Below are 55,851 nucleotides of genomic sequence, written 5' to 3'. Positions count from 1 at the left end.
CTCTACGAACTCCTCCAGCAGGCGACCCGCAAGACGGGTACGGAAGCCTGCCGCGAAGCCGATCCGTGCTAGCCGGCCGCGAGGATCGCTTCGAGCCCGGACGCCTGCGTGCGCCAGTCCGCCGCGTTCGGCGTGGTGCCGGTCCAGCGCTGCCCGATCCGGTCGAGCGCGTCGCGGTCGCCGGTCCACAGCGCGTCGGCCTGCTTCTGCGCGAACGCGCGGTAGGTCGCTGAGCCCGTCGCGGCGGCGAGGTCACCGAAGTAGCGCATGAAGATGCCCTTGAACTGCTTCTGGTTGTCGTCGCAGGACGCCGTGCCGGTGTCGCAGGATTCGACGAGCACGCCACCCGAGGTGAGCCGGGCCATCGCGGCGTCGGCCAGCCGCTTCGCCGCGTCCAAATAGGACTGGACGCCGGTGGCGCGCCACAGTTCGAGCAGGCCGCCGATCCCGAGCCCCTGGTTGTACGTCCAGACGGTCTGGCCGTTGTTGGCGCACGCCGCCGTCAAGCCGTCGTTCACCAGGCCCGCGCCGTTGACCAGGCCGCTGCCGAGGTACCAGTCGCCCGCCGTGCGGGCTCGCGAGCCCCAGACCGTGTCGCCGGCGATCCGCCGGTGCAGGGACGCGGTCAACCGCAGGTACAGCCCCGAGGTGACGGCGTTCTTGTACGTCCGCTCGCGGTCCCACCAGACCCCGCCACCACAGGTGGAAGTGTCCCAGAAGCCGTGGACGTAGTCCGCGATCGTCGTCGCTTCGGCGAGGTAGCGCGGGTCGCCGGTGCGGTCGTAGACGGCGATCCAGGCCAGCCCCCACCAGGCACTGTCGTCGATGGCGCGGCTGCGGAAATCCCCGTCGATCGGATCGGAACTCCGCGCCCCGGCGGGAAAAGCGACACGGTTGACGTCGAAGGTGCGCGCCAGCGCGGCGTCGAACCCGCCCGCGTCGGCGACCGCGGTGACGGCGACCGCCGAGTTCCACCAGCTCGACGGCCACCACGCGGCGTACGGGTCGTAGGACCACATCAGCGCATCCAGCGCCCCGGCGGCGCGGGTCGTCGCCGGCCGCGCCCAGGCCGTGCAGCTGCCCTGCGCGTGGGCGGCTTCGCGACCGCACGCCCGCACCGCGCCACCGTAGAGCCGTCCGCGGGGATCGCGCGTGGCGAACGCCGCCGTGTGGGTGCCGGTAGCACCCGCGGGGACGCTGGTGCGGCCGAGCGACGAGCCGTCCGGCCAGCTCGCGCCGGCGTCCCACGACCGGTCGAGCCAGACCTCGTCCCCGGCCCCGCCGGCCTCGACACCGGCCCAAGCCAGGCCGCGGCCGTCGAAGTGCAGCCGGATGGTGCGGCCGAAGAGCGTGGTGGGCGCCACCGGCTGGCTGTCCCCGGCCGCCGGGGCGCTGCGGTCGCAGGCGCTGTCGCAGACGTCGGGGTAGATCCACGCGGTGCAGCCGACGCCCTGCGCGTCACCACAGGCCCGGACCAGGCCGCGGCGGTGGTGCGCGGGATCGGTGAGGTTGTACATGAGCGTGCGGGTGCCGGTCCAGGTGCCGGGGATGCTCGCCTTGCCCAGCAACCCTTCCCAGGAGGCACCGCCGTCCCAGGACCGGTCCAGCCAGACGGCGTCCCCGGCGACGCCCTGGTCGATGCTCGCCCACGCCATGCCATCGGGATCGTCGGCGTGCAGCCGCAGGAGGCGCCCGTTGATCACTTTGTCGGGCAGGGGAAAGGTTTCCCGCGCGGCCTGCGACGGATCTCGGGTGTCACAGAAGGTGCCGCACACGGCGGCGGCTGCCGTCGCGGCGGGGGCCGGGGTCAGGGAGGCGAGCACGAGCAGCAGCACGAGCAATGTCCGCATCGACATCCCTCTCCACGCACGGGGTTCGTTCCAGGATAGGAACTCCCCCGGCGGTTTCGAAGGATTCTGTCCGGTTGCGGTGAATTCCGGACAACGGTTTGCCTCAGTCCGGTGGGAACAGCCGCGGCATGAACCGCAGCATCAACGCCGACCAGACCACGTGCGTCAGCAACGGGGCCTGTACCCCGCCCGACCGCCCGCGCTGCCAGGCGAACAGCGTGCCCATCGCCGCCGATGCCAGGACCAGGGCCGGGTTGCGCGTCGCCGTTGTCGACAATACGTACGCCGCCGTCGATCCGGCTGGGCCGAGCGCGCCGTACAGCGTGCCGCGGAAGAACACCTCCTCCGCCGCTCCCGTCGCCAGCGTCGTCGCCGCCACCGAGGCCGTCGGGCCGCGGTGGGCGTGGTCGAGGACGCCGGTGATCGCGCGGCGCAGCGGGGGGATGCGGCGGGCCACCAGGGCGCACCCGTAGAACGCCGCGAACGCGCCCACGCCCGCCGCCACCGGCTGGGCGATGTCGCGGCGGCCGCGGGAAACCGGGCCGGTCGCCTTGGCTCCCGCCAGCCAGGTCGCCGCCACCGACGCCGTCAGGACGTGGAACCGGCGGGATCCCGGACGGCTGGCCAGGGACGCGCCGAGCAGGCCGGAGCCGGCGGCCGTCACCGCGGCGAGGACCGCCTTCACGCCGTCCGCCGACTCTTCGCGCGCTCGCCCAGCGCCTGCAGGACGGCTTCGTCGTAGCCCATCGGCTCGAACTCGACGATCCGGCGGATCGCGTCGTCGCGGACGACGACCTCGTTGGTCATCGAGTCGATCAGCGCGCGGCCGGTCGTGACGTCGATGTCGGTGACGAGCGACAGCCAGTACGACGACAGGCGCGGCGACAGCAGCGGGACCGGCAGGATCAGCAGCGGACGGCCCTGGATCGCCGCCACCCGCTGCAGCATGTCCCGGTACGCCAGCACCTCGGGACCGCCGATGTCGAACGTCCGCCCGGCGGCGTCCGGGTGGTCGAGCACGCCCACCAGGTAGCGGACGACGTCGGCGACCGCGATCGGCTGGGTGCGGGTGTCGACCCAGCGCGGGGTGACCATCGCCGGCAGGTGCTCGACCAGCTGGCGCGTCAGCTCCCACGACGTGCCGCCGTGCCCGATCACGATCCCGGCCCGCAGCACCGTCACCGGCACCCCGGTCTCCCCCAGCAGCCGCTCGACCTCGCGGCGGCTGGCCAGGTGCTCCGACAGCGAGTCGCCGTCGTCCCCGAGGCCGCCGAGGTAGACGATCCGGCGCAGGCCCGCGTCGGCCGCAGCCCGGGCGAACGCCCGCGCGGCGTCGGCGTCGCGGCGCTTGAAGTCCGCACTGTCGAGTGAATGCACGAGGTAGTACGCGGCTTCGGCGCCCTTGAGCGCGTCACGCAGGGAACCGACGTCGGCGACGTCGCCGCGGACGGCCTTCCCGGCGCCGCGGTACTTCGCGGGGTGGCGGGTCATCGCGAGGACCTCGTGCCCGGCGGCTTCGAGCTCCGGGCACAGCCGTCCGCCGACGAACCCCGACGCCCCGGCCACCAGCACCCGCATGCCCGCGACGTTAGCCGGGACGGCCTTCGCGCGCAGATCTTGCGCCACCGGCGAAGCAGACCGCGGCGACCACCCCGGCGCAGCCGGCGAGCTGCGCCCACCCCGGCGTCTCGCCGAGCAGGACGATGCCCAGCAGCACCGCGCCGACCGGCTGCAGCAGCATCAGCGTCGCCCCCGTGGTGGCCGACATCCGCGGCAACGCGGCGGAGATGAGCAGCCACCCCGCCAGCTGGCCGACGCCGGCGAGCGCGAGCAGCCAGCCGAACGCGGGCCAGCCCGGGGTCAGGTCGAGCGTGCCGGTCGGGATGCCGAGCACCACGGCGACCGCGCCCGCGGACACCGTCGCGAGCACCAGCGAGTGCGCCTGCGCCCCGGTGCCGCCGGTGAGCCGGATCAGGAACAGGTAGAGGGCGTACCCGGCGCCCGCGAGCAGCGCGGCGACGGCCCCGGTCACCGGATCGGGGCCGAAGGAGCCGGTGCCGGCGAACCCGCCGGCCAGCACGATCCCGCCGATCAGCACCGGCGCCGCGGCGAGGAACCGCTTCGACGGCCGCTCGGCCAGGAACGCGAACGCCAGCAGCGGCACGATCACCACCTGCACGGCGAGCAGGACCGTCGCGATGCCCGCGCCGACCCGCGGGATCGCCTCGCCCCAGAGCACGAAGTCCAGGCCGAGCCCGGTCCCGGCCAGCAGCGGGAGGAGCACCCGGCGACGCGGGGCCGGGCCGGCCTGCCGCCGTTCGCGCGCGGCCAGCAGGAGCAGCACCGGCAGGGCGAGCAGGCAGCGCCAGAACGCGCTCGTGCTGCCGCTGGCGTGCGAGACCTTGATGAAGACCGACGACAGCGCGATGCAGAAACTGCCGAGCGCGGCGAGCAGCCGCGGGTCGAAACGGCGGGTGAACGTCCGGGCGGGCCGGGAGGCGGTCGTGGTCACCCTTCCAGCGTGCGGGCGGCAACTGTCAAGGACAAGCGAATGTTTCTGCGCGGATTCCAGTAGCATCGCTACCGTGTTCGGACTTGAACGGATGCGGGCGCTGCACGCCGTCGCCACGCAGGGCTCGGTCGCCGCGGCGGCCGCGTCCCTCCACGTGACGCCGTCGGGCGTGTCGCAGCAGCTGGCGAAACTGGAACGTGAAGCAGGTCAGCCGCTGCTGGAGCCGCGCGGCCGCGGGGTCCGGCTGACGAAGGCGGGCCACGTGCTGGCCGGGCACGCGGGGCGGATCCTCGCGCAGGTCGCCGAGGCGAAGGCGGACCTGGAGCTGCTGCGCGAGGACGTCATCGGGCCGCTGCGGGTCGGCGCGATCCCGACGACGGTGCACGCGCTGCTGCCGCCCGCGCTGGCCACCCTGGCCGCGCAGCACCCGCGGCTGGCGGTGACGCTGCACGAGGGCGAGGCGGAGCACACGATCCCCCGGGTCGTGTCCGGCGACCTCGACGTCGCCGTCGTGGAGAGCTGGTCCGACCGCCCCACCGCGATCCCGCCGTCGGCGGCGGGCACCGCGCTGTTCGCCGACGTCGCCGACCTCGCCCTGCCCGCCGGGCACCGGCTGGCCCACCGCAAGACGGTCGATCTGTCCGAAGTGGACGATCTGCCGTGGATCGGCTGGACCGCCGGGTCCGGCTGCCACGAGTGGCTGGTGCAGGTGCTGCGCAAGCAGGGGCTGGAGCCCCGGATCAGCTGCACGGTCGGCGGCTACCCGACGCAGCTGGCCCTGGTGGCGGGCAACGTCGGCGCCGCGCTGGTGCCCCGGCTGGCCCGAGACCGCCTCCCCGACGGCGTCCGCATCCTGACCACGCGTCCCGCCCTGACGCGGACGATCTTCGCGATCTGCCGGGCGGGCGAGGAGGACACCGGCGCGGTGCGGGCCTGCCTGGACGCGCTGCGCGCGGCCTCGACCCGGTTCGAGGGGACGGCCCGGGCGGTCAGCTGAGGTCGCGGATCGCCTGCACCACGGCGTCCTCGCGCTGGATGTGCAGGAACTGGTGCGCGGCGTCGTCGAGCACCCGGTGCTCGCCACGCGGGACCGCGGCCGCGATCGACGCGTGCAGGTCGCGAATCCCGCGCTGGGCCGCCACGATGAGCTCTTCGGAGCCGAACTGTTCCCAGTACGGGTTGCGCCCCATCGCGGTGAGCACGATCAGCGGGACGTCCGGGAGCGCACCGCCGGCCCGGAGTTCAGCGTGGACGGCGTCCTCGTCCTTCGTCTCCTCGAGCACCGTCCGCCAGCTGCCCAGGTGGTGCTCGACCAGCTTTTCCCGCACGTCGGACGGCCACTTCGCGAACAGTTCGGCGTACTGCGCCCGCGCGGTCCGGAGCTGGTCCTCGGTCAGGTCCGGCAGGTCGGCCGCGGCCTGCTTCATCCGTTCGTGCAGCTCGGCCGCCTCCGCCGGCAGGTGGGCGAAGAGGTCTTCGTGCCCCGGATCCAGCAGGAGCAGCCCGGCGACGTCGGCCGGGAAAAGCTGGGCGAACCGCCGGGCGTAGGCCGCGCCGAGGGAGTGGGCGGCGAGCACGTACGGCCCTTCGACGCCGGCGGCCCGCAGGAGGTCCCGCAGTTCCGTCGCCACTTCGGCCGCGGTGCGCGGCAGCGCGACCGGGTCGCTCCAGCCCGTGCCCGCGCGGTCGTAGAGCACGCTCGTCGTGAACTCCGCGGCCGCGGTGTGGATGTTCAGGTAGTCCAGGCCGACGAGCCCGGCCCCCGGCAGCACCACGACGGGCGGCCCGCCGGTACCCGCGCGGTCCAGCAGCAGCGTGCGGCCGTCGACGTCGTAGGTCCGGCCGCGTGGCAGTTCGGTGCTGAGCATGGGTCCCTCCAGAGTCTGCATTCTCAACTTTGAGAACGGTATCACGCATGAGAACATAAGCGCGTGGATTCTCTGAACCTGCTGGTGCACCCGGTGCGGCTGCGGATCGTGCACGCGATGGCGGGCGGCCGGACCCGCACGACGTCCGAGCTGTGCGAACGCCTGCCGGACGTCTCGAAGGCGACCGTCTACCGGCACGTCGGCGTGCTCGCCGACGGCGGGATCCTCGAGGTCGAAGGCGAGCAGCGGGTGCACGGCGCCGTCGAGCGGCGCTACCGCCTGCGCCGGGAGCGCGCCGTGGTCGACGAAGCCACCGCGGCCTCGGTGTCCAAAGAGGACCACCGGCGCGTGTTCGCGACCGCGATGGCCGCGCTCATCGCGGAGTTCAACGCCTACCTCGACCGCGAGGACGCCGACCCGGCCGCGGATCTCGTCGGCTACCGGCAGCACGCGCTGTGGCTCAGCCGCGCCGAGCTGACCGACCTGATCGGCGAGCTGCGGGAGGTCATCGTGCGCCGGATGGGCCACGAACCCACCGCGGACCGCGTCCGCTACCTGCTGAGCCCCATCCAGTTCCCGGCCGCCGGCCCGGCTACCGCGGACGGCTGAGCCGGGCCACCATCTCGGTGACCAGCCGCCCCGGGCGCCGGTGGTGGACCACGAAGATCTCCCGCGCCGGCCGCGCGTCCGCGGCGTCGCGCACTTCGATGCGCTCCGAGCCCACCCGTTCGAGCACGCTCTCCGGCACGAAGGCGATGCCCAGCCCGGCCTCCACCAGCGCCAGGATCACCTGGTAGTCCCGTGTTTCGTAGGCCACCCGGACCCTGACGCCGGCGGCGTCGGCGAGCTGCTCCAGGCAGGCGCGGTTGGGCACGCCCGGGCTGCCGGAGATCCAGTCCTCGCCCGCCAGGGCCCGCAGGGTGAGCCGGCGGGCGTCCGCCTTCGCGTGGCCCTTCGGCAGGATCAGCCGGAACCGCTCCGAGCGCAGCAGCGTCCGCTGCAAGCCGCGCGGGTCGGGCAGCGGGGCGCCGGGATAGCGGTGGGTGATCAGCAGGTCGAGGTCGCGCGAGCTGACCAGGCCGTACCCGTCCGGCGGCTCCAGGTCCAGCAGCCGCAGCGCCACGCCGGGGTGGTCGCGGCGGAACCCGGCGAGCGCGGCGGGCACCAGGGTCATCCCCGCGCTCGCGAAGGTGCCGACAGTGAGCTCCTCGTCGAGCAGGGCGCTGACCGTCCGCTCGGCCGCGCGCAGCTCCCCGACGATCGCCTCGGCGTGGACGAGCAGCTCCTCCCCGGCCGGTGTGAGCGTGACGCCGCGCGGGTGGCGGTGCAGCAGCCGGGCGCCGACGTCCCGCTCCAGCTTGGCCAGCTGCTGCGAGACGGCGGAGGGCGTGAAGGCCAGCCGCTGGGCGGCCGCGGCGATCGAGCCGGCGTGCGCGACCTCGGCCAGCACGGCCAGGCGGTGGGCGTCGAGCACGGGACCTCCAGCCGTAAGCGTCGCTAATGCCAGCATAGGAGACCTCGCTGGTGCTTACGGCGGCCCGCGCGCATGCTGGAGCCATGATCAGCACAGCGGACGTGGCACGGGCGGCCGCGCGCATCGAGGGCCGGATCCGCCGGACGCCGGTGTTCGCGGACGACGGCGTGTGGTTCAAGCTCGAACACCTGCAGCACACCGGGTCGTTCAAGGCCCGGGGCGCCTTCAACCGGATCCTCGCCGCCGACGGGCAGACCGGCGTCGTGGCCGCGTCGGGCGGCAACGCCGGGCTCGCCGTCGCCCACGCCGCCCGCGAGTTCGGCCTCCCGGCGCGCGTCTACGTCCCGGCGACCGCGCCCGCCGTGAAGGTCGCGAAGCTGCGGCAGCTCGGCGCGGCGGTGGAGCTGGTGGGCGAGAAGTACGCCGACGCCTACGACGCCGCCGTCAAGGACGCCGCGGACTCCGGCGACCTCTTCTGCCACGCCTACGACCAGCCGGACATCTGCGCCGGGCAGGGCACCCTCGGCCTCGAGCTGCTGGAGCAGGCCGGCGACCTGGACACGATCCTCGTCGCGGTCGGCGGCGGCGGGCTGCTGGCCGGTGTCGCCGCCGCGGTCGAAGGGCGGGCGCGGGTGGTCGGCGTCGAACCGCGCACGATCCCGACGCTGCACGCCGCCTTGGCCGCGGGCGAGCCGGTCGCGGTCGAGGTCTCCGGCGTCGCCGCCGACTCGCTGGGCGCCTCCCGGCTCGGCGACATCGCCTTCGCGGTCGCCACCCGGGCGAACGCGGGCTCGGTGCTGGTCGACGACGCCGCCATCCTCGAAGCCAGGACGGCGCTGTGGGACCACTACCGCCTCGCCGTCGAACCCGGCGGCGCGACGGCGTTCGCCGCCCTGCGCTCCGGCGCCTACCGGCCGGCGCCGGGCGAACGGGTCGCCGTCGTGCTGTGCGGCGCCAACACCGACCCCGCGACGCTCACTTCCCCGACAGCCGCTCCACCACCGGCGCGAACTCCTCGAGGAACGCGCCGTTGACGCTGAAGTAGGACACACCCTGTTCCTCGCGACGGCGTTCCAGTTCCGCGGCCATGTCGTCGACGTCGCCGCGGAGCAGGCCGAGCGAGTCGTGCTCGATGAGCGTTTCGGCGTCGACGCCGATGAACCCGCGGATCCACGGCGGCACCTGCTCGCCGACGACCCAGATGTTCATCGCGAGCTCGACCTCGCGATCACCGGCGGCGGACCGGATCTCCTCGACGTGCCCGGACATCTCCTCGCGGGTGGTCAGCACGCCGCCGGCGAGGGTGACGATGTCGGCCTTCAGCCCGGCGAGACGGCGCACCTTCGGCCCGCCCGCGGCGATCATCACCGGCGTGTGCGCGTCCCCGTCGAGCCGGCGGACGTGGTCGATCGTCTCGGAAATCGAGTCGAGCCGCTCCTGCCCGGACCCGTAGGGCAGCCCGAGTTCCCCGGCCTGCTGCCGCATTTCCGGCCGTCCGGTGCCGAGGCCGAGCTCGAACCGCCCGTCCGTGACGACGGTCAGGCTGCGCGCTTCCCAGGCCGCCGCCCGCGCGGTGCGCAGCGGGCTCGCCAGCACGAACGAGCCGACGCGCAGCTCGGTCGTCGCCGCCGCGGCGGCCGCCAGCGCGGCGGTCGGCGACGGCATGTTCAGGTTGTCCGGGCACAGCAGCGTCGAATAGCCGAGTTCTTCGGCCCGGCGGGCGGTGGCGAGCCACTTCGCGCCGCCCTCGGTCGCCCCCGCGACCACGCCGAACCGGAACGCCTTCTGCGGCATCGAAGCACCCCCATGTCGTTGGTCCTTCGATCAAACCACCGGTGCGCCCGGCCGTGCCACCACGGCCGGGCGCGCGCCCGGTCTCAGCCGCGCTGGTACTCCTCCCACGTGACCTTGGCGACCTGCGGGCCGTCGTCGGCGCCGCGACCGGCCAGTCCGTTCATGCCCAGGTAGTAGTCGCCGGTCTGGTGCTGGGCACCCGAGGACAGGTCCGGGTCGGAGATGGCCATCGCGTGGATGTGGTACTCGAAGCCCTGCGCCGGCGTCCGGTACCAGGCCGCGAACCCGACGTTGCGCAGCGCCTTCAGCAGGGTGTTCCGGGTGGTCGTCGACATGCCGGACACCGAGATGTCCATCGCGCCGCCGCCGTCGTGCGTCCCGGCCGAGGCGTCGACGCCGCCGGGGTTGTACGAACCCTGCGTCAGGGTGACCTGGAAGCCCGCTTTTCCTTCCGCCGCAACGAGCATCGCCTTGGTGCGGGTGTTGAGGGTCTTGCCGTGGTAGGTCACCTGGCTGCCGGCGGAAACCGCGTCGGTGACCGTGTACCGGCCTTCGCCCAGCTTCTCCAGCGAGGTCTTGCCCGGCAGGCCGGAAGCGTCGAGCCCGGTGTAGCCCAGCGACTTCTGGTACTGCGAGTACGCCGTGATGGTCGTGGTACCGAAGTAGCCGTCGACGTACTGGCTCGCCAGCAGGCCCTTCGCCTGCAGTGCCTGCTCGACGAGCAGGACGCTGTCGTGCGCACCCGGGGTCTGGGTGTCGTCGGCGCGGCGCGGGTCGATCTGGGCCGCCTTCAGCACGGCTTCCATGTTCGCCGTGGGCAGCGCCGTCGTGGCCGCAGTCTCGGCCTGAGCCGGTGCGGCCACGGCGAACGTCGCGGCGGTGAGCGCCGTGAGCACGGCGGCCTTCGTGAACATCCTTGTCCTCCAGGGGTCGGAATCTCTTCGGTCACGAGGATCACCGAACCGGATACAAGGGACGTACAAACCGGATCCACCTCGCCCGGAAGGCGGGCAGCGCCGCCGAGCCCCCGTAAACTCTAGGGGGGTACGGTAACAGCGGCCGTCACGATGTGTAACCCTTGCCACAACACCTTCGGGATCCCACTGGTCCAGGCGTGTTGACGAGCGTCACGGAGAGTTTCGACGGCCCCCCTCTGGACGGTGCCGTGCTCGTTTCGTAACCTGTTCGAGATCTCGCGGCCCCCGGTCGTCCACAGACGGCGACGCGAGATCGCCGCCGATACCCCCTTCCGGGTACCGGACCCCTCCGCGGGCTCTTCCTGTTGCGGTCGAGCGCGCCCCGGGCACGGGCGAGGCCCCCGACTCGCCGTCCCGGTACCCGTCGGCGGCCGATCAGCAAAGGAGACCCGCGCGAGAATGCGTTCGCATCCCGTCAAGCGCGTGGTGTCAGGTGCCCTCGCCGCGGCCTCGGTGATCACTGTCGTCACCATGGCCCAGCCGGTGGCCACCGCCGCCCCCGTCCCCGTTCTCCAGGCCCCGCCCACCGGGTCGGACGCCCTCGCCAAGTACCGCGACCTCGCGGCGCAGGCGGAAAAGCTCAACGAAGACCTGCTCCGCGCCCAGGACGACCTGACCGCCAAGCAGGGTCAGCTCGACAAGGCCAACGCCGACGTCACCGCCGCGAAGAACGCCGGCGCACAGGCGATCACGGCGAAGCAGAAGTACCAGTCCGAAGTGGACAAGTTCGCCGGTGCCTCGTTCACCAGCGGCGTCCAGATGAACAAGCTGTCGGCGCTGCTGGCCGGAACGTCCACGCAGGACTTCCTGGACCGGTCGGCGGCGCTCGAGGTCATCGCGACGGACAAGAACGCCGCGATGGACAACCTCTCCGGCGCCGCGGAGAAGGCGACGGCGGCGGAGAAGGCGGCGACCGACGCGGCGAAGCGGGCGCAGGACGCGCGTGACGCGGCGGCGAAGCTGGCCTCGGACATCGAGGGCAAGAAGAAGAACCTCCAGGCGCAGATCGACCAGATCGAGGCGCAGAGCCGCAACCTCAGCAGCTCGGACAAGGCCGCCCAGAAGGACACCGGCGGCGCGGCGCCGAACGTCAAGGCGCCCAGCGCGGCGGCGCAGAAGGCGGTCGACGCGGCGCTGAGCAAGCTCGGCAGCGCGTACGTCTGGGGCGCCACCGGGCCGAGCACGTTCGACTGCTCGGGCCTCATGCAGTGGGCGTACAAGCAGGCCGGGATCAGCCTGCCCCGGACGTCCTCGGCGCAGGCCGGCTTCGGCACGCCGGTGTCGCGGGACCAGCTGCAGCCCGGCGACCTGGTCGCCTACTACTCCCCCGTGTCCCACATCGGCATGTACATCGGCGACGGCAAGATGGTGCACGCGCCGACGAGCGGCGACGTCGTCAAGATTTCGCCGCTGCTGAGCCAGTACGCGGGAGCCACGCGCCCCACGGCCTAGCGTCCCCGAGGTGCCCCGTGCCGCAGGTGTAGAAATCGCGGAACGGGGCACTTTTCGCGCATGGACGACAACCCTGACGCCGCCACGGTCGAAGCCGTCGGCAAGGTCACCGAGGCGCTCGAGACGATCGAGCGCGCTCGCGGGCACCTCTACTCGTTCCACCAGCTGACCGGCAGCGCGGACCTGGCGCTGGGCGAAGCCGTGGAACAGCTCGAGAAGGCCGGCCACGGCGACTGGGCGCGGCGCATCTCCGAGGAGCTGATCGGGCTCAACGTGCTCCCCGATCGGTGGACGTTCCAGGTCGTCGAGGAGTACGACGACGGCTACTACAAGGCGTGCCGGGACCTCGAGCGCGAGCTGCTCACCTCGCTCACCGGGGGCCGCCGCCACCTGCACGAACAGCAGATGAAGGACGACCGCCGCACCCACGGCAGGCCCGGCCACGAGGCAGGCACCCCGAGCACGCCCCCGGCAGGCTCGTGACCGGCGATCGTCGGACCCCTGCGCTACAGTCGGCCGCAGACGAACAGATGTTCGACCACCCTTGGAGGGAGCAGTCATGACGGACCAGGTGGAGCCGAACCCGGAGAAGGACCCCAGCGACTGGACCACCGGCGACGAGCCGATGACCGGACCGCAGAAGTCGTACCTGCAGACGCTGGCGCAGGAAGCCGGCGAGGAGGTGCCGGACAACCTCACGAAGGCGGAGGCGTCCGAGCGGATCGACGCCCTGCAGAAGACCACGGGCCGCGGCGCCTGACGGCTTGACCGGCGGCTGCGTCGGCGCCGAGAAGAGCCGGCGAGGCTGTGCGCGACGCCACGGCTTGCCGTCCGCCCGGGTGGGTAGTCAGCGAAGAGATGCCCGACTCCCCGAAGGAGGACATCCTCGTGTACCTGACCGTGCTGCTCGTCGCCCTCGCCGGACTGCTCGTGCTCGGCGGGGTGGCCCTGCGGGAGCTGCCGAAACCGTATCCGCTCACCGCGAAGCGCACCCTGGTCGTCGCCTGGGTCGTGGCCGCCGGCGGATTGGGCTGGTGGGCTGTCGATCCTGGCGCCGGTGCGCTCGTCGTGCTGGTCGTCGGGCTCGGTTTCGTCGTCGCCACCCTGAACCGGGAGCCCGAACGGCCGTCCTACCCGCAGGCCACCCCCTACCAGCCGCCTCGATGAGTGAAGGCGCGCCGACCGGGTACCACCCGGGCATGTCGCAACCGAACGAACAGCAGCCCGAGATCGCGCGGCCCGGCACCCCGGATCCGGGGCGGGCCGAGGACGATCTCTACCGGCCTGGCCAGGGCGAACCGCCGGCCGGCGTCGAGGACGCCGAGGGTGCCGGGCAGAAAGTGATCGGCGAGCTCCGGGAGCGTCGCGACGCCTGAGCGCTCAGGCTGCTGCGGGGATGGCCGTGCCCGTCACCCGGAGGAGGAACTCGGCGTTGGAGCCGGTCTTGCGGAGCTGGTCCAGCAGCTGCTCGATCGCGTGCGGCCCCGGCAACGCCCGCCGGACTTCGCGCATCGCCGCGAGTTCGCCCGGCGTCACCAGCAGTTCTTCGCGCCGGGTGCCGGACGCGGCCACGTCGACCGCCGGGAAGACCCGACGTTCGGCGGTTTTGCGGTCGAGCTTGAGTTCGGCGTTGCCGGTGCTCTTCAGCTCCTCGAAGAACACCGTGTCGGCCAGGGAACCCGTTTCCACCAGGGCCGTGGCGATGATCGTGAGGGACCCGCCGCCTTCGACGTTGCGGGCCGCACCGAGGATCCGCTTCATCGGCTGCAACGCGGCCGCATCGACGCCGCCGGACAGTGTCCGGCCGGACGGGCGCGCCGACAGGTTGTACGCGCGGCCGAGGCGGGTCAGCGAGTCGAGCAGCAGGACGACGTCTTCGCCTCGCTCCACCAGGCGTTTCGCGCGCTCGACGGCGAGTTCCGCCACCGCCACGTGTTCGGCGGGCGGGCGGTCGAAAGTGGACGCGATCACTTCGCCGCGCACGGTCCGGCTCAGCTCGGTGACCTCCTCCGGCCGTTCGTCGGCGAGCAGGACCAGCAGCCGGCACTCGGGGTGGTTGGCCGAGAGGCCGTGGCCGATTTCGCTCAGCACCGTGGTTTTCCCGGCTTTCGGCGGCGAAACGACCAGGGCGCGCTGCCCCCGGCCGAGCGGGGTGACGAGGTCGATGACGCGGGGCAGCAGCCGCGTCGGCGTGGTTTCGAGCAGCAGCCGCCGGTCCGGGTGCACCGGGACGAGGTCGGCGAACCGGGGGCGTGGTTCGGCCGGGTCGGCGCCGTTGACGCTGGTGATCTGCTCGGGGGTGCCGGTGATTTCGTCGCCGGGCCGCAGGTTGTGCTTGCGGATCAGGGCGAGCGGGAGGGCGACGTCGTCGGGAGCCGCCCGGTAGCCGGGCCGGACGTAGGGGGTCTTGCCGGACAGGTCGAGGATTCCGTGGAAGGACATGGGTGTCTCCTCATGAGGTGATCGGCGCACGCGAAAATGGGCGTGACCGGGAAATGAAGGAAAGAGGCCGAGCGGCCTGGATCCGGGGAGCTGCCTCCGGGCGGCCGAGGGGCCGGCATCCGCGAGGAGCGCCTCCACTGTAGCGAGACATCTCACGAAGCACAACGGGTAAGACTCCGTGGCGGTGGGTAGTTCACAGGAGAAGCCCGCCGCAACGGGGGAACCGCGGCTGATCGATGGGAGCGAATCGTGTATCGACATACCCCGGAAACTGGCGTCGATACGGGCGAGAAGTCCGACGCCGACCAAGCCGGGACCACGGCACCCGGGCACGTCGCCGCGGGACCCGTGGTCGCCTCGACCTTCGAAGAGCTGGCGCCGGCGCTGCCCAATGAGATGGCCGGCCTGCGCCGCAAGCTGATCCACTGGCTGAACGAACTCCCGCTCGACCCGGACAGCACGCACGACATCACGCTGGCGACGTACGAAGCCCTGGCGAACGTGGCGGCCCACGCCTACCCGGACGGCCACGGCTGGGCCCGTCTGCAGGCCCGCCGAGTGGGCGACGCGGTGACGGTGACGGACACGGGCTGCGGGATCAAGGCAACCCGCCCCCGCGTGGCGGGCCTGCGCACCTCCGGCGGCCGCGGCCTGCTGCTGATCGACCAGGTGACGGACCAGTCCGACGTCGACAGCGGCACCCAGGGCACCACGGTCCGCATGACATGGCGCCCGGCAGCGCTCCGGGAAGCCCACCCGGCCTGAGGAAGCGAAGCCGCCCGCCGGCTCACGAGAGATCGCCGGCGGGCATCGAGCCCCAGGCGAAGACTCATCAGCTCTGAACGCGGATCCGCGCCCGAAGTGGGCCACGCTGGAAACTCGCTCACGGCAAGGCAAATCACCTTACGCGCGCCAGGAAGCCGTGCGCGGTAGGAACTCGACGCTGCCGACAGCTTCCCGCGGAGGCAATCCGCTCGCGCAAGCGAGTCGTCACGGCGCCGGGCAGGTCACCAGGGCCGAAATACCCTCACCGTGGCCAAGCAATCCGCCCCTCCGTGCCCCGGCGGAACCCTCTCCCGCAAGCAAATCCCCCTCGCCCAGATGGCCGCGCCCCACCCTCACGGGCGCGGCCATCCAGCATCCCCCAAACCCTCCGCATCCCCCCAGTCACTCACCGCCGCAAGCCCGGCGGCTCAGGCCGCTTCGGCCAGCCGAACCAGCCGGTTCCGTGGGTACGAAACCAGCTCCCGCTCCTCGTCCGTGGTGAAGATCTCGACGGAATCCTCCCGCAACTCCGCCGAATTCACCTGCAGCTGCCACGCGGGCAGCCCCGGCGCCGGCTCGTGCCAGAACCACTGGCCCTTGGTGAGCTGGTGCGCCGGGACCGTCGCGTCGTCCGTTTTCATGTGCTGAGGCTATCCGCCACCACCGACAGTTTTTCGCACGGCCTCGGCGCGGCCGGCCTCCACTGTGACGACGGACACCACCGTCACCCCGTCGCGCAGGTCACCGTCGGCGGGGTCAGGTTCCCGCCGTGCTGGACCGTGAAGCCGATGACGTTGCCGCTGCCGTTGGGCCGGGCCGTCAGCACGTAACCCGTGCTGTCCCACGTTCCCGTGTAGTTCCAGCTGCCGATCACCTTCTGCGGCGCGTGGAACGTGATCGTGAGGACCCAGTGGTCCGTCCCGGACACCGTCACCTGGCCGTTGAAGCCCACGTTCCACTCCGCCGTCTTGAGGTAGGCCGCCGAACAGGGCGACGACGTGGTGGTGGGCGTGGTCGGCGTGGTCGTGGTCGAAGTGGTCGAAGTGGTCGTGGTGGGCGGGGTCGTGGTCGGCTGGCCGCTGCTGTTCAGGCCGAGGAACGCGATCGCGTACGCCACCATCCCGTTCTGCGGCAACACATGCCCGGCCCCCTGGACGCTGATGCCCTCGACCGGCGCCTGGGTGCCGGTGCCGCCGTAGCGCGTGCGGGTCCAGCCCGACTGCGGGGAGTCAGTCGACGACGGCGTCTGGCTCACGCCCTGCAAGTTGGTCCACTGCTTGATCTCCTCGCCGAAGTTCGGGTAGCGCAGCGTGTCGTCGGCGGTGCCGTGCCACAGCTGCATCCGCGGGTACGGGCCGCTGCGCCCGCCGCTCATCTGCCGGGCCTGGTCGCCCCACTGCTGCGCGGTCTTGCTGATCTGGCCGTTCGCGCACTGGCTGTTCCAGCTCGACCCGTCCGTGGTGCCGAAGCAGCCGGCGGGCACGCCCATGAACGCCGAGCCGGCCGCGAACACGTCCGGGTACTCGGCCGCGAGCACGTTCGTCATCATCGCGCCCGAGGAGAACCCGGTGACGTACACGCGGGAAGAGTCGACGTTGTAGCGCTGCTTGGCCCAGTTGACCATCGACAGGATGCCGACCGGGTCGCTGCCGCCGCCGCGGGTCAGGGCCTGCGGCGAGGAGACGTCGAAGCACTGCCCGCTGCGCGTGGCTTCCGGGAACACGATGACGTACCCGTACTGGTCGGCCGCGGTGACGTAGTCGTGGGCGTAGCCGTTGAACACCGCGGACGCCGAACCGGTGCAGTAGTGGATCGCGACCAGCAGCGCCGGGCGCGCGGCGAGCCGGTCCGGGACGTAGGTGTACATGTTGAGGTTGCTGGGATTGCTGCCGAAGTCGGTGACCCGGGTCAGCGTGGCCGCCGACGCCGGCTGGGCCGCCACGACCAGCACGATCGCGGCGGCGATCGCCAGCACGGCGGCGGAGAGGGCCGTGAGGAGTCTTCGCACGGAGGAAATCCTTTCCGGGGGCGGGAGAGGAACTGCGATGATGGTTCGTCGCCGTCTCCGGCCGGTCAACGATTATCGGGATGTTTCGGCCGCTCACGAACGGCTCACCGATCGGCCGCGACGCCGGGGGTCTGGCAGGATTCCGGGATGACCGAGTTGCTGCTGGGCCCGCTGCTGCGGCACGTGAGCGCCGGCTCGGCGACGATCTGGGTGGAGACGGCCGGCCCGTGCGAAGTCGCGGTCGCCGGCGCGGCCGCCCGGACGTTCGAGGTCGCCGGCCACCACTACGCCCTCGTCGTGCTGACCGGGCTGGAGCCGGGGCGCAGCACGCCGTACGAAGTCCGGCTCGACGGCGCTCTCGTCTGGCCCGAGCCGGGCAGTCCCCTGCCGCCGAGCCGGATCCGGACGCTCGAGCCCGGCGATCCGCGGTTCCGGCTGGTGTTCGGGTCCTGCCGCAAGCCGCGGGAGCAGGACGCGCTGGGCCCGGACGCGCTCGCCGCGTACGCCCACCGGATGGCCGCGCTCGACGAAACCGAGTGGCCGGAATCGCTGCTGCTGCTGGGCGATCAGGTCTACGCCGACGAAACGACCGACGCGACGCAGGCGTGGCTGGCGACGCGGCGCGACCCGAGGAAGCCGCCCGGCAAGGAGGTCGCCGACTTCGAGGAGTACTGCCACCTGTACGCCGAGGCCTGGTGCGACCCGGCCGTGCGCTGGCTGCTGTCCACGGTGCCGACGTCGATGATCTTCGACGACCACGACGTCCGCGACGACTGGAACACCTCGCACGCCTGGCGCGAGCGGATGGCCCGGACGTCCTGGTGGCCGGAGCGGATCCGCGGTGCGCTGGTCTCGTACTGGGTCTACCAGCACCTGGGCAACCTCGGTCCCGAGGAGCTCGCCGAAGACGACCTCTACCAGCGGGTGAGCAGGTCTGGTGAGGACAACGCCGAGCTGTTGCGCGCGTTCACCGACCGCGCCGACCGGGAGGCGGACGGCGCCAAGGGCACCCGGTGGTCCTACCGGCGCGACTTCGGCCCGGTCCGGCTGCTGGTCATCGACTCGCGGGCGGGCCGGATCCTCTCGGGCGGGCAGCGGTCGATGATCGGCGACGAGGAGTTCCGCTGGATCGAGGAGCAGGCGTCCGGCTCCTTCGACCACCTGCTGATCGGCACGTCGCTGCCGTGGCTGCTGCCCACCGCGCTGTCGGCCGCGCAGTCGCTCGACGAGCGGCTCTGCGCCCGGCCCGGGGTCGTCGGGCGGGCCGCCGAATGGCTGCGCCAGCTCCTGGACCTGGAGCACTGGCCGGCGTTCCGGGCGTCGTTCGAACGGCTGGCCGAGCTCGTCGCCCGCGTCGCGGACGAGGGCCCGGCCTCGGTCAACGTGCTCTCGGGCGACGTGCACCACGCCTACGTCGCGCTGGCCGAGTTCCCCGGCGGCACCGCGGCGCCGGTCCACCAGCTGACCTGCTCGCCGGTGCACAACACCGTGCCGTGGTTCATGAACCGGCTGTTCCGGGCCGGCTGGTCGCGACGGCTGACCCGGGTGAGCGAGTGGCTCGCGCGCCGCGCCGGCGTCACGCCCGCGCCGCTGTCGTGGCACTGCGTGTCCGGGCCGCACTTCGGGAACGCGGTGATGGAGCTGGACGTCGACGGGCGCACGGCCACGGCGACGCTGGTGCGGCCGGAGGCGGCCGGGGAGCCGATCCGGCTGGCCTGAGGGTGGGTGCGCCACGGCCACCCTTCCCCGCGGGATCCGGGTTAACCTCGGATCATGGCCGCGGAAAACTCGCTCGGGGAGTTCCTCCGGGCCCGCCGTGCGCAGGTGGGCCCGGAAGAGCTCGGCCTGCCCGCGGGCGGGCCACGCCGGGTCGCGGGCCTGCGCCGCGAAGAGGTGGCGGTCCTGGCCGGCGTCAGCACCGACTACTACGTCCGGCTGGAGCAGGGCCGCGAGCGGAACCCGTCGGCGCAGGTCGTCGACGCGCTCGCCCGCGGGCTGGCGCTCGACGAGGAGGCGGCCGCCCACCTGCACCGGCTGGCCCAGCCGGTGCCCCCGCGGCGCCGGCGCGCCCGGCGGCCGGCGCCGGTCAGCCCGAACCTGCTGCGCCTGATGGACGGCTGGCCGGGCACACCCGCGGTGGTCCTCGGTCCCTGTCTGGAAGTGCTGGCGCACAACCACCTCGGCGAGGCGTTGTTCGCCGGGCACACCCACAGCGGTGACCTGGTCCGGCTGGTGTTCCTCGACCCGGACGCCCGCGAGTTCTACCCGGACTGGGAACGCGTCGCGGTCAACACGGTCGGCGGCCTCCGGGCGGCCGCCGGGATCGACCCGGACGACCCGCGGCTGATCGAGACGGTCGGCGAACTGTCGGTCAAGAGCGCGGACTTCCGCCGGTTGTGGGCCCGCCACGACATCCGGCAGAAGACGCACGAAACCAAGCGGTTCCGCCACCGGCTGGTCGGCGAGCTGGAGCTGAGTTACGAGGCGCTGACCGTGAACAGCGCCCCTGGCCAGCAGCTGATCGTCTACCAGGCCGAGCCGGGCAGCCCGTCGGAAGCGGCGCTCGCCCTGCTGGGCAGCCTCGCCGCGTCCTGAAAAGAATCCCGAAACCCATCCACAATGGACGGAGTACTTCGTCGTGCCCGAAAACCCTGTCTGGTTCATCACCGGCTGCTCCAGCGGCCTCGGCCGCGCGCTGGCCGAAGCCGTGCTCGGCCGGGGCCTGCGCGCGGTCGTCACCGCCCGCGATCCGGCCCGGATCGCCGATCTCGCCGCCGCGCACGGCGACCGCGCGCTGGTGCTGCCGCTCGACGTCACCGACCACGCCCAGGTCGTCGACGCCGTCGCGCGGGCCGAAGCGGCGTTCGGCCGGATCGACGTCCTGGTCGGCAACGCCGGCTACGGCTACCTCGCCGCGGTCGAAGAGGGCGAGGACGCCGAGATCCGGAAACTGTTCGACACCAACGTCTTCGGCCTCGCCGACGTCACCCGGGCCGTGCTGCCGGGGATGCGGGCGCGCCGCAGCGGGCACGTCGTCACCGTGTCGTCCCTCGGTGGCCTGGCCGCCTTCGGCGCCACCGGCTACTACCACGCCACGAAGTTCGCTGTGGAAGGACTGTCGGAGTCCCTGGCCGCGGAGGTCGCGCCGCTGGGCATCAAGGTGACCATCGTCGAGCCCGCCGCGTTCCGCACCGGCTGGTCCGGTCCGTCGATGCGGCAGTCGGCGATCCGCATCGACGACTACGCCGAGACCGCGGGCGCCCGCCGCGAAGCGACGCTCGCGACCTACGGCCACCAGCCGGGCGACCCGGTCCGCGCCGCCGAAGCGATCATCACCGCGGTCGGCAGCGACGAACCCCCGCTGCGCCTGCTCCTCGGCCGGGCCGCCTACGACATCGCGACCGCCAGGCTCGGCAGCCTCCGGTCCACTTTCGACACCTGGCGCGAGACCACCCTCGGCGCCGACTTCCCCCAGGAGGAAACCCCGTGAAGACCGTCCTGATCACGGGCGCCAGCAGCGGCATCGGCCGCGCCACCGCCCTGCGGCTGGCCGGCGACGGCCACCACGTCGTGCTCGGCGCCCGGCGCGAAGACCGGCTGACGGCCCTGGCCAAGGAGATCCACGACGCCGGGGGCACCGCCGACGTGCACCGGCTCGACGTCACCGACCGCGCGGACGTCGCCGCGTTCGCCGACGCCGCCGTCGAGGCGCACGGCCGGCTCGACGTCTTCGTCGCCAACGCCGGTGTGATGCCGTTGTCGCGCCTGGATTCCGGGCACGTCGACGAGTGGGACCGGATGATCGACGTCAACGTCCGCGGCCTGCTGCACGGGATCGCCGCGGCCCTGCCGCACTTCCGGCGGCAGGGCGGCGGGCACTTCGTGACGATCGCCTCCACCGGGGCGCACGAGGTGGTCCCGACGGCCGCGGTCTACTGCGGCACCAAGTACGCGGCCCGGGCGATCACCGAGGGCCTGCGCCTGGAAGCCGATCCCGGCCTCCGCGTGACGACCGTCTCGCCCGGCGTCACCGAGTCCGAGCTGGCCGACACGATCACCGAACCGGGGGCGCGGGAGGCGATGCGCACCTACCGCGCGGTGACCATGCCGCCGGAGACCATCGCCGGAGCCGTCGCGTACGCGATCGGGCAGCCGGACGGCGTCGACGTCAACGAGATCGTCGTCCGCCCCACCGCGCAGCGGTGACGCTCAGCGCTCCAGTTCGGCGATGACGCGGGGGATCTCCGCCACCAGCTCCCGCGCCAGCAGGCCGGTGCTGCCGGTGTCGGGGATCAGCCGCTGGCCGGCCACGGCGTGGACGTGCGTCGCCCAGCAGGCCGCCTGGTCGACCGCCGCGCCGCGGGCGAGGAAGCCGCCGGTCAGGCCGGCCAGCACGTCGCCGCTGCCCGAGGTCGCCAGGCCGACGTGGCCGCTGCCGTCGCGCCAGGTGCGGCCGCCGGGCTCGGCGACCACGCCCATCAGCAGGACCACGCCCCGGTAGCGGCCGGCGATCCGGACCGCCGTCTCCAGGTCGTCGACGTCCTTTTCCTCGCAGCCGTCGAGGAACGCGGCCTCGACGCGGTTCGGGGTGAGCAGGAGCCGGCCGGCCAGGGGTTCGGCGAGCGAGGGATCCCGGCTCAGCGCACCGAGCGCGAACGCGTCGAGCACCACCTTCGCGTCCGGGGCGATGGCGGGAACCAGGCGCCGCAGCAGCTCTTCGGTTTCCGAAACGCCGGTGAGGCCGGGGCCGACCACGACGGTGCCGGCGTCGGGCAGCACTTCGGCCAGCCGGTCGACGGCGTCCGCGCCGATCGCGCCGGACGCGGTTTCCGGGAGCCCGAAGACCGACGATTCGGGGACCGAGACGCCGATCGCGGTCGCGTGCCGTTCGGCGACCGCCAGCTGCAGCGTGCCGGCCCCGGCGCGCAGGGCGGCGGTCCCGGACAGCGCCGGCGCCCCCGGCACGGTCCGGGCGCCGCCGACGACGAGGACGGTTCCCCGGTCTCCGGTGCCGATCCGCCAGTCCCGCAGCAGGGCCGGGCTGACCGGCGCCGGGTCAGGAGAGCTGTTCTGCGGCATCGTCGTCCGCCGTCGGTGGCGTGTCGGTGGCGTGCAGGTGGCCGACCTCCTGGGCCAGCACCATGGTGAACCCGCCGTCGCGGTCGCGCTCCCAGGCCGTCACCGACCCGTTGGGGACCTCGGTGGCGTCCGCGGCGCGCAGCAGGTCGGGTTCCGGCAGCCCTTCGAGGAGGTAGCGCAGGGCGAAGACCGTCATCTCGTGCGCGGCCAGCAGAACGCGCTTTCCGGCGTGTTCCGCGCTCAGCTCGGCGAGCAGGGACCGCAGCCGCAGCACGACGTCGGCCCAGGACTCCCCGCCCGGCGGCCGGTAGTAGAACTTGCCCAGCCGCCGCTTGCGCCGCAGCTCGTCGGGCCACCGCTCCTGGACGCCGTGGGAGGTCAGCAGATCCAGCACCCCGAGCTCGCGGTCGCGCAGCCGTTCGTCCGGGACGATCGCCACGCCGTCGGGCGCGGCCAGCCGCGCGGTGTCCCACGCCCGGCGGTAGGTCGAGGTGACGATGACGTCCGGCGGCTGCTCGGCCAGGAACTCCCCCGCGGCCGACGCCTGTTCCCGCCCCAGGTCCGTCAGCGGCACGTCGGCGTCGCGCTCGGCGATGTCGATCACATCCGCCCCCGCCGACTCCGCCTCCTCCCTGGCCACGTTCCCGGTGCTCTGGCCGTGCCGCAGCACACCCACCCAGTCCAAGTCGACGTTCACGACGGCCTGGTACCCCGCGGGACCCGCCGCCGAAACCCGGGATGGTTAGGCCCGCAAACCAGGTACGGCTAGGGTCGTTCCATGTCGCGAAGTCTCGACGCCCAGAACCGGCTGCAGCAGCTGGAGGCGATCATCGGTACTCCGGCCATGCACCTCGGACTGGCCGAGATGCTGGCCGACACCCTCCAGCGCCTGCGCGATGTCATGGCAGTCGACACCGCGACCGTGCTGCGGTACCAGTCCAGCGCCCGCCAGCTGGTCGCCTTTGCGGCCGCGGGCATCGAAGAAGAGGTCCACCAGGGTGTGCGGGTGCCGGTGGGCAGCGGGTTCGCCGGCACGGTGGCGCTCCAGCGGGCCCCGGTGATCCTGGACCACGTCGACGAGACCACCGTGGTGAACTCCCTGCTCTGGGAACGCGGCCTGCACTCCATGCTCGGCGTGCCGATGATCGCCGGCAGCGAGCTCGTCGGGGTGCTGCACGTCGGTTCGGTCGAGCTCCGGGAGTTCGGCGAGGCCGACGTGACCACCATGCAGCTGCTCGCCGACCGCCTGGCGATGGCGATCCAGATGGAAGCGCGGGAAGAGAACCGCACCGCCACCATGGCGCTGCAGCGCAGCCTGCTGCCGAGCACCCTGCCCGAGGTGTCCGGCCTGGCCTTCGGCGCCCGGTACGTGCCCGGCGCGGAGACCGGCCTCGGCGGCGACTGGTACGACCTGTTCACCCTGCCGGGCGACCGGCTCGGCGTGGTGATGGGTGATGTGTCCGGCCACGGCCTGGACGCGGCGGTGATCATGGGCCGGCTGCGCAGCGCCCTGCGTGCCTATGCCCTCGACTGCGAAAGCCCCGCCGAGGTGCTGGCCAAGCTCGACCGCAAGGCGAACCACTTCGAACACGGGGCGATGGCCACGGTGGCCTACGGGATCATCGGGCCGGACCGCGAGGCGCTGACGCTGTCGCTGGCCGGGCACCTGCCGCCGGTGCTGGCCGTGCCCGGCGAAGCGGGCCTGCTGGTCGACGCGCCGCCGGATCCCCCGATCGGGTTGACCATCGGGGCGCCGGACCGGCGGACGACCGTGATCCCGATGCCGGAGGGCGCCGTGCTGGCGCTCTACACCGACGGCCTGGTGGAACGCCGGGACCGGCCGGTGGACGCCGGGATGGCCCAGCTGGCGGCGACCGTGCGCGCCGACGACCCGGACCGGGTCTGCGCGCAGATCATGGCCGCGATGATCGGCAACCGGGCGGCCCAGGACGACGTCGCCCTGCTGGCCATCCGGCGCCTGAGCGTCCCGGCCGGCAGCTGACGCGGGCCGGGACGGCAGGGTCAGGACCCGGCGAGCGCCGCGTCCCGAGTCGGGAACAGCGAGAGGCTGTCCTCCAGCCCGGTCAGCTGGATCGGGCGCAGGGTGGCCCGGCCGGACGCGACGATCCGGACCGCGGTGCCGGTGCCGGCGTTGCGGTGGATCGTCAGCAAGGCGGTCAGGCCGGGCGAGGCGAGGAACTCGACGCGGCTCAGGTCGACCACCAGCACGGGCGGCTGCTCGGCCAGAGCTTCGTCCGCGGCCTGCACGAGCGCCGGCGCGGTGGTCGTGTCCACGTCCCCGGCGACCTCGACGACGACCGCTTCCCCTTCCTCCGTTCGGGCGAGCCGGAACTCCCCGAACGGCACAGCGGTGGCCGAGCTCTCGATGTGGGTGTGCTCGGTCATGACGTTTCTCCTCGCCTTCGGCAGCTCCACCGTGATCCGGTGCGCGCGCGTGATCACGAAGGCTGTCTGCTCAACCGCTGTCAATCATGCCTGCTCGGACGACGCGCCGCCGTGTCAGCACCCCTCGCGCTTTTCGCCACGCCTCCGAGCAGGCAGGATGGTCACCATGAGCGAGAGGGACGTGACCGGGAACGCACTCGGCGACGCCGCCGGCTCCGCGGGGTCGGTGGCCTTGGAGCACCACGAAGGTGCGGCAGTCCTGCGTGTCGACGGCGCGCTCGACCTCGCGCTCGCGCCGAAACTGCGCCAGCTGGCCGAACGCGCGGCCCGGCTGGAACCCGAACTGCTCGTCATCGACCTCACCGGCGTCACCTTCCTCGCGTCGGCGGGCATGGCCGAACTCGTCCGGGCGCACCGCGGGCCCACCGCGTCGGCGCCGCTGCGGGTGGTGGCCAGCGGCCGCATCACGCTGCGCCCGCTGGAACTGACCCGGCTCGTCGACGAACTCGCCATCTACCCGTCGCTGTCCGACGCGCTGGTGCGCTGATGACGTCCCGGCCGGGGTTCGACGCCGTGCTCGAGGCGGTGCGCCAGGCGTTCGTCGGCGCCGACGGCGCTCCGGCGGCCACCGAGGTCCGCCCGCTCGGGCCGGCCGAAGCGGGAGCGGTGCTCGGCGACCACGTCGCGCTCGCGGTGACCGACCGCGCCGTCCTCGCGGATCTGGTGCCCGGCCGGGAAATCACCGGCGCGATCGCCGTCGCGGCCGACGGCGGCCGGCACGGCGCATTGGTCTATACCACCGCGGCCACCGGTGCACCGCCCGCGGCCGTCGCCGCAGCGATCGAAGCCGCCACCGCGGACCTTGCCGGCACGGTCCGGCGGCTGCGGAACGAAGCCGCGGTGCTCGACGCGCTGCACTCCACCGGTCGCGAACTGACCGCCCAGCTCGACATCGACCGGATCGTGCAGGACGCGACCGACGCGGCCACGAAGGCGACCGGCGCCGGTTTCGGCGCGTTCTTCTACAACCTGATCGACGAGTTCGGCGAGTCGTACACGCTGTACACCATTTCCGGCGTGCCGAAGGAGGCGTTCGCCCGGTTCCCGATGCCGCGCAACACCGCGGTGTTCGCGCCGACCTTCGACGGCGCCGGCACCGTCCGCAGCCCCGACATCACGAAGGACCCGCGCTTCGGGAAGAACGCGCCCCACCACGGGATGCCGGCGGGCCACCTGCCGGTGTGCAGCTACCTGGCCGTCTCGGTGATCAGCCCGACCTCCGGGGAGGTGCTGGGCGGGTTCTTCTTCGGCCACCCCGAGCCGGACCGGTTCACCGCGCGCCACGAATACCTCGCCGAGGGCATCGCCGGCTACTCGGCCATCGCGCTGGACAACGCCCGGCTCTACGAACGCGAGCGCACGCTCGCCACCGAACTGTCCCGCAGCATGCTGCCGGTCGCCCCGCCCACCCCGGGCCTCGACGTGGTCACCCGGTACCTGCCCGCGGCCACCGGCAGCAAGGTCGGCGGCGACTGGTTCGACGTCATCCGGCTGCCCTCGGGCGGCACCGCGTTCGTCATCGGCGACGTCGTCGGCCACGGCGTCACCGCCGCGACGGTGATGGGCCAGGTCCGGACGGCCATCCGCAGCTACGCCCTGCTGGAGCTGCCGCCGTCGGAGGTGCTGCGCAACGTCTCCGAGCTGACCGCCGGGCTGTTCGGCGAAAGCTTCGTGACCTGCTTCTACGCGGTCCACCAGCCCACCGACGGCACGCTGCGCTACGCGAACGCCGGCCACCTGCCGGCCATCATGATCCGCCCGGGCGAGCCGCCCGGGCAGATCGGCGAGGCGCTGGCGCAGCCGCTGGGCGTCGGCTCGGTGTTCCCCCAGCGCACGACCGGGTTCCCGCCCGGCGCGGACCTGGTGCTCTACACCGACGGGCTGGTCGAGAGCCGCACCCGCGACCTCACCCTCGGCATCGAATGGCTCCTGGCGGGTATCCCGGGCTTGCTGGCCGCCGCCGACCTCGGCACGGCCTGGGACAAGCTCGTCGAGGAGCTGACGAGCGGACGGCACGACGACGACATCGCCCTGATCCACGTGCGCCACCGCGGAGAGGACCCCCCATGACGGATCCCCGCCCGCCGGGCGCGCCCGCTCCCCCGGCCTCGTTCCACCGGCGCACGGCCGCGGTGGCCGACCGCCTGCCCGACCTGCGCCAAGCCCTGAGCCGCTGGCTCACCACGCTCCGCCTGGACGTCGAACGGCGGGAGGACATCGTCCTCGCCGGCTACGAAGCGATGGCGAACTCCGCCGAGCACGCCTACCCCGACGGCGAAGCCGGCCAGGTCGAGGTCCGGGCCGAAGCGCTGCCCGGCCGGCTGACCGTGACGGTCACCGACTACGGCACCTGGCGGCCGCCGGCGTCGACGAACGGGCTGCGGGGCCGCGGCCTGCTGCTCATCGACACGCTCGCCGACCACAGCGCCCAGGTGCACCGCGAAGACGGCACCACCGTCACCATGACCTGGCTCACCGGCGAAGCCTCGCTGGACTGACGCCGCATCCACCCGGGCGCGTGAGCGGGCACACCCGGCGGTCCCGCCGGTGGCCGAGTAGGCTCGGCGCGGGTCGTTTGAGCCGGGAGTGAGATGAGCGTCGGGGAAGAGGCCGGCCACCGGGCCGTGTTTCCCGGGACCAGCCGGATGGCCGCCCGGATGCGGGACTTCGACTGGCGGTCGTCCCCGCTCGGCGAGCCGCGGGACTGGCCACCGAGCCTGACCACGGCCGTCCGGATCTGCCTCACCTCCCGCTTCCCGATGATCGTCTGGTGGGGGCCGGACCTGCGGTTCCTCTACAACGACGCGTACCTGCCGCTGCTGGGCACGAAGCACCCGGCGCTGGACAAGCCGGGCTCGGAGGTCTGGAGCGAGATCTGGCACATCATCGGCCCGATGCTGGACAGCGTGATGACCACCGGTGAAGCGACCTGGTCGGAGGATCTGCTGCTGCCGATGAACCGGCACGGCTACTGGGAAGAGACCTACTGGACGTACTCCTACAGCCCGGTGCACGACGACCTCGGCACCGTCCGGGCGGTGTTCACCGCGGTCTCGGACACGACCGAGCGGGTGATCGGCGCACGCAGGCTGGCGGTTCTGCGCGAACTCGGCGCCCAGGCCGGGGTCGCCCGCACCGTGGACGAAGCCTGTGAGCTGGTCGCCGGCGTGCTGGGGCGGGCCGCGGCCGACGTCCCCTACGCCGCGATCCACATCCGCGGCGCCGACGGCGAACCGGCGCTCGCGGCCGTCACCCCCGGCGGTGCCGGCGCGGGCGACGAGACCGCGTGGCCGCTGAAGGACGTGCTCGCCGACGGGGCCGCGCGGACGGTGTCGGACGGGCTGTTCGGCGAACTGCCCGCGGGCGGCTGGTCGACGCCGCCCGCCGAGGCGATGGTGCTGCCACTGCCCGGCGACGCCGGGGACACGCCCACCGGCGTGATCGTGCTGGGGGCCAGCGCCGGGCGCGCGCTCGATGAGTCCTACCGGACGTTCCTCGGGCTGGTCGCCCAGCAGACGACGGCGCTGGTCAACGGCGCGATCGCCTACCAGGTCCAGCAGCGGCGCGCCGAGGAGCTGGCCGCGCTGGATGCGGCGAAGACGACGTTCTTCGCCAACATCAGCCACGAGTTCCGGACCCCGCTCACCCTGATCCTGGGGCCCGCGGCCGAGCTGCGCGACACCTTCGGCCACGCCGACGACCGGGTGCGGGAAGAGGTCGACGTCATCCACCGCAACGCGCTGCGGCTCGGGCGGCTGGTGAACAACCTGCTCGACTTCTCCCGGATCGAAGCGGGCCGGATGCAGGCGCGGTTCGAACCGGTGGACCTCGGGGCGTTCACCGCGGAGCTGGCGAGCGTCTTCCGCGCCGCGGCCGAGCGGGCCGGCCTGGCGTTCGAGGTCGACTGCGGCCCGCTGCCCGAGCCGGTGCACGTCGACCGCGGGATGTGGGAGAAGGTCGTCTTCAACCTGCTGTCCAACGCCATCAAGTTCACCTTCGACGGCGCGATCCGGGTCAGCGCCGGCCTGGAGGGCGGCCACGCCGTGGTCGCGGTGGCCGACACCGGGACCGGGATCGACGCCGCCGAGCTGCCGCGCCTGTTCGAGCGGTTCCACCGGATCCCGTCGGCGCGGGCGCGGTCGAACGAGGGCAGCGGGATCGGCCTGGCGCTGGTGCGCGAGCTCGTGGACATGCACGGCGGCAGCGTCGCCGTGGAGAGCGCTCCGGGCGCCGGGACGACGTTCCGGGTCCGGGTGCCGCTGGGAACACGGCACCTGCCCGCCGAGCACGTCGTCGCGGAGCCGTCGCCCGGCGGCCTCACCGCGGAGACGGCGGAACCGTACGTGCAGGAGGCGCTGCGCTGGCTGCCGGACGACGACGACCAGGCCGCCCGGCCCGCGCCCGCCGCCACGGGGGCCCGGGTGCTGGTCGCCGACGACAACGCCGACATGCGCGACTACCTCGTCCGGCTGCTGCGCGACGACTACGCGGTGACGGCGGTGCGCGACGGCGTGGAAGCGTTCGCGGCCGCGCGCGCCGAGCCGCCCGAGCTGATCATCAGCGACGTCATGATGCCGCGGCTGGACGGTCTCGGCCTGCTCGCCGAGCTGCGCGGCGACCCGCGCACCGCCGCCGTGCCCGTGCTGCTGCTGTCCGCGCGGGCCGGTCAGGAAGCCGCTGTCGACGGGCTGGCCGCCGGTGCCGACGACTACCTGGTGAAACCGTTCTCGGCGCGGGAGCTGCTCGCCCGCGTCCGCACGACCGTCCAGCTCGCCCGGCTGCGGTCGCAGCACACCCGGTGGCGCGCGGCGATGATCGAGTCGCTGCAAGAGGGCTTCTTCGTCTGCGACGCCGACGGCCGGGTCGTCGAGATCAACACAGCGTTCACCGCGTTGCTCGGCTTCGGCAGCGACGGGCTGCCCTACTCCCCGCCGTTCGCGTGGTGGCCGGACCCGGACACCGAACCCGCCGCCTTCGCCGAGGTCTCGGGCGCCTTCGGCGGCGCGTGGGACGAGCCGGGCGGCAGTTTCGTGCTGCCGATGCGGCACCGGGACGGGCACCGGGTGTGGGTCGCGATCGCCTACAGCCAGCTGCACGACGACGAGGGCAGCCGCCGGCTGGTCGGCACCATCCGCGACGTCACGGCCGAGCGCTACGCCGTCCAGCGCGAAAGCGCGCTGGCCTCGATGAACCAGCGCCTCGCCGGGATCAGCGGGACGCGGGAAGCGCTGCGCACCGCGCTGGAGCTGCTGCGGGAGCTGTGGGGCGCCCGGCGCGTCCTCGCGGTGACCTGGCCGCGGGAGGGCGAGCCGGAACTCGCCTCCACCGATCCCGGCGACCAGCGCTGGATGGACCTGGCCGCCCCGCTGCGCGCCACGCTCGGCGACGTCCGCGCGCTCCCTGCGTTGCACGCGATCCCGGCCGGCGGCGGCGCGGGCACCACCCTCGACCACCCCACCGGCCGGTTGACGCTCTGGATCGAGCCCGCACCGGGCCGTCCGCTCGGCACCGAGGACCGGACGCTGCTCGCGCTGCTGGCCGGGACGCTCGCGCACGCCCTGCGCCGCGCGCACCGCGACGACCGGCAGCGGGAGGTCGCGCTCGCCCTGCAACGCTCGATCCTCGGCCCGGCCGAGCTGCCCGACGGCTTCGCGGTGCGCTACGAGCCGGCGACCCCGCCGCTGGAGGTGGGCGGCGACTGGTACGACGTCATCGCGCTGCGCGGCGACCGGATCGGCATCGTCGTCGGCGACTGCGTCGGCCGGGGACTGGCCGCGGCCGCGGTGATGGGCCAGCTGCGCAGCGCCGGCCGGGCGCTCATGCTGGAGGCCAGCAGCCCGGCGGACACCCTGGCCGCGCTCGACCGGTTCGCCGGGCGGCTGCCGGGTGCCCTGTGCACCACGGTCTTCTGCGGGGTGCTCGACCCGGCGACCGGCACCCTCACCTACAGCAGCGCCGGGCACCTGCCCGCCACCCTCGTGCACCGCGACGGCACGGCGCAGTTCCTCGACGACGGCGCCGGCGTGCCGCTCGCCGTCCGCATCGCGGCGCCGCGCCCGGAGGCCCGGGCGGTCGTGCCGATCGGCTCCCTGCTCATGCTCTACACCGACGGGCTGGTGGAGCGCCGCCGCGAGTCGCTCGACGACGGCATGGACCGGGCCACCACGGCCGCCCACGACACGCGGGACGCGGAGCTCGGCGCCCTGGCGGCCGGCCTGATGGACCGGCTGCGCCCGGCGGACGGCTACGAGGACGACGTCGCGCTGCTGCTCTACCGCCGGTCGGTGCCCCCGCTGGACTTCGAGTTCGCGGCGGACCCGGACCACCTCGCCTCGACCCGGCACTGGCTGCGCGCGTGGCTGGAGAACGCGTCGCTCGAACCGGACCTCGCGCAGGACGTGCTCGTCGCGGCGGGCGAAGCCTGCGCCAACGCCGTCGAGCACGCCTACCTCGGCGGCGCCGGCGCGACCGCCCACCTGGCGGCCCGGCTCACCGGCGGGCACCTGGTCGTCACGGTGACCGACCGGGGCCGCTGGAAGCAGCCGCCGCCGGACAACCACGTGCTGCGCGGGCGCGGCGTGCCGATGATGGAAGCGCTGGCCGACGCGGTCACCTTCCGGCACGACGACGCCGGGACCACCGTCACGCTGGAATGGAGGATCGGTTCGTGACGACGGGACTCACGCTGGTCAGCGGCCCGGACGACGACGGCGACCGGGTGCTGACCGTCACGGGCGAGATCGACATGAGCAACGCCGCGGAGTTCGGCGCGGCCCTGGACCGCGAGCTCGCGGCCGGCACCGCGGTGACCGTGGACTTCACCGGGGTCACCTACCTCGACAGCGCCGGCATCGCGGTGCTGTTCGACCGGTCGGGCGAGCACGACCTGCGGCTGCTCGCGCCGAAGCTGCTCGAGCGGGTACTGCGCGTGTCCGGGCTCAACCAGGTCGCGAAGGTGATGATCCGCTGAACGGTTGAACACCGTGCCACCGGGTAAGCAGGCCCCAGCGACGGCGGTCGGGTGGGTTGTGCTGCCGTCCGTCGCCAGGTGGCCCCGACGCCCAACCCACGACGTTCAGCAGTGAGCGCCGGGCCGGAGTCACCGCCCCCAGCCCGGTGTGGCGGCTCTGTTGTTGCGGATCGCGCGGCGGACGCGAGTAAGGTTTGCCGTTCCGTTGAAGCAGCAGCGGTCCGGCACGAGCCGCAGGCGTCCGGGACGGAGATGACCGAATGACCGGTGAGCCGATCCTGCCCGAGCACCTCGACGAGCTGACCGCGGCGATGGCCGACCTCACGAGCGCGCTGGAGACCGGACCGACCGAAGCGGAGATCCTCGACGCCGTCTGCGCCGAAGCCGTCCGCGCGATCCCCGGCGCCGACTTGGCGAGCATCACCGCGATCCGCGACGGCGAACCGGCGACCGTGGCCTCCACCGACGAGCGGGCCGTCGAAATCGACCGGTTCCAGTACGCGGCCGGCGAAGGGCCGTGCCTGCGGGCGGCCGAGACCGGCGAAGTGGTGCGGTTGCCGTTCGCCACCGCCGGAGCCGCCTGGCCCCGGTTCACCGCGCGTGCCCTGGAACTCGGGGTCGGCAGCTACCTCGCGGCGCCCCTGCGCGTCGACGAACACCTTTCCGGCGCGATCAACCTCTTCGGCTACGGCGGCCACGGCTTCGCGGAGACCGACTCACGGCTGCTGGCGCTCTACACCACGATCGTCTCGTTCGGCCTGCGCACCACCCGGCGCTACCACCGGGCGCGGCAGCGGACCACCGAGCTCGAAGCGGCGATGCGGTCGCGGGCGGTGATCGAGCAGGCGAAGGGCATCCTGATGGCCGTGCACCGGATCAGCGCCGACGACGCGATGAAGCGGCTGGTCACCGAATCGCAGCGGACCAACGTGAAGCTCCGGGAGATCGCGGCCCGGTTCGTCGAGGACCTGTCCGCGGCACAGTCCCCCGGCTGAGGGGTGCTCAGGCGCTGCGGCGGGCCGGGAACGGCCAGGTGAGCGTGATGACGGTGCCGTTCTCGGTCGAGCGGAGGTCGAGCCCGTCGACCAGGGCCTGGATCAGGCGCAGGCCGCGCCCGTCGTCCGCGCGTTCGGCCAGCGTCGCCCACCGGCCCTGGTCGGCGACGGTGACGATCAGCACGTCCTGGTCGATCCGGGCGCGGACGTCGATCAGCCCCGGCCGGCCGTGGTAGGCGTGGTCGAGCACGTTGGCCATCGCTTCCCAGCAGGCCAGGACGACGTCGTCGGCCTCCCGCCCGACCTCGTCACCGGCGCGCCGCCGCAACCACGAGACCAGGTGCCGGCGCAGGCTCGGCAGCGTCCGTGGCGAAATCGTGCCGCGGTACCGCCATCCGTCCGATCCCAGCTCTTCCACGTTCACCTCCTCGGGGGACTTCCGGTTTGCTACCCACCGGTTCGGATTCTCAATCACCGGTAATGGCTTTGCTGGCGCCGTTCGGACCTGGTGCGGGCCGGGGCCGCCGTGATCGGATGGGCGGATGATTCGGTCGACGTCGTCCGTGGTGCTGTGCGCGGTGCTGGCCGCGGCCCTCCTGCCCGCCGTATCCGACGCAGCCACCGCGGCGCCCGGACCGGGTGCCGTCTCGCACTTCGGCCTGGCCCGCAAGGACTGCCTGGGCACCGCGCGGAACACGGCGAGCAAGGCGTGGTTCACCGTGGCGGGCGGCGTGCTGTCCGACGTCTACGCGCCGGTGATCGACAACACGAACGTCGAAACGCTGCAGTTCGCCGTCACCGACGGCCGCAGCTTCACCGACCTGCAGGCCCGCGACATGACCTACACGGTCCGCACGAGCGCGGGCGGGATGGCGTGCGAGGTGACGTCGACGCCGCGCAGCGGGCGGTACCGGCTGGTCACCGAGTACCTGGCCGACCCGGCCCGGACCGGCGTGCTCATCCGCACGCGGCTGGAGCCGCTGCGGGACTCCGGGCGGGACCTCAAGGTCTACGTGCGGTTCGACGCGAGCGTCAACGGCAACGGCGGAGGCGGCCCGGCCAACGGCGGCGGCGACACGGCCACCGTCGACGCGGCGACGTCCGCGCTGGTCAGCGCCGACACGAACACCGTGTCGAGCGCACCGGCGCGCGACTACGGCACCCCGCTGGCCGCCGCGCTGCGCGCCGACCACCGGTTCCTGGTCACGAGCAGCGGGTTCGCGGGCACCGCGGGCGACGGGCTGGCCCAGCTGGACCGTGACCACCGGCTCACCGACACCACGCCGTCGGCCGTGAACGGCAACGTCGTGCAGACCGCGCAGCTGGACCTCCAGCCGCGTCGCCCGGCCGTGCTGGCGCTCGGCTTCGGCACGGACGCACGGGCCGCCGTCGCGACGGCCGGCGCGAGCCTGCGCACGCCGTTCGAGCAGAGCTACCGCGAGTACGCCCGCGAATGGCGTGACTACGACAACGGGCTGATTCCGTTACGGGGCAAGGACTCCGACGCTGACTACCGGTCGGTCAACGTGCTGAAGGCCAGTGAGGACAAGACGTTCCCGGGCGCGGTCGTCGCGTCGCTGGGCAGCCCGTGGGGCCAGGCGGTGTCCGCGGGCGACGCGCCCGGCGGCAAGCCGGTCTACTTCGGCTCCTACCGCGAGATCTTCGCCCGCGACCTCTACGAAAGCTTCTCCGGTCTCCTGTCGGCCGGCGACCGCGAGACGGCGCGGGCGAGCGTCCGGTGGCTGTTCGCGCGCCAGCAGCAGCCGGACGGCCGGTTCCCGCGCAACTCCCTGCTCAACGGCAAGAAGGCGCCCGACTCCGGCGGCGACCAGCTCGACGAGAGCGCGTACCCGATCCTGATGGCGCTGCAGGCCGGGCTCGACCGCGACCGCACCCTCTACACCGATCACATCCGCGCGGCCGCGGACTTCGTCGTCGCGCACGGCCCGGCGTTCGGCTCGGAGCGCTGGGAGGAACAGGGCGGCTACTCGCCCTCGACGATCGCCGCGGAGATCGCCGGGCTCGTCGCCGCGGGCGTGATCGCCGACCGCAACGGCGACCCGGCGCGCGCGAACGTCTACCGAGCCACCGCCGACCACTTCCAGCGCAACATCAAGGGCTGGACGGTGACGTCGAACGGACCGTACGGCGGCCGATACTTCCTGCGGCTGACCAAGAACGGCGACCCGGACTCGGAGTGGATCTACAACCTGGGCAACGGTTCGGTCGACACCGACCAGCGCGCGGTCGTCGACGCCGGCTTCCTCGAGCTGACGCGCCTCGGCGTGCTCCCCGCGAACGACCCGGACGTCACCGCGTCGCTCGGGGTCGTGGACCGGGTGATCAAGCGGGACACCCCGGCCGGCCCGGGCTGGTACCGCTACGGGACATCGGCGCCGGGCAGCGAAGACGGCTACGGCGACTGCTACGAGCCGGACCCGACGAACTGCGCCCCGACGGGCGCGCCCTGGCCCTCGACGAACACCGGCTCCGGTCACCTGTGGCCGGTACTGGCCGGCGAACGCGGCGAGCAGGCCGTCCAGACGGGCGACCGGACGAGCGCGGCGGCGTTGCTGCGCGCGATGCGGGCCCAGACGAGCGGCACCGGCCTGATCCCCGAGCAGATCTGGGAGAACCCGCCGCTGCCCGCGTCGCCGTACGGGTCGGACCCGCGGACGGCGTCGATCGGCTTCACACCGGGCCAGTCCGCCGGCTCGGTGGCGCCGCTGAGCTGGGCACAGTCGCAGTCGGTCCGGCTGGCCCGGGCCGTCGACGACGGCCGGCTGCCCGAGCAGCCCGCCGACGTCCGCGCGCGGTACGTCACCCACGCACCGCCCGCGCCGCTGCCGGTGACGCTGGCTGCGCCGGCCTCGGTGTCCACCGCGACCACTCAGGTCACCGGCACCGCCCCCGTGGGCAGCCGCGTCGACCTGGCGGTGTCCGCGACCGACGCGGGCACGACGACGGTGCTGTCGACCCGGGCGTCGGCGTCGGGCACGTTCACCGCAACGGTGCCGACCCCCTTGGGCGCGAACGTCGTCACGGCGACCGCAACCGGCGCGGGAACGGGGTACGCGCAGAAGACGATCAGCTCGGACTTCGTGACGGGCACGGTTCTGCTGGACACGACCGACCCGGACGGCGACGACAACGGCCCGGGCACCTACACCTACCCGACGGCGGGCGACTTTCACGCGGGCGCGTTCGACCTGCAGCGGTTCCAGGTCATCGATTCGGGCACCAACCTGGTCTTCCGGGCACAGATCCGCGACCTGACCTCGACGTTCGGCTCCCCCCTGGGTGCCCAGCTGCTGACGATCTACGGCCACGACCCGGCAGCCACGTCGACGTCGACCGCTGCGCCGTTCCCGACCCGGGCGTACACGATCGCGCCGCAGGACGCGTGGAGCCGGCGCATCGAGGTCCAGGGCTTCGCGGAACCGGCGCTGGTCGACGCTTCGGGCGCTTCGCTGGCCACGCCGTCGGTGCAGGCTTCGCAGGCGACGCGGTACATCACGGTCAGCGTGGCGAAGGCGGCCTTCGGCACACCGGGACCGGGCTGGACGTTCGCGGTGGTGCTGACCGGCCAGGACGGCAACTCGCCGGACCAGGCGCGCCCGTTCACGCCGACGGCCGGCCAGTACACGTTCGGCCTGTGCGCGCCCGGCGGGACGGCACCGATCTGCGCCGCGGACCCGGCGACGGCCCCGAAGGCGTTCGACGTGCTGACACCGTCCGGTGTCGACCAGCGGACCGAGCTGGACCCGACCCGCGGGCCGGTGGCGGTGCGCGGGGTGCCCGTGGGCTGACAAGCTGGTCGTCATGATCGACGAGTTCGCCAAGGACTACCTGCACAGCGACCTGCGCGAGGTCCGCGAAGAGCTGCTCGGCAAGCTGGACGGGCTGGGCGAGTACGACATCCGCCGTCCCCTGACGGCGACGGGCACCAACCTGCTCGGCCTGGTCAAGCACCTGACCCTGACCGAGGCCCGGTACTTCGGCGAGGTCTTCGGCCGCCCGTTCCCCGAGCCCCTGCCCAGGTGGGACGACCTCGGGGCGCGCGGCACGGACATGTGGGCCACCGAGCACGAGACACGCGCGGAGATCACCGACCGCTACCGCCGGGCGTGGCAGCACTCGGACGCGACGATCGCGGCCCTGCCCGTCGACGCACCGGGCCACGTGCCCTGGTGGCCCCGCCCGGACGTGCGGCTGTTCAACATCCTGGTCCACGTGCTCACCGAGACGAGCCGCCACGCGGGGCACGCGGACATCCTGCGGGAGCAGCTCGACGGCGCACTGGCCACCGCCGGAGACCGCGTCCCGGAGTTCTGGGCGGCCCGGCACGCGGAGGTCGAGCGAGCCGCCCGGGCGGCAGCAGGTCCTCTGTAGACGCCGAACCGGGTGTCCCAGGGCAACATCGGGGGAACGTCCAGGCATATCTCCGGCAATCAGCAGGTGAACGTCCGGTGTGCGCTAACCTGGCCGATCATGGATCCGGCCAGGTGAGCCGGTATGTCGAGGAGCAAATTCGTGCAACCGAACCTGGGGCCAGGGGAAGACTTCCAGCTGCTGCTCGAACGGCAGGTCCGCGAGATGCAGTCCAAGGCCGCGGCCCTGAACGAAGCGCTTTCGGCCGCCGGCGCCACGGTCCGCACGCGCGACGGAGCAGTCACGGTGACGCTGGCCCCGAACGGCGCACTGACGAACCTCGAGCTCGGCCACCGAGCGTGCGAACTGGGCCCGGCGCGGCTGACGGCGGCGATCATGGGCGCGGTGCGCGACGCCCAGCGCCAGACCGCCCGTGCGGTCGCGAACTCGTTCGCCACGATCAACGGCGACGGCGAGTCGACCGAGATGGTCCGCTCCTTCCTGCCCCCGGACCCACCACCGGACGGCGACTTCGCCGCCCCGGAGCGCACCGAGCCCACCCCGCCGCCCGCTCCCCCGGCCCCGCCGTCCGCGCCGCGGCGGCGTCCCACCGCCGACGACCGTCCCGACGACGAATCGAACCCCTGGTGAGCGACGGCTTCCGCGTCTCCGCGGAACCCCTGGCGAACTTCGGCAAGCACCTCGACGAGCTGCAGAGCAACCTGCAGAGCACCGCGGACCTGGTCGGCGGCATGGTCTGCGACCCGGGCATGTTCGGCATCAACCCGGCCTGCCAGCTGATGGCCGCCGGCGCGAGCGCCTGGACCGACAAGGCGCACCACCAGTTCGGCGAGTACGCGAAGACCGTCGGCGAGTTCGCCGACAAGGTCGCCGAGGCGGCGAAGCGCTACCAGTCGGGTGAAGCCGACGCCGTCGGCTCGATCGTGAGGTTCGAATAGTGGGCGACGACTACCGGAGCAAGGACGTCGGCCTCCACGGCGGCGAACTGTTCAACAGCGACAACGCGTCGGCCGGAGCCGGGTTCTTCGAGGCCGCGGTGGGCCTGGACAAGGCCGTCAAGGACAACGACAAGGTCGCGATCGGCATCGGCTCGGCGGGCATGGCGCTGGAGACCATCGGTCTCGTGCTGGACCCGATCGGCAGCCTGCTCACGGCCGGGATCGGCTGGCTCATCGAGCACATCACGATCCTGCGGTGGCCGCTGGACATCCTGATGGGCGACCCGATCGGCATCGCGGCGGCCGCCGAGGCGCTGACGGCGGAGAAGAAGAAGCTGGAGCAGTGGTCGGCCGACCACCAGCAGGCGCTCGACGTGCTGCTGAAGGACTGGAGCGGGCAGGCCGCGGACCAGTTCAAGAAGGACATGGACGCGGTCACCGATCAGCTGGCCTCCCTGGGCGGCTACCTCGACCAGGCGGGCAAGAACATGCAGATCGCCGGCGGGATCGTCGGCGCCTTCCGCGGCATCCTCCGCGACCTGATCGCGATGCTCCTGGCCACGATCGTCAAGGGCGCCCTGATCGCGGCGGCGCTGGCCCCGGTGACGTTCGGCGCGTCGATCGCGATCTTCATCGGCACGACGATCGGCACGGTGGCGACGGCACTGGGCAAGATCGGCGCGAAGCTGGCCCAGCTGGCGAAGAAGCTGGGCGACCTGCTGCAGGCGTTGACGAAGATGGGCAAGGCGGGCGACGACCTGGTCGCGGCCAAGCCCCCGGCGAGCAGCCTGACCCCGGCGCCGGCCCCGAAGCCGGAGGCAACACCGTTCCCGAAGCCGGACAGCACACCGGCACCGAAGCCGGACCCGACGCCTTCGTCGGCCACCCCGGAACCGAAGCCGGAACCCAAGCCAGAGCCCGGGCCCTCGTCCTCCTCGGCAACCCCCGAGCCGAAGCCGGAACCCAAGCCGGACCCCGAACCCCAGCCGAAGCCGGACACCACCCCCTCGTCGGCCGCACCGGAACCCAAGCCGGACCCCAAGCCCGACGCCACACCGGACCCCAAGCCCGACCCCAAGCCGGACACCACTCCCGAGCCCGCACCCTCGTCCTCCTCGGCGACCCCGGAGCCGAAGCCCGAGCCGGCACCCACCCCGGAACCGAAGCCGGACCCGAAGCCGGATCCCCAGTCGCCCAAGCCGTTCACCGATCAGATGACCGACGTCATCAAGACGAAGCTGTCCCAAATGGACGGTGTGACGCCCGAGATCCTGCAGAAGTTCGACAAGATCAGCAACTTCTCCGTGCACGAGCTCGGCAAGCTCTTCGGCAAGGAGGGCGCCGAACGCTTCGAGTCGGCGATCAAGGTCATGACCGACCCGTGGTTCGGCAAGTCGGGCCTGGCCGGCAAGACCGTCGTCGACATGATCAAGGGCGTGCCCGCCAGCATCGGCAACGTCACCGGCGGGGACGACGACAGCTAGCCGAGCGGGTCCGGCCCGTTCGGCGCCGGTCCCCGGCACCCCGCGTCGAGGTCCCCCTCCGCGTGCCAAGCTGTCCTTCGTGGACAACGCTACCGACGAACCGGCCCGGGCGGGTTACCGGCGGTCGGCCGGGTCGCCCCGCGGCGAGGCCCGGCGCCGGGAACTGCTGGCGAAGATCACCGACGACGTCGCGGAGAACGGGCTCGTCGACTTCTCCCTGCGGCGCGCCGCCCGGGCGGCCGGGACGACGCACAAGGTGCTGCTCTACCACTTCGAAGGCACCGAAGACCTGCTGCGGCAGGTGGTCTTCGCGCTGCGCGAACGGCGGATCGGCAACGCGCTGACGGCCGTCGCCGCGGAGTCGCCGACGCTCGCCGGCCGCGTGCGGGCCGCCTGGGTCAGCCTGCGCGATGAGGAGACGCAGCTGCGGCGCGTCCTCGACCAGGCGATGGGCCTGGCGATGTACGACCCGGGCCGGTACGCCGCGCTCGGCCGGGGTGCGTCGCAGCAGTACCTGCCGACGCTGGTGTCGTTCTGCCCGGCGCACTGGCCGGAGCCGCGCAAGCTCGAGGTCGCCGAAATGATCCTCGCGACGCTGCGCGGGTTCCTCGTGGACCTGCTGACCAGCCCGGACGGCGACGGCGCCGCGGCCGGGTTCGCGGCGTTGCTGCGGGCGGTCGAACGGGAGGAAGCCGCGCCCTGATCCTCGACAGTTTGCGAACCACGTGGTTCACTTCAGCCCAGGGGACTTCACTGGGAGGCTGCAATGCAGGTCGAGCTGTCCGCGGGCACCGTCGAGTACACCGACACGGGCGGCGCGGGCCCGGCCGTCGTCTTCGTCCACGGCCTCCTGATGGACGGCTCGCTCTGGGACGCCCCGGTGGCGGGCCTCGCAGGCATCCGCTGCGTGGTCCCGACGCTGCCGCTGGGCGCGCACCGGCACCCGATGCGCGACGACGCCGACCTGTCGATGCCCGGCATCGTGCGGCTGCTGGCGGAGTTCCTGGAGCGGCTCGACCTGCGGGACGTCACCCTGGCCGGCGTCGACACCGGTGGCGCGCTGGTCCAGCTGCTCATGGCGGACGGCGCGCCACGGGTGGGCCGGGTGGTGCTGGCGTCCTGCGACGCGTTCGACAACTTCCCGCCCGGGCTCACCGGCAGGACGCTGTTCCTGGCGGGAAAGCTGTCGCCGCGCCTGTTCGGGCTGTTCGTGCAGCAGCTGCGGCTGCGCGCGGTGCGCCGGCTCCCGATCGCGTTCGGCTGGCTGACGAAGCGCGGAGACGCGGCCACGGCCCGCTGGATCCGCCCGCTGCTGAGCCAGGCCGGCATCCGCCGCGACACCGTCCGCGTCCTGCGGGCGGCCGCTGCCGCACCGGGAATCCTGATGGAAACGGCCGAGCGGCTTCCCGGCTTCGACCGGCCGGTCCTGGTCGTCTGGGCCACCGAGGACCGCGTGATGCCGCTCGAGCACGGCCGGCGGCTGGCCGCACTGCTGCCCAAGGGCGAGCTCGCCGAGGTGGCCGGCAGCTACACGCTGCTGCCGCTCGACCAGCCGGCGGAGTTCGCCCGGCTGGTCCGGGAGTTCACAGCCGGCTGAGGCCGTGCAGGATGCGCTTCATCAGGTCCATGTTCGGCCGGTTCCCCGACCCGTGCTTGGCGGTGTGCACGGCGACGAGCCCGCGGTCGGCGAGGTCGGACAGCAGCACCCGCGCGACGCCCAGCGGAAGCCGCCGCCGCGCGGCCACCTCGGCGACGGACTGCGAAGTGCGGCACAGCACGCAGATTTCCGACTCTTCGGGCGTGCTCCCCCGCGTCATGGCGCGCCCGCGCGCGGTGGTCGAGACCAGCGTCTCGACGGGTAAATCACGCGTCGGCCGCGTCCGGCCGTGGGTGCGGAAGTACGGGCGGACGAGACCCGCCGCCCCTCCTTCGTCGAGCGCGGACCCCCAGTGCACAGCCAACTCCTCACGGCGATTAATCCTTCTCGGCGATTATTCGACACGGTGATCGACTCCACCGCAATCGACCGAACAGGCTAACGGACGGTAAACTGCTGGTCAGCGGAGCACCGTTGGGCGACACCACTCCAGGGGATGAAGGTCATCCAGCGGGATTATCAGCGATCTGACAACTGCCCCGGCTGAGTCAGGAGGGCTGGTCGTGGTGGAGTTGCGGGTGCTGGGCACGGTCGAAGTCGTGGCCGGAGGCGCGCGGCTCGACGTCGGGCACGCGCGTCAGCGTGACGTGCTGGCGGTGCTGCTCCTCGACGTCGGCCGGGCGGTCCCGGCCGGCCGGCTCATCGATCGTGTGTGGGGCGAACGGCCGCCCCGGCAGCCGAGGAACTCGCTGTACGCGTACGTCTCGCGGCTGCGCGGGCTGCTGGGTGCGCTCGACGGCGTGACGATCGAACGCGAGCGTGACGGTTACGTCCTGGTCGCCGATCCGCTGACGGTGGACGTCCACCGGTTCGAACGTCTCACCCGGCAGGCGAAGGCGACGGCGGACGACCACGCCGCGCTCGCGTTGTACGACGAAGCGCTGTCGCTCTGGCGCGGGACACCGCTCAGCGAGCTGGATTCGCCGTGGGTGGCCGACGTCCGCAGCGAGCTGGAGCGCAAGCACGACACGGCGGTGCTGGATCGCGACGACCTCCGGCTGCGCACCGGTGCCCACGCCGCCGTCCTCGCCCGGCCCGAACCGGACGTCGCCAGCGGCGAACGGGCGGCGGCGCAGCGGATCGAGGCACTGTTCCTGGACGGACGCCCGGCCGACGCGCTGCGCGAGTACGAGATGGTCCGGTCACGCCTGGCGGACGAGCTGGGCGCCGATCCCGGCCCCCGGTTGCGCGGCCTGCACCAGCGGATCCTGACCGGCCGCGGCCCGGAACCGCGTCAGCTCCCGGCCGCGGCGCCGGCGTTCTCGGGGCGCACCGGCGAGCGGGCGGAGCTCGATCGGATGCTGGCCGCCGAGGGCGCGGTCGCGGTGATCTCCGGCGCGGGCGGCCTGGGGAAGACGTGGCTGGCGGTGCGGTGGGCGACCGACCACGCGAGCCGGTTCCCCGACGGTCAGCTGTACGTAGACCTGCGTGGCTTCGACCCGGCCCACGAGCCGGTGCCGGCCGAGCACGCGGTCCGCGGCTTCCTGAGCGCGCTGGGGGTCGCCGCGGCGTCGATCCCGCCGGACCCGGACGGGCAGGTGGCGCTGTACCGCAGCCTTACGGCCCGCCGCCGGCTGCTGGTGGTGCTCGACAACGCCCGCGACACGCGGCACGTGACCCCGTTGCTGCCCGGCGGGTCCGCGTGTTCGGTGCTCATCACCAGCCGCCACGAGCTCGGCGGCCTGCTCACCACGCACGGCGCAAGCGCGCTGCGGCTGCGAACTCTCGACGAGGAGCAGGCACGCGACCTCCTCGCGCACAAGCTGGGCCCGGCCCGCCTGGCCGAAGAACCCGAAGCGGCCCGCGAAATCCTGTCCCAGTGCGGCGGAATGCCGCTGGCACTGGCAATCGTCGCGGCCCGCGTCACGGTCCAGCCGAGCGGGCGGCTGTCCGCACTGGCGGCCGAGCTGCGCGAGGGCCGGTTGGACGCCCTGGACACGGGGGAGCTGACGGCGAGCCTGCGCGCGGTGTTCGACGCCTCCTGCCGTGCCCTGTCCCCCGAGGCGGCCTCGGCGTTCCGCCTGCTGGGCGTGGTCCCCGCGGAAGACATCGGGCGCGCAGCCGCGACGGCGTTGCTCGGGAACGCCCGCACCCTGCGCGTCCTGTGTGCGGCCAGCCTCCTGGAGGAGCACCTGCCGGGCCGCTTCCGGATGCACGACCTCGTGAAGCTCTACGCCGCGGAGCTGGCGGACCCCGCCACTCGCCTCACGGCCTTGACGCGCCTGCTCGACCACTACGTGTCGACCGCCGCGGCAGCCATGGACCTGCTTTCCCCCGACGAGCCGTACCTGCGGCCGGCAGTGACCGGCCCGCGCCGGTCGTTCACGGACGTCCAGGCCGCCCGCGCATGGCTGGACGCGGAGCGGCCGTCGATGCTCGCGTTGGTCACGAGCGCGCCGAAGGCCCTGGCGGACCAGGTGGTCCAGTTGTCGGCAACGCTCCGGCGCTATCTGTACGTCGCGGCGCACCACAACGAGGCACTGACATTCCACACGACGGCCCTGGCCCTGACCCGCCCAGGCACGCACGAGTGGGGCTTCACCACCCACGCGGTCGCAATGACCCTGACACTCCTCGGCCGCTTCGACCCGGCGTCCGAGTACCTCGAACAGGCCCTGACCCTGGCCGTGGAGCACCGGAACGACCTGCTGGAGAGCATGACCCGCAGCAGCATGGCCACGATCGCCGACATCCGCGGCAACCGCCAGGAGGCCCGCGTCCAGCTGGACCTGGCCCTGGCGGCAGCGCGCCGCACGGGCCACGCGCTGCTGGAGGGAAAAGCGTTGTGCAACATAGGAGAGCACCACCGCCGGCGCGGCAACCACGCGAAGGCAGTGGAATACCTTCACCGCAGTGGCCGGATAGCCGAGGACCTCGGGTCAGCAGGCCTGGGGGCGCCAGTGCTGGCGGCCCTGGGCAGCGCGTATGCGGGCTTGGGCCGCCGGGAGGAAGCCGACGACCATTTCCGTAGGGCGTTGGAGGTCGTACGGGCGGGCGGTAACACTAATCTCGAGGTGACGGCTTTGAACGACCTGGCGGCGACGAAGTCGGGTCGTGAGGCGATTTCGTTGTATGAGAAGGCTTTGGAGCTGGCGCGCCGGTCTGGTCACCTCCGGGAGCGCGCGTTGGCTCACCACGGGTTGGGCGTGGCTCGGCGAGCCGTCGGTGATGAACCTGAGGCGAGGGTGCATTTGGAAGCCGCGTTGGCCGCGTATGGCGAGTTGCGCGCGCCGGAGGTGGCGGAGATCCGCGAGTTGCTCGGGGTGGGCTTGGGCATGTGATCGGTGGGCAGTCCGAGAACCCGGAGCTGCGGGCGTCTTGGCCGCACTGCGCCCCGGCTCCCTGCTTGCCCGCACGGTCGCGGCGATCAGAGGCAGATGGGCTTCTTGTTCATGAACTATCCAGGCGGTCAGCGGGCCTGGGGGCGTTCTTGGGTGTACCGCCTCTGACCTGCTCTTTTGCGTCTGTTGGGTCCGGTCGTGTCCGGGCCTGTCTGGACGTCTGACGGCCTGTAGACGGCCTGGCTCCCTGCCACCCTGTTGCCCGTCTGGGCTGGTGGCAGCCCTCCCCGTCTTCCTCGTCCCCGCTGCCGTTAGCGCCGGAGGGCCGGTGTCAAGGGTGGAGCTTGCGACCATCGCGTAGCGACGCCGCAGGCGCCCTTGATGGCGGTCAGCCGGTGTTAAACGATCGCTGACGAGGGAGCGGTCACCCGATCGTGGCCATGAACGGCGTAACACTGATCGACTCGGCGACGTCTCTGGGCGTATGTGGACGGGTGGATCAGCCAGCTCCCGGCGGCGCGCGTACGCAGCCGGCCCTCCGGCGGGCCGCCCGGCGACCGGCGGCCGAAGCGGAGCGGCAGGCCGTCCGTGTCGCATGAGGGCGAGCCCGCCGCACGGGTGGTGACGTGCGCGCCGCCGTCGGCGGCGCGCCTTGATCCCATAGAGCCAAGTTCGGCAGAGGAGTGCAGAGCATGTCCGACGACAAGCAGACGGACGAAGTTCAATTCGGCGATCGACGTGACGACGTGATACGAGCAGCACTTGACGCTGGGATGCCATGCGAGATTGAGACTTGGGGCCCGGATCCCAACGGTCCCCTAGAGGATGATTCGCTTGTAATCGGCTTCCCCAACGGCCGAACCGACAGAAAAGTGGTAATCTTCCCAGAAGACGCGAACTTTCTCTATCGCCACAAGTTTACCGAATGGACATTTCTTCAGAAATACAATGCTGTTCTATATAGAGACATCGGACAAATCGAAGCAATACTGGTCGCCACGGTCGCAGCACCTGCACCAATCAATCGACGCCTAATGGCCTTGCCGGGCGTCGAACTTATGGACGAATCCGAAAACCTAATAGACCCGAGCAGCGTAGAAGTCGACCCGGAAAAAGTGAAACGTAGTTCGACAGTCAAACTCGCCGACGGCACACGAGTCCCCGCAAATACACGCTGGCGCCTGACACTTTCCAATGAATCGGCACCGTACTCCATTCACTTTACACAGGTCAGCAAAGCGATGGTTTCCCTAGTCGGCGGATCCGACGCAGGACCCGCCGGCAATATTCGGGTATCATTGCGCATTGACTGCCCACAGGTTTCTAAACACGATCAAGCAAAAGAGATCCTGGAGACATACTCTTCAGCTTTATTCTTCGAGCTTGACGTTAAATTCAACATAGCATTATCTCTAGCGAGAAGACGGGAGTATGTCGGAGCAGCTCGACGCACACTGAATGCAAAGGGTGAGCAACAGTACCCACAACTTCCTAAGCGAAAGTACGCACGCGAAGCCGTCACCCTGTACTCATATGGGCGGGCTGCGACAAACACTCCATTGCTACAGTACCTGGCTTACTACCAAGCGATTGAATTCTTTTTTCCGTCATTTCATGGCGCCGAACTCTTAAGCAAAGTAAGAAATAAGATTCGCGACCCCCGGTTCGACGTTGAGGACAACAGCTCTCTGCAGCGAATAGTAAAGATTGCCGGAGGTTTTAATCGCGGCAACACTGGCGAGAAGGATCAACTCACCGCCACGCTAAGCGGGTCGCTTGATGACACACATATCCGAGAAATGGTTAAAAACGTCCTAGGAATGGAGGAGTTTCTCGGCAAGAAAGACCAAATAAAGGGTGTACCTACAATCTCTTTTGCACCCAACTCTCAAGTTCTCGCGCAAGTCGCCGAACGGGTATATCGACTACGTTGTCGAATTGTTCATTCCAAAGCTGACGGAGGCGCCAGTTCGGTCGACGTACTACTTCCTTATAGCGCAGAGGCAGACCGACTATCTTACGACCTAGCATTAATTCATTTCTTGTGCCAACGAGTTATCGCCTGCGGAAGCAGGGGGAATCTTTGGTAGCCAGAAATAGGTAACCTACACAACTGCCAATAGCGGTGGATTAGTTCGAGGACAGAGGAGGGTCCGTGACGCAGCACGTCGAACCCGTGCTAGAGCGAATCGCTTTAGGTGCTCCCGCAGCAGAGAGAGACAAAGGGCTCGACAGCTACTTTGTCGAGTCTGATGCATTCAAGCGAGTTGAAAACGGTTCCAAAAGGATCATCCTCGGAAACCGCGGCTCTGGCAAGAGTGCAATTTTCAAGACTCTTGCCAGGCGATCTGAGTCTTCCGGCACCAGAGTAATTGAGCTAATTCCGGAGGACTACTCGTACGAATTGCTTAGAACAACGATGGCACGCGAGAGCGAAGGCTCTTGGGCCAAGGTTGGCGCATATGCGGCCGCATGGAAGTACCTAATCTATGTTCTTGTCATGAAGGAGGTATCAAGTAAGAAGCCCAGCATTCGCAAGAGTGCGGCGGGGATTATTCATAAATATATCCGAGATAACCACAGCGACCCAGAGATGAGCAAGCTATCCAACCTGATCTCGTACCTAAAGAGACTTGAAGGAGTAAAGGTTGGCAAGTATGACCTGACCATGAAGAGCAAAGCACTAGAAAAGCTATACAAGCTCGAGGAAATATCAGGCCTTCTGTCAAGTCTTAAGGAAGTACTTCAATCCAATCCAGTTTTTATATTTGTCGACGAATTAGACAAGGGATGGGACGCCTCCGAAGATGCACAAGCATTCGTAGCGGGCCTATTTCAAGCATGCATCTCAATCAACTCCCTCAGCCCGAAGCTCAGAGTATACATGTCGCTACGACAGGAACTTTACGACAACATACCCGCACTATACGACGACGCGCAGAAATACAGAGACATTATCGAGATTATCAACTGGAGTGAACCAGCACTACTGAGCTTAATAGCCAAGCGCATCAAGTATAATGTGCCGATTCTTCACGATAAACCAGAGCAAGTAGTGTGGAACAGCACCTTCGCAGAGACACTCGACTACCGTCAGAATAAGTCTTTCAACTATATCGTCGATCGAACCCTTCACAGACCTCGTGAAATAATTCAATTCTGCTCACAAGCAATCAGTCAGAGCGTCGAAGTCAGCAGTCCACCGCCGATAAATTACTCGATAATCAGTGACGCTGAACGCAAATATTCCGAAGACCGCACAAAGGACATTGCCTCAGAGTATCGCTTTCAGTTTCCTGGACTACTTAGTATTTTCGAAGCGTTCCGCGGCAAAGTTTACCTATTCACTCGTGACGATTTGGAAATGCTTTGCCTTGAGGTCTGCGTAGGGGAGATCGCCACAAGTCCCGAATGTGGAACATGGCTGCCGGATACGACACCGGAACGGCTCATCGACATACTTTGGCGTGTAGGATTCTTACGCGCTCGCTCGATCGGAGGAGTCAGAGGCCAACGACGAAGTGGAAGCTCGTACGTAGGCATACATCAAGTCGGAAACTTGAGCATGGCAAATGTGCAATTTTTTCAAGTGCACGCAATGTTCAGATCTTACCTGTCTCTAAGAGAACCCAAGAAAAACAAGAAATCGTAGATCTGGCGACCCACCCAGAGAATCCTGTTAGGCTTACGTCATGCGTGGTGCGGGTGACCAGCTCAGCATCGGTGAGCGGATCGCGTTCTACCGGCGGCGGCGTGGGCTGTCGCAGGCGGTTCTTGCTGACCTGGTGGGCCGTACCGAGGACTGGTTGAGCAAGATCGAGCGCGGCGAGCGGGACATCCGCCGCTTGGACGTGCTGGCCGACCTCGCACGAGCGTTGCGGGTGACGCTGGGTGACTTGCTCGGCGAACCCGTGCTGATGGAAGAGCAGGACAAGCACGACGACGTCCCGGCTATCCGCGACGCGCTGATGGCTCCCCGCCGGCTGTCGCGGACCCTGTTCTCCTCGGCCATGTCGCCCGAGTACATCGACCCACAGCCCGTTCGGCAGCTGGTGGAAGGTGCCTGGTCGAGCTACCAGAAGGGTGACTTGGGGCGCGTGGTCACTGCGCTGCCTGATCTGATCAAGACCACGCAGGCGATGGAGGCGGCCTCGGTCGACGATGCCGGGTACAAGCGGACCTGCGCGGCCATCTCGGCGCGAGTCCATCACCTGGCTGCAACCACGCTGAGCAAGATCGGTGAGGCCGACCTCGCGTGGATCGCGGCCGAACGCGCCATGCAGGCAGCGGACGACTCCGATGATCCGTTGGTGCTGGCCTCAGCCGCCCGGTCCGGTACGCACGCGCTCCTGGCCGTGGGCCGGTTCGATGATGCGCTTGAGCTGGGCGACGTCGCGGCGAAGTGGCTGCTGCCGAGGATGGCCAAAGGCGATCCGGCCGCGCTGAGCCTGTACGGGATGCTCTACCTCCGCACAGCCGTCGCGGCGGCGCGACACCAGGACCGGACCACGGCGAATGACCTCCTCGGGCACGCGAAAACGGCCGCTGACCAGCTGGGCGTGGACGCGAACTACTGGCAGACCGGGTTCGGGCCGGCCAATGTCGAGCTCCACCGGCTGTCAGCCGCCCTCGACCTCGGCGACGTCAGCCAGGTAATCGAGACCGCCCCGCGCGTCAACGTCGACCACCTGCCCGTGGAACGCCAAGTCACGCACCTGATCGACTTCGCCCGCGCACTCAGTCTGCTCGCCAAGGACGACGACGCGCTTCAGGTCCTCCTAGAGGCCGAGCAGAAGTCGCCGACCATCGTCCGGCACAACACCATGGTCCGGGAGGTCGTGCGGTCGATGTACCGGCGTGCCCCGGCCACGGCTGGCAAGTCCTCGGCGCTGCTCGCGCTGGCTGAGCGCTGCGGCGCGGTGAGGTAGCCGCATGTCACGAGTTCTCGGGCTGGTCGCCTCCGGGGCCGGCGGTGTCGAAGACCTGCTTCCGCGTCTGATCAAGCCTGCCCAAGACGCGGGCTGGGCGGTCGCGGTCACCTTGACCCCCACCGCTGGCCGCTGGCTGGCCGAGACCGGGCAGCTCGACGAGATCGAGAAGGCAACCGGTTACCCCGTGCGGGTCGAGCCCCGCTCGCCGTCGCAGAAGAGCCCGCACCCGGCCCCGAGCTGCTACCTGGTCGCGCCGGCCTCGGCGAACTTCGTCGCGAAGATGTCCCTCGGCATCGCCGACAATCAGGCGTTGACGCAGGTCAACGAGGCAATCGGGACGCTGAACCTGCCGGTGATCGTGTTCCCGCGCGTCAACGCTGCCCACGCACGTCAGCCGTCCTGGACCATGCACATCGAGAACCTGCGGCGCGTCGGCGTGGACCTGCTCTACGGTGACGACGTCTGGCCGCTGCACGAACCGCGGTCCGCACCTGGCCGGGATCTGCCCTGGTCAGCCATGCTGGACGCGATCGAGAAGGCCGTTCCGGCCGACCGTTAGAACCCACCCGGACAGTTTGTCCGGGTGATCTCTCCCACCCGGGTGTCTCCTGATCACAGCGCGCCCAATCGGACGCGCGAAAGCCGAGACATCGGGAGAGCACATGGACATTCACGTGGTGATTCAGCCCCTCGTCGGATACGGCGCTGCCGTCGTGTCACCTTCCCCGGGAGTCCGCCAACTGGTGGCCGGGGGCGATGAAACCGCGATCATGATCCAGGTACCGGCTCGGATCGGCGGCCTGATGGACACCGCGCGCTTTGCGCGGAGCCTCGCCGTGGCAGCGAACGAGTTCGGCGAGTGGTGCGAGACGCAGAACCGCACGCGCACCTATTCCTCTCCACTCGGCGACCAGTGGTCGGAAGAGCGCGACTGAGCGCAAGAAACCCATACCAGTAAAGGGAATTCAGCATGGCTATCGACAAGGGACACCGGTTCAGCATCGACTTCGACGACGCGTTTCCGCAGGGCTTGGTGATGGTGGGCGAGGTGTCGCCGGACAACGAGTACCAGTCGCGTGAGGACCGGGCCGCGAATCGCCCGGTGCGGCAGCGGGTCGACGAGATCACGGGTAAGCGGCAGTGGAAGGTGATGGTCACCGACCCGGCTGAGACGCGGGCGAAGCGGGCCTCGTTCGAGATCACCCTTCTCGCCGACGTCCAGCCCGTGCCGACCACCGCGGAGGCACTGCCCGGGATGCGGCCGATCGAGCTGGACGGCCTCACAGCGGAACCGCGCGTGGCCGGGCAGGGCGAGTTCAAGTACCAGTCCTACGTCTTCCGCGCGACCGGCTTCAAGCAGGCCACCAGCAACGCCAAGCCGTCTCGGTCCGGTGGGACCAGTGAGACGGCGAAGGCAGCGTGACAGGCATGGGCTTCCGCGAGCGGGTCGAGGCGTGGGAGCAGGCGTATCGGGACTACATGGCCGCCTGGGAGCACGGCCGTGCGGTGCTGTCGCCGGTGAGTGCGACGAACACGGCGAACGCTGCTCGGCGGGTGTCGCGGGCGTGGCACGAGCTGGCGCAGTCGCGCGGGTTGCCGTGGTGGTGCGTTGCGGCGCTGGAGTCGGCGGCCGAGGGCTTCGCCGACCTGGCCCGGGAATGGGAACGACATGACGGCAACGTGGGACGGGCTGGGGCTCCGCTGGACGGTCGGGGCGGGTACCGAGGTGACGGTGGAGGAGACCGGGACGGGCGCAGCGTGTCCGCCGGTCCTGGTGCTGGCTGGTGGGCTGTGCGTGGTGACGCTGGTCCCGCCGGAGGACCAGGAAGCGTGGCCGGGCTGCGCGGTGTTCCTGCGCCGGCTCCGCGACCACGCCGAGGACCTGGCGGCCCTGCTGGAAGCCCGCGCGGGGAGGCGTGAGGATGCGCAGGGGTGAGCCGAAGACGCTGCGGGACGCTCACGAGGTCGTGATGGATCGCCGGCCGCCGAGCGACGCGAACCCGTCGGTGTGGCTGGCGTTCCGCCTCGGCAACGCGCGGCTCTACAAGGCGGTCGCGGACGTCGACCGGGGTCATCACCACGAGGCGCTGTACTGGGCCGGATACGAGGAACGGAAGGCGGGTGAGATCTCGGCGGAACTCCAGACGGAGAGCAAGCCTGCTGATTAGTCGCATGTAGACGACCGAAAAGTCAACAGTAGTAGCGAAAAACGCACGCTATGACGTGCGGTGATGAAACACGTCCTGATGCGGGTGCGTGTGAACCGTTAAGGCGCAGAAGCGGAACCTGGCTACCAACCTTGCCGCTCCTGCGCTGTCCACAACCAGCGGAAGTGAACAATGACAACGCTAAACGACGACAACCGGCGAGCGTCAACGGGGGTCACCCGAACGCGCTGCGCCTCCTGCAAACGATTCGCCAAACTCCTTCCCGGCGAAACCCAGTGCGCCCCCTGCCTCGGGATGCTGACGCTGGACCTCGATGTGAAGCGGGGTGGTCGGTGATGTCTCCCGGCTTCGCGGTAGTGGCCCTGGCTGGGCTCGGGCTCGGCGTGTGGGTGCTGCACAAGATCGGCCGCGCCCTGGCGTCGATCCTGGAAGCTCTAGCTGCGGCGGCCGTGGTGTTCGTCGCGCTCTGGTGGCTGTGCAAGGCCGTCGTGTGGATGCTCGCGCAGATCGTGACCCGGTGGCGGACCAGCCTCGCGGTGGTCGCGGTCTACGCCTGGTGTGAATTGGTCGGCTGGCTCTCGCTGGCGATCACCCTCGGCGGCATCGCGGCGGTCCTCGCGGTGTGGTGGGCGGTTAATGCCGTCTCGTTCGATCATTGGTGCTGGCGGTTCCTGCGCTCCTGGTGGGCACGGTGGGCGGTCTACGGGCGGAAGCTGCCGGAGTGGCTGCACGCCTGCGGCCTGTCCGTGCGGGACGAGGCGCTTCCGGTGGTGGTGAACGTGAACCTCGTCGGCCGTCGACGGGCCCTCTCCCGCTCGACCTCGACTCGCTCCGGCACCCGGTTGCCCAAGGTGCTCAGGGTCCGGTCGGGTGCCTCGTGGGACGAGGTCCGGGTGGAACTGGTGCCCGGGCAGAAGCCGGAGGACTTCGACGACGCTGCCCGTGCCCTGGCCGTCGCCCGCAAGGTCGCTCGCTGCCAGGTCCGCGAACTGGCCCCCAACGTCGTCTCGATCGACTTCCAGCGTCGTGACCTGCTCGCCGGAGGTGTGGCCGGCCCCCAGGTCCCGGACGGCGTCGACTCGACCGGCGTGGACCTGCGCAACGTCTGGGCGGGGCGGACCGAATACGGGCGTGACTGGCGCGTTCCGCTGCTCGGCTCCGGCGCGCACTGCCTGACCGCTGGCGCGTCGGGGGCGGGCAAGAACTCGGTGATGTGGTGCCCGCTCGTGGCGGCGGCCTCGGCGATCAGGGCTGGGGTGGTGCGCCTGTCCGGGATCGATCCGAAGGGCATGGAGCTGGCCTACGGGCGCGGCATCTTCTCCCGGTACGCGGTCGGCGGCAAGGACGCGGTCGAGCTGCTTGACGGCCTGGTGGAGGAGATGGAATCGCGCAAGCGCGCGTTCGCCGGTCGGCTGCGGACCATCCCGGTGTCGACGGAGTATCCGTTGGAGCTACTGGAGTTCGACGAGATCGGCGCGCTGACGAAGTACACCGACCGCAAGACCCGTGAGGCCATTGTGGAGCGCGTCGCGCTGCTGACGACGCAGGGGCGTGCGTTGGGGATCTCGGTCCGTGGCTACGTCCAGGAGCCGACCAAGGACACCGTCCCGGTCCGGGAGCTGTTCACCCGGCGGGTGTGTCTGCGGGTCACGTCCAAAACGCACGTCGGGATGGTCCTCGGTGACGGCGCGTACGAGCGCGGGGCCTGGGCCAACCGCATCGGTGACTCAGAGGCCGGCGTGGGCTACGTCTGGGGCGAAGGCATCCGCGAACCCCTGCGCATCCGCGCGGGATGGGTCTCCGACGGCACCGTGAAGGCGCTGGAGGCCTACGTCACCAATGGGGGTGTCGCGGATCTGCGACACGGTGGCGAGGGGGTGGCCGCGTGAACCGGCTGATGATCTTCCTCACGCCATCCGCGACCACCTCGACTCCTATCAGCTGCCGCCGGCCGCGTCGGTCGACGTCAATGCCTGGTCCAGCCCGATCACGGTCCAACTGGATGTCGACGGCCTGGCGGCGGTCGCTCGGGCGTTGCTGGTGTGGAGCCAGACGCTCGAGGACGTCTCGGCCCGGCTGTGGCGGCTGTGCGGCGGCAAGTGGGTGCACATCTCGATCACCGGCCGGACGCCCTGCGGCATCCCGGTCCTGGTGTTCGGCGTGGTCCGGTTCGAGCCGAGCACGTTTCCCGACCTCCCTGCCGGGGCGAAGCAGGACATGCCGGTCTCCCTGCTGCGCGGCTGGTCCTCGCCCGGGGCGGTGGCGGCCTGATGACCGAGACACGCGCCGAGAGGATGCGGACACCCCTGGCGGCGGACGTGATCCGGGCGACGGCGGAGAAGCACGGCGTCTGCGTCCGCCCGTTCACGATGGAGGTCGGCGACACCGCGACCGGCGAACTCCGTTACGTCCCGGTGCCGTGCGGTTCCACCGTGGAATCGGTCTGCCTGCCGTGTGCCCGGAAGGCGAAGGCGCTTCGGCAGGCCCAGTGCCGCGAGGGCTGGCACCTGGCTGACGAGCCTGTCCTCACTGCCGAGCCTCCCTCGGAGGATCAGAAGGAGCTGCTGACCTACCGGGCGGACCTGGTGGCGGCGTATCGGGAGGTGGTCGAGCACGACCAGGCCGAGGCCGAGGAACTGCGGGAGGAAGTCGCTGGGGTCGACGCTGAACTTCGGCAACTCGGGATGCGGGGCCGCCTGCCCGCTCTCGACCTGCCGGCCAGGCGGGCAGTGAAGCGTTCGACCAAGCGTCGGCAGGACGCACCGAACCTGCCCCGGCGGAAAGTCGCGAAGACCACCGTAGGGCGGGAGTACGCGGGGAAGTTCCGGCCGTCGATGTTCGTCACGCTGACCTGCGACACCTACGGTCCCGTTCGTGGCGACGGCTCGCCGGTCGACCCAAGTCGATATGACTACCGGTGGGCGGCGCGGGATGCGGTGCACTTCTCGGCGCTGGTGGACCGGTGGTGGCAGAACCTGCGCCGGGTAGTCGGCTGGGACGCGCAGTACTTCGCGACGGTCGAGCCGCAGAAGCGGACGGCTCCGCATCTGCACGCGGCTATCCGGGGCTCGGTGCCGCATGACGTGATCCGGCAGGTCACCGAGGCCACCTATCACCAGGTCTGGTGGCCTGCGCATGACGAGATCGTCTACGCCGATCGCCTGCCGGTCTGGGACGGCCCGAAGACCGGGTTCGTCGACCCGGAGACGCGTCAGCCGCTGACCCGATGGGACGACGCGGTGGAAGCCGTCGAGCACCCGGCGCACGTCGTCACGTTCGGCCGCCAGGTGCACTCGAAGGGCATCCTCGGCGGCACCGAAGAGGCCGGCCGCCACATCGGCTACCTCACCAAATACCTCACCAAGTCCACCGGCGAAGTGGTCGAGGCAGACAGCGCGGCCCAGGCCGATCACCACGACCGGCTGCACGCCGAACTGTCGGTCACGCCGTGCTCGCCGCGCTGCGCGGTCTGGCTGCTCTACGGCGTCCAGCCCAAAGGCGTCACGGGCAAGACCACCCCCGGCCACTGCAAGGGCCGGGCCCACCGCCGGACCACGCTCGGGCTGCCCGGCCGCCGGGTCCTCGTCTCGCGGAAGTGGTCGGGAAAGACGCTCGTCGACCACAAGGCCGACCGGCGGGCCTTCGTGTTGCAAGCGCTCGCGGCGGTCGGGATCGAGAAGCCGGAGGCCGATCGATCGCAGCAGGTGTGGCGCAAGGTCGAGCCCGGAGACCCGCAGGTCCCACCCCGGCCGCACCTGGTGATGCGGGCGATCGCGGAACGGATCACGTGGAAGGCCGAGTACGACCGGGCGCTACTGGCAGCGGAGAGACCTCCAGAAACTTCGGCAACTGGACTCGCTGCATGACAAAGGGGGAAGCAATGGAAGCACGAGTGAAGGTCGTCAGCGTCGAGGGACTGTGGACTCCTGATGATCTGGGTACGTTCCTCGGCATTCCCGTGAAAACGCTGCGGGACTGGCGTTTCAAGGGCTACGGCCCGCAGTGGCTGCGGCTGGGAAAGCACGTTCGGTACGACCCGGAGACGGTGCGCCAGTGGATCGACGCCCTGAACGGATCGACAGAAGCCGCATAGCAACAACCCACGACGAGGACCTACCCCATGTCTCAACCAAGAGGCATGGGGTAGGCGAGTTTTCCTATCCAACAAGAGAAGGGTGAGCTCATGAAAGGCCACGTGCAAGACCGGTGGTGGCGACAGAAGAAGGACACGGAAGGTAATCCGGTCTTCAACGCTAAGGGGTCAGTTCAGAATGAGTCGGCGTGTCGGCTTTGCCTGGTATGCGGGGCTTTCCAGAATGTTCGCATGCGTGAGGAGGTTCTGACCGAC

General features: G+C 71.0%; 57 protein-coding genes (1 of these 57 only partly in view). 41 read left to right on the top strand and 16 right to left on the bottom strand.

Going from position 1 to position 55,851, the window contains the following annotated elements:
- Positions 1-72, top strand: partial view of a MarR family winged helix-turn-helix transcriptional regulator gene (locus tag AB0M93_RS46265; RefSeq protein WP_364287064.1) — the end only. 399 nt of this gene lie to the left of the window's left edge; 72 of the gene's 471 nt are visible here — the last part of the coding sequence; the start codon falls outside the window, past its left edge; its stop codon occupies positions 70-72.
- Here AB0M93_RS46265 and AB0M93_RS46260 read toward each other — a convergent pair.
- From AB0M93_RS46260 to AB0M93_RS46245, 4 genes are all read right to left on the bottom strand, one after another.
- The gene (locus tag AB0M93_RS46260) at positions 69-1,850 is read right to left on the bottom strand and encodes a glycoside hydrolase family 76 protein (RefSeq protein ID WP_364287061.1); all 1,782 of its coding nucleotides are present in this window, start codon (positions 1,848-1,850) and stop codon (positions 69-71) included. The two genes, AB0M93_RS46265 and AB0M93_RS46260, sit on opposite strands and share 4 nt — an antisense overlap.
- Positions 1,851-1,953: 103 nt before the next feature.
- Entirely contained in the window at positions 1,954-2,535 is a 582-nt protein-coding gene (locus tag AB0M93_RS46255; protein WP_364287058.1) for a CPBP family intramembrane glutamic endopeptidase, read from the bottom strand.
- Positions 2,532-3,428, bottom strand: coding sequence for an NAD(P)H-binding protein (locus AB0M93_RS46250; RefSeq protein WP_364287085.1), 897 nt, complete (start codon positions 3,426-3,428; stop codon positions 2,532-2,534). Before AB0M93_RS46250 ends, AB0M93_RS46255 begins: the two co-directional genes overlap by 4 nt.
- A 10-nt stretch (positions 3,429-3,438) precedes the next feature.
- Positions 3,439-4,362 (bottom strand): DMT family transporter, encoded by a 924-nt coding sequence (locus tag AB0M93_RS46245; protein WP_364287055.1) that lies wholly within the window; start codon positions 4,360-4,362, stop codon positions 3,439-3,441.
- 73 nt (positions 4,363-4,435) lie between these two features.
- Here AB0M93_RS46245 and AB0M93_RS46240 point away from each other — a divergent pair, with 73 nt between their 5' ends.
- Positions 4,436-5,359 carry a LysR family transcriptional regulator gene (locus AB0M93_RS46240; protein ID WP_364287052.1) on the top strand — a complete coding sequence of 308 codons (924 nt, stop codon included), beginning with the start codon at positions 4,436-4,438 and terminating at the stop codon, positions 5,357-5,359.
- On the opposite strand, the gene AB0M93_RS46235 is transcribed toward AB0M93_RS46240, so the two are convergent.
- Positions 5,352-6,230: an alpha/beta hydrolase gene (locus tag AB0M93_RS46235; protein ID WP_364287049.1), complete on the bottom strand. Its 879-nt coding sequence runs from the start codon at positions 6,228-6,230 to the stop codon at positions 5,352-5,354. The two genes, AB0M93_RS46240 and AB0M93_RS46235, sit on opposite strands and share 8 nt — an antisense overlap.
- A gap of 63 nt (positions 6,231-6,293) precedes the next feature.
- Here AB0M93_RS46235 and AB0M93_RS46230 point away from each other — a divergent pair, with 63 nt between their 5' ends.
- A complete protein-coding gene (locus AB0M93_RS46230) occupies positions 6,294-6,839 on the top strand; it encodes a helix-turn-helix domain-containing protein (protein ID WP_364287046.1) in 546 nt (181 codons plus the stop codon).
- Here AB0M93_RS46230 and AB0M93_RS46225 read toward each other — a convergent pair.
- Positions 6,823-7,704, bottom strand: a complete 882-nt coding sequence (locus AB0M93_RS46225; RefSeq protein WP_364287043.1) for a LysR family transcriptional regulator — start codon at positions 7,702-7,704, stop codon at positions 6,823-6,825. The two genes, AB0M93_RS46230 and AB0M93_RS46225, sit on opposite strands and share 17 nt — an antisense overlap.
- Positions 7,705-7,787: 83 nt before the next feature.
- On the opposite strand from AB0M93_RS46225, the gene AB0M93_RS46220 reads away from it, so the two are divergent.
- Positions 7,788-8,738: a threonine/serine dehydratase gene (locus tag AB0M93_RS46220; protein ID WP_364287040.1), complete on the top strand. Its 951-nt coding sequence runs from the start codon at positions 7,788-7,790 to the stop codon at positions 8,736-8,738.
- On the opposite strand, the gene AB0M93_RS46215 is transcribed toward AB0M93_RS46220, so the two are convergent.
- Together AB0M93_RS46215 and AB0M93_RS46210 are read right to left on the bottom strand one after the other, a co-directional pair.
- Positions 8,680-9,498, bottom strand: a complete 819-nt coding sequence (locus AB0M93_RS46215) for an LLM class flavin-dependent oxidoreductase (RefSeq protein WP_364287037.1) — start codon at positions 9,496-9,498, stop codon at positions 8,680-8,682. The two genes, AB0M93_RS46220 and AB0M93_RS46215, sit on opposite strands and share 59 nt — an antisense overlap.
- 83 nt (positions 9,499-9,581) lie before the next feature.
- Entirely contained in the window at positions 9,582-10,412 is an 831-nt protein-coding gene (locus AB0M93_RS46210) for a peptidoglycan-binding protein (protein ID WP_364287034.1), read from the bottom strand.
- Positions 10,413-10,874: 462 nt separating this feature from the next.
- Here AB0M93_RS46210 and AB0M93_RS46205 point away from each other — a divergent pair, with 462 nt between their 5' ends.
- The 5 genes from AB0M93_RS46205 to AB0M93_RS46185 all read left to right on the top strand — a co-directional run bounded on the left by AB0M93_RS46205 (position 10,875) and on the right by AB0M93_RS46185 (position 13,303).
- The gene (locus AB0M93_RS46205) at positions 10,875-11,927 is read left to right on the top strand and encodes a C40 family peptidase (RefSeq protein ID WP_364287031.1); all 1,053 of its coding nucleotides are present in this window, start codon (positions 10,875-10,877) and stop codon (positions 11,925-11,927) included.
- A gap of 60 nt (positions 11,928-11,987) precedes the next feature.
- Positions 11,988-12,410: a hypothetical protein gene (locus AB0M93_RS46200; protein ID WP_364287029.1), complete on the top strand. Its 423-nt coding sequence runs from the start codon at positions 11,988-11,990 to the stop codon at positions 12,408-12,410.
- 76 nt (positions 12,411-12,486) lie between these two features.
- Positions 12,487-12,687, top strand: a complete 201-nt coding sequence (locus AB0M93_RS46195) for a DUF3072 domain-containing protein (protein ID WP_364287026.1) — start codon at positions 12,487-12,489, stop codon at positions 12,685-12,687.
- Positions 12,688-12,785: 98 nt separating this feature from the next.
- Entirely contained in the window at positions 12,786-13,094 is a 309-nt protein-coding gene (locus tag AB0M93_RS46190) for a hypothetical protein (RefSeq protein WP_364287023.1), read from the top strand.
- 32 nt (positions 13,095-13,126) lie between these two features.
- Entirely contained in the window at positions 13,127-13,303 is a 177-nt protein-coding gene (locus AB0M93_RS46185) for a hypothetical protein (protein ID WP_364287020.1), read from the top strand.
- A 4-nt stretch (positions 13,304-13,307) separates the two neighbouring features.
- Here AB0M93_RS46185 and rho read toward each other — a convergent pair whose 3' ends face one another.
- On the bottom strand, positions 13,308-14,369 hold the full coding sequence (rho, locus tag AB0M93_RS46180; RefSeq protein ID WP_364287017.1) for a transcription termination factor Rho: 1,062 nt from the start codon (positions 14,367-14,369) through the stop codon (positions 13,308-13,310).
- Positions 14,370-14,618: 249 nt separating this feature from the next.
- Here rho and AB0M93_RS46175 point away from each other — a divergent pair, with 249 nt between their 5' ends.
- Positions 14,619-15,134 (top strand): ATP-binding protein, encoded by a 516-nt coding sequence (locus tag AB0M93_RS46175; protein ID WP_364287014.1) that lies wholly within the window; start codon positions 14,619-14,621, stop codon positions 15,132-15,134.
- A 428-nt stretch (positions 15,135-15,562) separates the two neighbouring features.
- On the opposite strand, the gene AB0M93_RS46170 is transcribed toward AB0M93_RS46175, so the two are convergent.
- The gene (locus AB0M93_RS46170; RefSeq protein WP_364287011.1) at positions 15,563-15,775 is read right to left on the bottom strand and encodes a hypothetical protein; all 213 of its coding nucleotides are present in this window, start codon (positions 15,773-15,775) and stop codon (positions 15,563-15,565) included.
- 83 nt (positions 15,776-15,858) lie between these two features.
- Positions 15,859-17,142, bottom strand: a complete 1,284-nt coding sequence (locus AB0M93_RS46165) for a PHB depolymerase family esterase (protein WP_364287008.1) — start codon at positions 17,140-17,142, stop codon at positions 15,859-15,861.
- Positions 17,143-17,289: 147 nt separating this feature from the next.
- On the opposite strand from AB0M93_RS46165, the gene AB0M93_RS46160 reads away from it, so the two are divergent.
- Genes AB0M93_RS46160 through AB0M93_RS46145 form a run of 4 tightly spaced genes read left to right on the top strand, consistent with a single transcriptional unit; the run spans position 17,290 to position 21,348 of the window.
- The gene (locus AB0M93_RS46160) at positions 17,290-18,861 is read left to right on the top strand and encodes an alkaline phosphatase D family protein (protein WP_364287005.1); all 1,572 of its coding nucleotides are present in this window, start codon (positions 17,290-17,292) and stop codon (positions 18,859-18,861) included.
- Positions 18,862-18,915: 54 nt separating this feature from the next.
- Positions 18,916-19,737 carry a helix-turn-helix transcriptional regulator gene (locus tag AB0M93_RS46155; protein ID WP_364287002.1) on the top strand — a complete coding sequence of 274 codons (822 nt, stop codon included), beginning with the start codon at positions 18,916-18,918 and terminating at the stop codon, positions 19,735-19,737.
- 43 nt (positions 19,738-19,780) lie between these two features.
- Positions 19,781-20,632: an oxidoreductase gene (locus AB0M93_RS46150; RefSeq protein WP_364286999.1), complete on the top strand. Its 852-nt coding sequence runs from the start codon at positions 19,781-19,783 to the stop codon at positions 20,630-20,632.
- Complete coding sequence (locus tag AB0M93_RS46145; protein ID WP_364286996.1) at positions 20,629-21,348, top strand: SDR family oxidoreductase; 720 nt, start codon at positions 20,629-20,631, stop codon at positions 21,346-21,348. The genes AB0M93_RS46150 and AB0M93_RS46145 overlap by 4 nt, the downstream gene beginning before the upstream one ends.
- A 3-nt stretch (positions 21,349-21,351) precedes the next feature.
- Here the strand turns inward: AB0M93_RS46145 and AB0M93_RS46140 are convergent, their stop codons facing one another.
- Together AB0M93_RS46140 and AB0M93_RS46135 are read right to left on the bottom strand one after the other, a co-directional pair.
- Positions 21,352-22,221 carry an NAD(P)H-hydrate dehydratase gene (locus tag AB0M93_RS46140; protein WP_364286993.1) on the bottom strand — a complete coding sequence of 290 codons (870 nt, stop codon included), beginning with the start codon at positions 22,219-22,221 and terminating at the stop codon, positions 21,352-21,354.
- Positions 22,199-22,918, bottom strand: coding sequence for a histidine phosphatase family protein (locus AB0M93_RS46135; protein WP_364286990.1), 720 nt, complete (start codon positions 22,916-22,918; stop codon positions 22,199-22,201). Before AB0M93_RS46135 ends, AB0M93_RS46140 begins: the two co-directional genes overlap by 23 nt.
- Positions 22,919-22,999: 81 nt before the next feature.
- On the opposite strand from AB0M93_RS46135, the gene AB0M93_RS46130 reads away from it, so the two are divergent.
- A complete protein-coding gene (locus AB0M93_RS46130) occupies positions 23,000-24,223 on the top strand; it encodes a GAF domain-containing SpoIIE family protein phosphatase (RefSeq protein ID WP_364286987.1) in 1,224 nt (407 codons plus the stop codon).
- Between the two features lie 20 nt (positions 24,224-24,243).
- Here the strand turns inward: AB0M93_RS46130 and AB0M93_RS46125 are convergent, their stop codons facing one another.
- Positions 24,244-24,627 carry an STAS domain-containing protein gene (locus AB0M93_RS46125; RefSeq protein ID WP_364286984.1) on the bottom strand — a complete coding sequence of 128 codons (384 nt, stop codon included), beginning with the start codon at positions 24,625-24,627 and terminating at the stop codon, positions 24,244-24,246.
- Positions 24,628-24,793: 166 nt separating this feature from the next.
- Here AB0M93_RS46125 and AB0M93_RS46120 point away from each other — a divergent pair, with 166 nt between their 5' ends.
- The 6 genes from AB0M93_RS46120 to AB0M93_RS46095 all read left to right on the top strand — a co-directional run bounded on the left by AB0M93_RS46120 (position 24,794) and on the right by AB0M93_RS46095 (position 32,652).
- Positions 24,794-25,174: an STAS domain-containing protein gene (locus AB0M93_RS46120; RefSeq protein ID WP_364286981.1), complete on the top strand. Its 381-nt coding sequence runs from the start codon at positions 24,794-24,796 to the stop codon at positions 25,172-25,174.
- Positions 25,174-26,757: a GAF domain-containing SpoIIE family protein phosphatase gene (locus AB0M93_RS46115; RefSeq protein ID WP_364286978.1), complete on the top strand. Its 1,584-nt coding sequence runs from the start codon at positions 25,174-25,176 to the stop codon at positions 26,755-26,757. The genes AB0M93_RS46120 and AB0M93_RS46115 overlap by 1 nt, the downstream gene beginning before the upstream one ends.
- Entirely contained in the window at positions 26,754-27,185 is a 432-nt protein-coding gene (locus AB0M93_RS46110) for an ATP-binding protein (RefSeq protein ID WP_364286975.1), read from the top strand. Before AB0M93_RS46115 ends, AB0M93_RS46110 begins: the two co-directional genes overlap by 4 nt.
- A 93-nt stretch (positions 27,186-27,278) precedes the next feature.
- Positions 27,279-31,358, top strand: a complete 4,080-nt coding sequence (locus tag AB0M93_RS46105) for a SpoIIE family protein phosphatase (protein WP_364286972.1) — start codon at positions 27,279-27,281, stop codon at positions 31,356-31,358.
- Entirely contained in the window at positions 31,355-31,657 is a 303-nt protein-coding gene (locus tag AB0M93_RS46100; RefSeq protein ID WP_364286969.1) for an STAS domain-containing protein, read from the top strand. Before AB0M93_RS46105 ends, AB0M93_RS46100 begins: the two co-directional genes overlap by 4 nt.
- Positions 31,658-31,917: 260 nt before the next feature.
- Entirely contained in the window at positions 31,918-32,652 is a 735-nt protein-coding gene (locus tag AB0M93_RS46095) for a GAF and ANTAR domain-containing protein (protein ID WP_364286966.1), read from the top strand.
- Between the two features lie 7 nt (positions 32,653-32,659).
- On the opposite strand, the gene AB0M93_RS46090 is transcribed toward AB0M93_RS46095, so the two are convergent.
- Entirely contained in the window at positions 32,660-33,070 is a 411-nt protein-coding gene (locus AB0M93_RS46090) for an ATP-binding protein (RefSeq protein ID WP_364286963.1), read from the bottom strand.
- Between the two features lie 124 nt (positions 33,071-33,194).
- Here AB0M93_RS46090 and AB0M93_RS46085 point away from each other — a divergent pair, with 124 nt between their 5' ends.
- The 7 genes from AB0M93_RS46085 to AB0M93_RS46055 all read left to right on the top strand — a co-directional run bounded on the left by AB0M93_RS46085 (position 33,195) and on the right by AB0M93_RS46055 (position 41,063).
- On the top strand, positions 33,195-36,461 hold the full coding sequence (locus AB0M93_RS46085) for a glucodextranase DOMON-like domain-containing protein (RefSeq protein ID WP_364286960.1): 3,267 nt from the start codon (positions 33,195-33,197) through the stop codon (positions 36,459-36,461).
- A 13-nt stretch (positions 36,462-36,474) separates the two neighbouring features.
- Positions 36,475-37,044: a DinB family protein gene (locus tag AB0M93_RS46080; protein WP_364286957.1), complete on the top strand. Its 570-nt coding sequence runs from the start codon at positions 36,475-36,477 to the stop codon at positions 37,042-37,044.
- Positions 37,045-37,185: 141 nt separating this feature from the next.
- Positions 37,186-37,674, top strand: a complete 489-nt coding sequence (locus tag AB0M93_RS46075; protein WP_364286954.1) for a YbaB/EbfC family nucleoid-associated protein — start codon at positions 37,186-37,188, stop codon at positions 37,672-37,674.
- Positions 37,671-37,982 (top strand): hypothetical protein, encoded by a 312-nt coding sequence (locus AB0M93_RS46070; RefSeq protein WP_364286952.1) that lies wholly within the window; start codon positions 37,671-37,673, stop codon positions 37,980-37,982. Before AB0M93_RS46075 ends, AB0M93_RS46070 begins: the two co-directional genes overlap by 4 nt.
- A complete protein-coding gene (locus AB0M93_RS46065; protein WP_364286949.1) occupies positions 37,982-39,466 on the top strand; it encodes a hypothetical protein in 1,485 nt (494 codons plus the stop codon). Before AB0M93_RS46070 ends, AB0M93_RS46065 begins: the two co-directional genes overlap by 1 nt.
- A 79-nt stretch (positions 39,467-39,545) precedes the next feature.
- Positions 39,546-40,169, top strand: coding sequence for a TetR/AcrR family transcriptional regulator (locus tag AB0M93_RS46060; RefSeq protein WP_364286946.1), 624 nt, complete (start codon positions 39,546-39,548; stop codon positions 40,167-40,169).
- 63 nt (positions 40,170-40,232) lie between these two features.
- Entirely contained in the window at positions 40,233-41,063 is an 831-nt protein-coding gene (locus AB0M93_RS46055) for an alpha/beta hydrolase (protein ID WP_364286943.1), read from the top strand.
- On the opposite strand, the gene AB0M93_RS46050 is transcribed toward AB0M93_RS46055, so the two are convergent.
- On the bottom strand, positions 41,050-41,421 hold the full coding sequence (locus tag AB0M93_RS46050; protein WP_364286940.1) for a DUF742 domain-containing protein: 372 nt from the start codon (positions 41,419-41,421) through the stop codon (positions 41,050-41,052). The genes AB0M93_RS46055 and AB0M93_RS46050 overlap by 14 nt on opposite strands.
- A 205-nt stretch (positions 41,422-41,626) precedes the next feature.
- Here AB0M93_RS46050 and AB0M93_RS46045 point away from each other — a divergent pair, with 205 nt between their 5' ends.
- The 13 genes from AB0M93_RS46045 to AB0M93_RS45985 all read left to right on the top strand — a co-directional run bounded on the left by AB0M93_RS46045 (position 41,627) and on the right by AB0M93_RS45985 (position 55,596).
- On the top strand, positions 41,627-44,404 hold the full coding sequence (locus AB0M93_RS46045) for a BTAD domain-containing putative transcriptional regulator (RefSeq protein WP_364286937.1): 2,778 nt from the start codon (positions 41,627-41,629) through the stop codon (positions 44,402-44,404).
- 692 nt (positions 44,405-45,096) lie between these two features.
- On the top strand, positions 45,097-46,494 hold the full coding sequence (locus AB0M93_RS46040; RefSeq protein WP_364286934.1) for a hypothetical protein: 1,398 nt from the start codon (positions 45,097-45,099) through the stop codon (positions 46,492-46,494).
- A 65-nt stretch (positions 46,495-46,559) separates the two neighbouring features.
- On the top strand, positions 46,560-48,056 hold the full coding sequence (locus tag AB0M93_RS46035; RefSeq protein WP_364286931.1) for a hypothetical protein: 1,497 nt from the start codon (positions 46,560-46,562) through the stop codon (positions 48,054-48,056).
- 40 nt (positions 48,057-48,096) lie between these two features.
- The gene (locus AB0M93_RS46030; protein ID WP_364286928.1) at positions 48,097-49,332 is read left to right on the top strand and encodes a helix-turn-helix transcriptional regulator; all 1,236 of its coding nucleotides are present in this window, start codon (positions 48,097-48,099) and stop codon (positions 49,330-49,332) included.
- 4 nt (positions 49,333-49,336) lie between these two features.
- Positions 49,337-49,894 carry a flavoprotein gene (locus AB0M93_RS46025; RefSeq protein WP_364286925.1) on the top strand — a complete coding sequence of 186 codons (558 nt, stop codon included), beginning with the start codon at positions 49,337-49,339 and terminating at the stop codon, positions 49,892-49,894.
- A 103-nt stretch (positions 49,895-49,997) separates the two neighbouring features.
- Entirely contained in the window at positions 49,998-50,270 is a 273-nt protein-coding gene (locus AB0M93_RS46020; RefSeq protein WP_364286922.1) for a hypothetical protein, read from the top strand.
- Positions 50,271-50,305: 35 nt separating this feature from the next.
- On the top strand, positions 50,306-50,758 hold the full coding sequence (locus tag AB0M93_RS46015; RefSeq protein WP_364286919.1) for a hypothetical protein: 453 nt from the start codon (positions 50,306-50,308) through the stop codon (positions 50,756-50,758).
- Between the two features lie 246 nt (positions 50,759-51,004).
- On the top strand, positions 51,005-51,271 hold the full coding sequence (locus AB0M93_RS46010) for a hypothetical protein (RefSeq protein ID WP_364286916.1): 267 nt from the start codon (positions 51,005-51,007) through the stop codon (positions 51,269-51,271).
- Complete coding sequence (locus AB0M93_RS46005; protein ID WP_364286913.1) at positions 51,258-51,503, top strand: AMED_5909 family protein; 246 nt, start codon at positions 51,258-51,260, stop codon at positions 51,501-51,503. Before AB0M93_RS46010 ends, AB0M93_RS46005 begins: the two co-directional genes overlap by 14 nt.
- A gap of 335 nt (positions 51,504-51,838) precedes the next feature.
- A complete protein-coding gene (locus AB0M93_RS46000) occupies positions 51,839-53,392 on the top strand; it encodes an FtsK/SpoIIIE domain-containing protein (RefSeq protein WP_364286910.1) in 1,554 nt (517 codons plus the stop codon).
- Positions 53,370-53,774: a hypothetical protein gene (locus tag AB0M93_RS45995; protein WP_364286907.1), complete on the top strand. Its 405-nt coding sequence runs from the start codon at positions 53,370-53,372 to the stop codon at positions 53,772-53,774. The genes AB0M93_RS46000 and AB0M93_RS45995 overlap by 23 nt, the downstream gene beginning before the upstream one ends.
- Entirely contained in the window at positions 53,774-55,369 is a 1,596-nt protein-coding gene (locus AB0M93_RS45990) for a replication initiator (RefSeq protein ID WP_364286904.1), read from the top strand. The genes AB0M93_RS45995 and AB0M93_RS45990 overlap by 1 nt, the downstream gene beginning before the upstream one ends.
- Before the next feature lie 14 nt (positions 55,370-55,383).
- Positions 55,384-55,596 (top strand): helix-turn-helix domain-containing protein, encoded by a 213-nt coding sequence (locus tag AB0M93_RS45985; RefSeq protein ID WP_364286901.1) that lies wholly within the window; start codon positions 55,384-55,386, stop codon positions 55,594-55,596.
- The last annotated feature ends 255 nt before the right edge of the window (positions 55,597-55,851 follow it).

Origin of the sequence: Amycolatopsis sp. NPDC051102 (assembly GCF_040682815.1) — a bacterium.
Lineage (GTDB): Bacteria > Actinomycetota > Actinomycetes > Mycobacteriales > Pseudonocardiaceae > Amycolatopsis.
This window is presented reverse-complemented; position numbering and strand designations above follow the sequence as displayed.

Bases quoted from the DNA above. Each gene is read 5' to 3' on its own strand.
- AB0M93_RS46260 (WP_364287061.1), bottom strand. From the start codon at position 1,850: ATGCGGACATTGCTCGTGCTGCTGCTCGTGCTCGCCTCCCTGACCCCG.
- AB0M93_RS46250 (WP_364287085.1), bottom strand. From the start codon at position 3,428: ATGCGGGTGCTGGTGGCCGGGGCGTCGGGGTTCGTCGGCGGACGGCTG.
- AB0M93_RS46235 (WP_364287049.1), bottom strand. From the start codon at position 6,230: ATGCTCAGCACCGAACTGCCACGCGGCCGGACCTACGACGTCGACGGC.
- AB0M93_RS46220 (WP_364287040.1), top strand. From the start codon at position 7,788: ATGATCAGCACAGCGGACGTGGCACGGGCGGCCGCGCGCATCGAGGGC.
- AB0M93_RS46215 (WP_364287037.1), bottom strand. From the start codon at position 9,498: ATGCCGCAGAAGGCGTTCCGGTTCGGCGTGGTCGCGGGGGCGACCGAG.
- AB0M93_RS46210 (WP_364287034.1), bottom strand. From the start codon at position 10,412: ATGTTCACGAAGGCCGCCGTGCTCACGGCGCTCACCGCCGCGACGTTC.
- AB0M93_RS46205 (WP_364287031.1), top strand. From the start codon at position 10,875: ATGCGTTCGCATCCCGTCAAGCGCGTGGTGTCAGGTGCCCTCGCCGCG.
- AB0M93_RS46200 (WP_364287029.1), top strand. From the start codon at position 11,988: ATGGACGACAACCCTGACGCCGCCACGGTCGAAGCCGTCGGCAAGGTC.
- AB0M93_RS46195 (WP_364287026.1), top strand. From the start codon at position 12,487: ATGACGGACCAGGTGGAGCCGAACCCGGAGAAGGACCCCAGCGACTGG.
- AB0M93_RS46190 (WP_364287023.1), top strand. From the start codon at position 12,786: ATGCCCGACTCCCCGAAGGAGGACATCCTCGTGTACCTGACCGTGCTG.
- AB0M93_RS46185 (WP_364287020.1), top strand. From the start codon at position 13,127: ATGTCGCAACCGAACGAACAGCAGCCCGAGATCGCGCGGCCCGGCACC.
- rho (WP_364287017.1), bottom strand. From the start codon at position 14,369: ATGTCCTTCCACGGAATCCTCGACCTGTCCGGCAAGACCCCCTACGTC.
- AB0M93_RS46170 (WP_364287011.1), bottom strand. From the start codon at position 15,775: ATGAAAACGGACGACGCGACGGTCCCGGCGCACCAGCTCACCAAGGGC.
- AB0M93_RS46160 (WP_364287005.1), top strand. From the start codon at position 17,290: ATGACCGAGTTGCTGCTGGGCCCGCTGCTGCGGCACGTGAGCGCCGGC.
- AB0M93_RS46155 (WP_364287002.1), top strand. From the start codon at position 18,916: ATGGCCGCGGAAAACTCGCTCGGGGAGTTCCTCCGGGCCCGCCGTGCG.
- AB0M93_RS46140 (WP_364286993.1), bottom strand. From the start codon at position 22,221: ATGCCGCAGAACAGCTCTCCTGACCCGGCGCCGGTCAGCCCGGCCCTG.
- AB0M93_RS46130 (WP_364286987.1), top strand. From the start codon at position 23,000: ATGTCGCGAAGTCTCGACGCCCAGAACCGGCTGCAGCAGCTGGAGGCG.
- AB0M93_RS46125 (WP_364286984.1), bottom strand. From the start codon at position 24,627: ATGACCGAGCACACCCACATCGAGAGCTCGGCCACCGCTGTGCCGTTC.
- AB0M93_RS46120 (WP_364286981.1), top strand. From the start codon at position 24,794: ATGAGCGAGAGGGACGTGACCGGGAACGCACTCGGCGACGCCGCCGGC.
- AB0M93_RS46115 (WP_364286978.1), top strand. From the start codon at position 25,174: ATGACGTCCCGGCCGGGGTTCGACGCCGTGCTCGAGGCGGTGCGCCAG.
- AB0M93_RS46110 (WP_364286975.1), top strand. From the start codon at position 26,754: ATGACGGATCCCCGCCCGCCGGGCGCGCCCGCTCCCCCGGCCTCGTTC.
- AB0M93_RS46105 (WP_364286972.1), top strand. From the start codon at position 27,279: ATGAGCGTCGGGGAAGAGGCCGGCCACCGGGCCGTGTTTCCCGGGACC.
- AB0M93_RS46095 (WP_364286966.1), top strand. From the start codon at position 31,918: ATGACCGGTGAGCCGATCCTGCCCGAGCACCTCGACGAGCTGACCGCG.
- AB0M93_RS46085 (WP_364286960.1), top strand. From the start codon at position 33,195: ATGATTCGGTCGACGTCGTCCGTGGTGCTGTGCGCGGTGCTGGCCGCG.
- AB0M93_RS46080 (WP_364286957.1), top strand. From the start codon at position 36,475: ATGATCGACGAGTTCGCCAAGGACTACCTGCACAGCGACCTGCGCGAG.
- AB0M93_RS46055 (WP_364286943.1), top strand. From the start codon at position 40,233: ATGCAGGTCGAGCTGTCCGCGGGCACCGTCGAGTACACCGACACGGGC.
- AB0M93_RS46040 (WP_364286934.1), top strand. From the start codon at position 45,097: ATGTCCGACGACAAGCAGACGGACGAAGTTCAATTCGGCGATCGACGT.
- AB0M93_RS46030 (WP_364286928.1), top strand. From the start codon at position 48,097: ATGCGTGGTGCGGGTGACCAGCTCAGCATCGGTGAGCGGATCGCGTTC.
- AB0M93_RS46025 (WP_364286925.1), top strand. From the start codon at position 49,337: ATGTCACGAGTTCTCGGGCTGGTCGCCTCCGGGGCCGGCGGTGTCGAA.
- AB0M93_RS46020 (WP_364286922.1), top strand. From the start codon at position 49,998: ATGGACATTCACGTGGTGATTCAGCCCCTCGTCGGATACGGCGCTGCC.
- AB0M93_RS46015 (WP_364286919.1), top strand. From the start codon at position 50,306: ATGGCTATCGACAAGGGACACCGGTTCAGCATCGACTTCGACGACGCG.
- AB0M93_RS46010 (WP_364286916.1), top strand. From the start codon at position 51,005: ATGACGGCAACGTGGGACGGGCTGGGGCTCCGCTGGACGGTCGGGGCG.
- AB0M93_RS46005 (WP_364286913.1), top strand. From the start codon at position 51,258: ATGCGCAGGGGTGAGCCGAAGACGCTGCGGGACGCTCACGAGGTCGTG.
- AB0M93_RS46000 (WP_364286910.1), top strand. From the start codon at position 51,839: ATGTCTCCCGGCTTCGCGGTAGTGGCCCTGGCTGGGCTCGGGCTCGGC.
- AB0M93_RS45990 (WP_364286904.1), top strand. From the start codon at position 53,774: ATGACCGAGACACGCGCCGAGAGGATGCGGACACCCCTGGCGGCGGAC.
- AB0M93_RS45985 (WP_364286901.1), top strand. From the start codon at position 55,384: ATGGAAGCACGAGTGAAGGTCGTCAGCGTCGAGGGACTGTGGACTCCT.